General features: G+C 44.5%; 63 protein-coding genes (2 of these 63 running past the window's edge). 32 read left to right on the top strand and 31 right to left on the bottom strand.

Going from position 1 to position 56,714, the window contains the following annotated elements:
• Both Q8O20_RS05130 and Q8O20_RS05125 read left to right on the top strand, forming a co-directional pair.
• Window positions 1-239, top strand: partial view of a hypothetical protein gene (locus Q8O20_RS05130; protein ID WP_305530271.1) — the 3' portion only. 88 nt of this gene lie to the left of the window's left edge; 239 of the gene's 327 nt are visible here — the last part of the coding sequence; its start codon lies off the left edge, out of view; its stop codon occupies window positions 237-239.
• A gap of 387 nt (window positions 240-626) precedes the next feature.
• On the top strand, window positions 627-860 hold the full coding sequence (locus Q8O20_RS05125; protein ID WP_305530270.1) for a hypothetical protein: 234 nt from the start codon (window positions 627-629) through the stop codon (window positions 858-860).
• Between the two features lie 29 nt (window positions 861-889).
• Here the strand turns inward: Q8O20_RS05125 and Q8O20_RS05120 are convergent, their stop codons facing one another.
• Window positions 890-1,279 carry a 4Fe-4S dicluster domain-containing protein gene (locus tag Q8O20_RS05120; RefSeq protein WP_305530269.1) on the bottom strand — a complete coding sequence of 130 codons (390 nt, stop codon included), beginning with the start codon at window positions 1,277-1,279 and terminating at the stop codon, window positions 890-892.
• A gap of 155 nt (window positions 1,280-1,434) precedes the next feature.
• Here Q8O20_RS05120 and Q8O20_RS05115 point away from each other — a divergent pair, with 155 nt between their 5' ends.
• From Q8O20_RS05115 to Q8O20_RS05090, 6 genes are all read left to right on the top strand, one after another.
• A complete protein-coding gene (locus Q8O20_RS05115) occupies window positions 1,435-1,788 on the top strand; it encodes a 4-fold beta flower protein (RefSeq protein ID WP_305530268.1) in 354 nt (117 codons plus the stop codon).
• 41 nt (window positions 1,789-1,829) lie between these two features.
• On the top strand, window positions 1,830-2,294 hold the full coding sequence (locus tag Q8O20_RS05110) for a GNAT family N-acetyltransferase (protein ID WP_305530267.1): 465 nt from the start codon (window positions 1,830-1,832) through the stop codon (window positions 2,292-2,294).
• Window positions 2,295-2,396: 102 nt separating this feature from the next.
• A complete protein-coding gene (locus tag Q8O20_RS05105) occupies window positions 2,397-2,552 on the top strand; it encodes a hypothetical protein (protein WP_305530266.1) in 156 nt (51 codons plus the stop codon).
• Window positions 2,553-2,768: 216 nt separating this feature from the next.
• Window positions 2,769-3,122 carry a hypothetical protein gene (locus Q8O20_RS05100; RefSeq protein ID WP_305530265.1) on the top strand — a complete coding sequence of 118 codons (354 nt, stop codon included), beginning with the start codon at window positions 2,769-2,771 and terminating at the stop codon, window positions 3,120-3,122.
• Window positions 3,123-3,234: 112 nt separating this feature from the next.
• The gene (locus Q8O20_RS05095; protein WP_305530264.1) at window positions 3,235-4,665 is read left to right on the top strand and encodes an SDR family oxidoreductase; all 1,431 of its coding nucleotides are present in this window, start codon (window positions 3,235-3,237) and stop codon (window positions 4,663-4,665) included.
• Window positions 4,662-5,390, top strand: coding sequence for an isoprenylcysteine carboxylmethyltransferase family protein (locus Q8O20_RS05090; protein WP_305530263.1), 729 nt, complete (start codon window positions 4,662-4,664; stop codon window positions 5,388-5,390). Before Q8O20_RS05095 ends, Q8O20_RS05090 begins: the two co-directional genes overlap by 4 nt.
• Before the next feature lie 19 nt (window positions 5,391-5,409).
• On the opposite strand, the gene Q8O20_RS05085 is transcribed toward Q8O20_RS05090, so the two are convergent.
• Window positions 5,410-5,829, bottom strand: coding sequence for a hypothetical protein (locus tag Q8O20_RS05085; protein ID WP_305530262.1), 420 nt, complete (start codon window positions 5,827-5,829; stop codon window positions 5,410-5,412).
• 278 nt (window positions 5,830-6,107) lie between these two features.
• Here Q8O20_RS05085 and Q8O20_RS05080 point away from each other — a divergent pair, with 278 nt between their 5' ends.
• The 9 genes from Q8O20_RS05080 to Q8O20_RS05040 all read left to right on the top strand — a co-directional run bounded on the left by Q8O20_RS05080 (window position 6,108) and on the right by Q8O20_RS05040 (window position 12,482).
• The gene (locus Q8O20_RS05080; protein ID WP_304742832.1) at window positions 6,108-6,314 is read left to right on the top strand and encodes a hypothetical protein; all 207 of its coding nucleotides are present in this window, start codon (window positions 6,108-6,110) and stop codon (window positions 6,312-6,314) included.
• Between the two features lie 138 nt (window positions 6,315-6,452).
• Window positions 6,453-6,617, top strand: a complete 165-nt coding sequence (locus Q8O20_RS05075; protein WP_304742834.1) for a hypothetical protein — start codon at window positions 6,453-6,455, stop codon at window positions 6,615-6,617.
• Window positions 6,618-6,689: 72 nt separating this feature from the next.
• A complete protein-coding gene (locus Q8O20_RS05070; RefSeq protein WP_305530261.1) occupies window positions 6,690-7,604 on the top strand; it encodes a DUF234 domain-containing protein in 915 nt (304 codons plus the stop codon).
• A gap of 41 nt (window positions 7,605-7,645) precedes the next feature.
• Complete coding sequence (locus tag Q8O20_RS05065; protein ID WP_305530260.1) at window positions 7,646-7,924, top strand: peptidylprolyl isomerase; 279 nt, start codon at window positions 7,646-7,648, stop codon at window positions 7,922-7,924.
• Between the two features lie 164 nt (window positions 7,925-8,088).
• On the top strand, window positions 8,089-8,568 hold the full coding sequence (locus Q8O20_RS05060; protein ID WP_305530259.1) for a rhodanese-like domain-containing protein: 480 nt from the start codon (window positions 8,089-8,091) through the stop codon (window positions 8,566-8,568).
• A 46-nt stretch (window positions 8,569-8,614) separates the two neighbouring features.
• Complete coding sequence (locus tag Q8O20_RS05055) at window positions 8,615-9,874, top strand: NAD(P)/FAD-dependent oxidoreductase (protein ID WP_305530258.1); 1,260 nt, start codon at window positions 8,615-8,617, stop codon at window positions 9,872-9,874.
• Complete coding sequence (locus Q8O20_RS05050) at window positions 9,871-10,647, top strand: polysaccharide deacetylase family protein (RefSeq protein WP_304742844.1); 777 nt, start codon at window positions 9,871-9,873, stop codon at window positions 10,645-10,647. The genes Q8O20_RS05055 and Q8O20_RS05050 overlap by 4 nt, the downstream gene beginning before the upstream one ends.
• Window positions 10,648-10,770: 123 nt before the next feature.
• Window positions 10,771-11,985 carry a hypothetical protein gene (locus Q8O20_RS05045; protein ID WP_305530257.1) on the top strand — a complete coding sequence of 405 codons (1,215 nt, stop codon included), beginning with the start codon at window positions 10,771-10,773 and terminating at the stop codon, window positions 11,983-11,985.
• An 83-nt stretch (window positions 11,986-12,068) separates the two neighbouring features.
• Window positions 12,069-12,482 (top strand): Rrf2 family transcriptional regulator, encoded by a 414-nt coding sequence (locus Q8O20_RS05040; protein ID WP_304742848.1) that lies wholly within the window; start codon window positions 12,069-12,071, stop codon window positions 12,480-12,482.
• On the opposite strand, the gene cobA is transcribed toward Q8O20_RS05040, so the two are convergent.
• From cobA to cysK, 8 genes are all read right to left on the bottom strand, one after another.
• Window positions 12,475-13,284 (bottom strand): uroporphyrinogen-III C-methyltransferase, encoded by an 810-nt coding sequence (cobA, locus tag Q8O20_RS05035; RefSeq protein ID WP_305530256.1) that lies wholly within the window; start codon window positions 13,282-13,284, stop codon window positions 12,475-12,477. The two genes, Q8O20_RS05040 and cobA, sit on opposite strands and share 8 nt — an antisense overlap.
• Window positions 13,281-14,588, bottom strand: a complete 1,308-nt coding sequence (locus tag Q8O20_RS05030; RefSeq protein ID WP_304742853.1) for an aminotransferase class V-fold PLP-dependent enzyme — start codon at window positions 14,586-14,588, stop codon at window positions 13,281-13,283. The genes cobA and Q8O20_RS05030 overlap by 4 nt, the downstream gene beginning before the upstream one ends.
• Entirely contained in the window at window positions 14,560-16,140 is a 1,581-nt protein-coding gene (locus Q8O20_RS05025; RefSeq protein ID WP_305530255.1) for a nitrite/sulfite reductase, read from the bottom strand. Before Q8O20_RS05025 ends, Q8O20_RS05030 begins: the two co-directional genes overlap by 29 nt.
• A gap of 10 nt (window positions 16,141-16,150) precedes the next feature.
• On the bottom strand, window positions 16,151-17,557 hold the full coding sequence (cysN, locus tag Q8O20_RS05020) for a sulfate adenylyltransferase subunit CysN (RefSeq protein WP_305530254.1): 1,407 nt from the start codon (window positions 17,555-17,557) through the stop codon (window positions 16,151-16,153).
• Window positions 17,557-18,468 carry a sulfate adenylyltransferase subunit CysD gene (cysD, locus tag Q8O20_RS05015; RefSeq protein WP_370688088.1) on the bottom strand — a complete coding sequence of 304 codons (912 nt, stop codon included), beginning with the start codon at window positions 18,466-18,468 and terminating at the stop codon, window positions 17,557-17,559. The genes cysN and cysD overlap by 1 nt, the downstream gene beginning before the upstream one ends.
• A 121-nt stretch (window positions 18,469-18,589) precedes the next feature.
• Window positions 18,590-19,297 (bottom strand): phosphoadenylyl-sulfate reductase, encoded by a 708-nt coding sequence (locus Q8O20_RS05010; protein WP_305530253.1) that lies wholly within the window; start codon window positions 19,295-19,297, stop codon window positions 18,590-18,592.
• Between the two features lie 8 nt (window positions 19,298-19,305).
• Complete coding sequence (locus tag Q8O20_RS05005) at window positions 19,306-19,536, bottom strand: DUF2061 domain-containing protein (protein WP_304742861.1); 231 nt, start codon at window positions 19,534-19,536, stop codon at window positions 19,306-19,308.
• 22 nt (window positions 19,537-19,558) lie between these two features.
• A complete protein-coding gene (gene cysK / locus Q8O20_RS05000) occupies window positions 19,559-20,494 on the bottom strand; it encodes a cysteine synthase A (RefSeq protein ID WP_305530252.1) in 936 nt (311 codons plus the stop codon).
• A gap of 290 nt (window positions 20,495-20,784) precedes the next feature.
• On the opposite strand from cysK, the gene Q8O20_RS04995 reads away from it, so the two are divergent.
• Window positions 20,785-21,354: a hypothetical protein gene (locus Q8O20_RS04995; RefSeq protein WP_304742865.1), complete on the top strand. Its 570-nt coding sequence runs from the start codon at window positions 20,785-20,787 to the stop codon at window positions 21,352-21,354.
• On the opposite strand, the gene Q8O20_RS04990 is transcribed toward Q8O20_RS04995, so the two are convergent.
• A complete protein-coding gene (locus Q8O20_RS04990; protein WP_305530251.1) occupies window positions 21,351-22,970 on the bottom strand; it encodes a YcaO-like family protein in 1,620 nt (539 codons plus the stop codon). The two genes, Q8O20_RS04995 and Q8O20_RS04990, sit on opposite strands and share 4 nt — an antisense overlap.
• Before the next feature lie 159 nt (window positions 22,971-23,129).
• On the opposite strand from Q8O20_RS04990, the gene Q8O20_RS04985 reads away from it, so the two are divergent.
• Both Q8O20_RS04985 and Q8O20_RS04980 read left to right on the top strand, forming a co-directional pair.
• Window positions 23,130-23,411 (top strand): SHOCT domain-containing protein, encoded by a 282-nt coding sequence (locus Q8O20_RS04985; RefSeq protein ID WP_305530250.1) that lies wholly within the window; start codon window positions 23,130-23,132, stop codon window positions 23,409-23,411.
• A gap of 15 nt (window positions 23,412-23,426) precedes the next feature.
• A complete protein-coding gene (locus Q8O20_RS04980; protein ID WP_305530249.1) occupies window positions 23,427-23,681 on the top strand; it encodes a high-potential iron-sulfur protein in 255 nt (84 codons plus the stop codon).
• 13 nt (window positions 23,682-23,694) lie between these two features.
• Here Q8O20_RS04980 and rd read toward each other — a convergent pair whose 3' ends face one another.
• The 5 genes from rd to ppsA all read right to left on the bottom strand — a co-directional run bounded on the left by rd (window position 23,695) and on the right by ppsA (window position 29,584).
• Window positions 23,695-23,859, bottom strand: coding sequence for a rubredoxin (gene rd, locus Q8O20_RS04975; RefSeq protein WP_295013259.1), 165 nt, complete (start codon window positions 23,857-23,859; stop codon window positions 23,695-23,697).
• A 14-nt stretch (window positions 23,860-23,873) separates the two neighbouring features.
• Window positions 23,874-24,734, bottom strand: coding sequence for a thiamine pyrophosphate-dependent enzyme (locus Q8O20_RS04970; protein WP_305530248.1), 861 nt, complete (start codon window positions 24,732-24,734; stop codon window positions 23,874-23,876).
• Window positions 24,731-26,410, bottom strand: a complete 1,680-nt coding sequence (locus Q8O20_RS04965; RefSeq protein ID WP_305530247.1) for a 2-oxoacid:acceptor oxidoreductase subunit alpha — start codon at window positions 26,408-26,410, stop codon at window positions 24,731-24,733. Before Q8O20_RS04965 ends, Q8O20_RS04970 begins: the two co-directional genes overlap by 4 nt.
• The gene (locus Q8O20_RS04960; protein WP_305530246.1) at window positions 26,407-27,105 is read right to left on the bottom strand and encodes a DUF2231 domain-containing protein; all 699 of its coding nucleotides are present in this window, start codon (window positions 27,103-27,105) and stop codon (window positions 26,407-26,409) included. Before Q8O20_RS04960 ends, Q8O20_RS04965 begins: the two co-directional genes overlap by 4 nt.
• Window positions 27,106-27,190: 85 nt before the next feature.
• Window positions 27,191-29,584 carry a pyruvate, water dikinase gene (ppsA, locus tag Q8O20_RS04955; RefSeq protein WP_305530245.1) on the bottom strand — a complete coding sequence of 798 codons (2,394 nt, stop codon included), beginning with the start codon at window positions 29,582-29,584 and terminating at the stop codon, window positions 27,191-27,193.
• Between the two features lie 69 nt (window positions 29,585-29,653).
• Between ppsA and Q8O20_RS04950 the strand changes: the two genes are divergently transcribed.
• A complete protein-coding gene (locus Q8O20_RS04950; protein WP_305530244.1) occupies window positions 29,654-31,153 on the top strand; it encodes a B12-binding domain-containing radical SAM protein in 1,500 nt (499 codons plus the stop codon).
• A 123-nt stretch (window positions 31,154-31,276) separates the two neighbouring features.
• Here the strand turns inward: Q8O20_RS04950 and Q8O20_RS04945 are convergent, their stop codons facing one another.
• The 4 genes from Q8O20_RS04945 to Q8O20_RS04930 form a co-directional block, all read right to left on the bottom strand.
• Window positions 31,277-32,644 (bottom strand): hypothetical protein, encoded by a 1,368-nt coding sequence (locus tag Q8O20_RS04945; protein ID WP_305530243.1) that lies wholly within the window; start codon window positions 32,642-32,644, stop codon window positions 31,277-31,279.
• Between the two features lie 278 nt (window positions 32,645-32,922).
• Window positions 32,923-33,333, bottom strand: coding sequence for a hypothetical protein (locus tag Q8O20_RS04940; protein WP_305530242.1), 411 nt, complete (start codon window positions 33,331-33,333; stop codon window positions 32,923-32,925).
• Window positions 33,334-33,344: 11 nt separating this feature from the next.
• Window positions 33,345-34,073: a Rieske 2Fe-2S domain-containing protein gene (locus tag Q8O20_RS04935; protein WP_305530241.1), complete on the bottom strand. Its 729-nt coding sequence runs from the start codon at window positions 34,071-34,073 to the stop codon at window positions 33,345-33,347.
• An 84-nt stretch (window positions 34,074-34,157) separates the two neighbouring features.
• Window positions 34,158-35,561: an FAD-dependent oxidoreductase gene (locus Q8O20_RS04930; RefSeq protein WP_305530240.1), complete on the bottom strand. Its 1,404-nt coding sequence runs from the start codon at window positions 35,559-35,561 to the stop codon at window positions 34,158-34,160.
• A gap of 222 nt (window positions 35,562-35,783) precedes the next feature.
• Between Q8O20_RS04930 and Q8O20_RS04925 the strand changes: the two genes are divergently transcribed.
• Complete coding sequence (locus Q8O20_RS04925) at window positions 35,784-36,083, top strand: chorismate mutase (RefSeq protein ID WP_305530239.1); 300 nt, start codon at window positions 35,784-35,786, stop codon at window positions 36,081-36,083.
• On the opposite strand, the gene Q8O20_RS04920 is transcribed toward Q8O20_RS04925, so the two are convergent.
• Entirely contained in the window at window positions 36,080-37,297 is a 1,218-nt protein-coding gene (locus Q8O20_RS04920) for an amidohydrolase family protein (protein ID WP_305530238.1), read from the bottom strand. The two genes, Q8O20_RS04925 and Q8O20_RS04920, sit on opposite strands and share 4 nt — an antisense overlap.
• A gap of 138 nt (window positions 37,298-37,435) precedes the next feature.
• Between Q8O20_RS04920 and Q8O20_RS04915 the strand changes: the two genes are divergently transcribed.
• From Q8O20_RS04915 to Q8O20_RS04905, 3 genes are read left to right on the top strand one after another with little or no spacing between them, the layout of a single operon-like run.
• A complete protein-coding gene (locus Q8O20_RS04915) occupies window positions 37,436-37,729 on the top strand; it encodes a c-type cytochrome (protein WP_305530237.1) in 294 nt (97 codons plus the stop codon).
• Window positions 37,726-38,775, top strand: coding sequence for a lipid-A-disaccharide synthase (lpxB, locus tag Q8O20_RS04910; RefSeq protein ID WP_305530236.1), 1,050 nt, complete (start codon window positions 37,726-37,728; stop codon window positions 38,773-38,775). The genes Q8O20_RS04915 and lpxB overlap by 4 nt, the downstream gene beginning before the upstream one ends.
• Window positions 38,768-39,298: a hypothetical protein gene (locus Q8O20_RS04905; RefSeq protein WP_305530235.1), complete on the top strand. Its 531-nt coding sequence runs from the start codon at window positions 38,768-38,770 to the stop codon at window positions 39,296-39,298. The genes lpxB and Q8O20_RS04905 overlap by 8 nt, the downstream gene beginning before the upstream one ends.
• 4 nt (window positions 39,299-39,302) lie before the next feature.
• Here Q8O20_RS04905 and Q8O20_RS04900 read toward each other — a convergent pair whose 3' ends face one another.
• From Q8O20_RS04900 to dsbD, 3 genes are read right to left on the bottom strand one after another with little or no spacing between them, the layout of a single operon-like run.
• Complete coding sequence (locus Q8O20_RS04900; protein ID WP_305530234.1) at window positions 39,303-39,686, bottom strand: bacteriohemerythrin; 384 nt, start codon at window positions 39,684-39,686, stop codon at window positions 39,303-39,305.
• A 53-nt stretch (window positions 39,687-39,739) separates the two neighbouring features.
• Entirely contained in the window at window positions 39,740-40,123 is a 384-nt protein-coding gene (locus tag Q8O20_RS04895; protein ID WP_305530233.1) for a thioredoxin family protein, read from the bottom strand.
• A complete protein-coding gene (gene dsbD / locus Q8O20_RS04890; RefSeq protein WP_305530232.1) occupies window positions 40,120-41,931 on the bottom strand; it encodes a protein-disulfide reductase DsbD in 1,812 nt (603 codons plus the stop codon). Before dsbD ends, Q8O20_RS04895 begins: the two co-directional genes overlap by 4 nt.
• Window positions 41,932-42,069: 138 nt before the next feature.
• Between dsbD and Q8O20_RS04885 the strand changes: the two genes are divergently transcribed.
• Window positions 42,070-43,986: a thioredoxin domain-containing protein gene (locus Q8O20_RS04885; RefSeq protein WP_305530231.1), complete on the top strand. Its 1,917-nt coding sequence runs from the start codon at window positions 42,070-42,072 to the stop codon at window positions 43,984-43,986.
• Between the two features lie 22 nt (window positions 43,987-44,008).
• Window positions 44,009-44,950 carry a polyphosphate kinase 2 gene (gene ppk2 / locus Q8O20_RS04880; RefSeq protein WP_305530230.1) on the top strand — a complete coding sequence of 314 codons (942 nt, stop codon included), beginning with the start codon at window positions 44,009-44,011 and terminating at the stop codon, window positions 44,948-44,950.
• Here the strand turns inward: ppk2 and thrC are convergent.
• Entirely contained in the window at window positions 44,947-46,419 is a 1,473-nt protein-coding gene (gene thrC / locus Q8O20_RS04875) for a threonine synthase (protein ID WP_305530229.1), read from the bottom strand. The two genes, ppk2 and thrC, sit on opposite strands and share 4 nt — an antisense overlap.
• A gap of 115 nt (window positions 46,420-46,534) precedes the next feature.
• Between thrC and aas the strand changes: the two genes are divergently transcribed.
• On the top strand, window positions 46,535-48,664 hold the full coding sequence (gene aas, locus Q8O20_RS04870) for a bifunctional acyl-ACP--phospholipid O-acyltransferase/long-chain-fatty-acid--ACP ligase (protein WP_305530228.1): 2,130 nt from the start codon (window positions 46,535-46,537) through the stop codon (window positions 48,662-48,664).
• On the top strand, window positions 48,661-49,926 hold the full coding sequence (locus Q8O20_RS04865) for an MFS transporter (protein ID WP_305530227.1): 1,266 nt from the start codon (window positions 48,661-48,663) through the stop codon (window positions 49,924-49,926). The genes aas and Q8O20_RS04865 overlap by 4 nt, the downstream gene beginning before the upstream one ends.
• 3 nt (window positions 49,927-49,929) lie before the next feature.
• On the opposite strand, the gene argB is transcribed toward Q8O20_RS04865, so the two are convergent.
• Genes argB through Q8O20_RS04840 form a run of 5 tightly spaced genes read right to left on the bottom strand, consistent with a single transcriptional unit; the run spans window position 49,930 to window position 54,485 of the window.
• Complete coding sequence (argB, locus tag Q8O20_RS04860) at window positions 49,930-50,781, bottom strand: acetylglutamate kinase (protein WP_295014632.1); 852 nt, start codon at window positions 50,779-50,781, stop codon at window positions 49,930-49,932.
• On the bottom strand, window positions 50,765-51,682 hold the full coding sequence (locus tag Q8O20_RS04855) for a tetraacyldisaccharide 4'-kinase (RefSeq protein ID WP_305530226.1): 918 nt from the start codon (window positions 51,680-51,682) through the stop codon (window positions 50,765-50,767). Before Q8O20_RS04855 ends, argB begins: the two co-directional genes overlap by 17 nt.
• Window positions 51,679-52,797 carry a DegT/DnrJ/EryC1/StrS aminotransferase family protein gene (locus Q8O20_RS04850; RefSeq protein ID WP_305530225.1) on the bottom strand — a complete coding sequence of 373 codons (1,119 nt, stop codon included), beginning with the start codon at window positions 52,795-52,797 and terminating at the stop codon, window positions 51,679-51,681. The genes Q8O20_RS04855 and Q8O20_RS04850 overlap by 4 nt, the downstream gene beginning before the upstream one ends.
• 14 nt (window positions 52,798-52,811) lie before the next feature.
• Complete coding sequence (locus tag Q8O20_RS04845) at window positions 52,812-53,612, bottom strand: NAD+ synthase (RefSeq protein WP_305530224.1); 801 nt, start codon at window positions 53,610-53,612, stop codon at window positions 52,812-52,814.
• Between the two features lie 60 nt (window positions 53,613-53,672).
• Window positions 53,673-54,485, bottom strand: a complete 813-nt coding sequence (locus tag Q8O20_RS04840; protein ID WP_305530223.1) for a ferritin-like domain-containing protein — start codon at window positions 54,483-54,485, stop codon at window positions 53,673-53,675.
• A gap of 29 nt (window positions 54,486-54,514) precedes the next feature.
• On the opposite strand from Q8O20_RS04840, the gene Q8O20_RS04835 reads away from it, so the two are divergent.
• Together Q8O20_RS04835 and Q8O20_RS04830 are read left to right on the top strand one after the other, a co-directional pair.
• Window positions 54,515-54,778 (top strand): GIY-YIG nuclease family protein, encoded by a 264-nt coding sequence (locus Q8O20_RS04835; protein ID WP_305530222.1) that lies wholly within the window; start codon window positions 54,515-54,517, stop codon window positions 54,776-54,778.
• Window positions 54,763-55,527: a transglutaminase domain-containing protein gene (locus Q8O20_RS04830; RefSeq protein WP_305530221.1), complete on the top strand. Its 765-nt coding sequence runs from the start codon at window positions 54,763-54,765 to the stop codon at window positions 55,525-55,527. The genes Q8O20_RS04835 and Q8O20_RS04830 overlap by 16 nt, the downstream gene beginning before the upstream one ends.
• A gap of 29 nt (window positions 55,528-55,556) precedes the next feature.
• On the opposite strand, the gene Q8O20_RS04825 is transcribed toward Q8O20_RS04830, so the two are convergent.
• Window positions 55,557-56,513 (bottom strand): DUF2971 domain-containing protein, encoded by a 957-nt coding sequence (locus Q8O20_RS04825; RefSeq protein ID WP_305530220.1) that lies wholly within the window; start codon window positions 56,511-56,513, stop codon window positions 55,557-55,559.
• 114 nt (window positions 56,514-56,627) lie between these two features.
• Between Q8O20_RS04825 and Q8O20_RS04820 the strand changes: the two genes are divergently transcribed.
• Window positions 56,628-56,714 carry the beginning of an MBL fold metallo-hydrolase gene (locus Q8O20_RS04820; RefSeq protein ID WP_305530219.1) on the top strand. 507 nt of this gene lie beyond the right edge of the window, so 87 of the gene's 594 nt are visible here — the first part of the coding sequence; the start codon lies at window positions 56,628-56,630; the stop codon falls past the right edge of the window.

Genomic DNA, 56,714 nt, shown 5'->3' with positions numbered 1-56,714 from the left:
TCACCGCTGTAGGGAGTGGAATCTATCTCATCAGCCAAGTTTTCGGTGAGATAACACCTGAGGGGCTAAGCTCTTTTCAAACCCTTCTGCTAATCAAGGCTCTTTTCGGTTTGTGGTTAGGAGTGCGCGGATTCAATCAAAAAGTGTTTGGAATCAATCCGTGGGTATTTAAAACCCATACTCTCCCTTTTGTACTCGTCGTGTTGATCATTATTCTCTCACAATATATGCATCTTTAAAAACTATTTCTTAAAAGACTAGGGGTCAGGTATTTAATCTTCACTTTCTATTCCCCTACCCTCACCCCACATTTCAAAACAACTCTCTACTTTTCTGTTTAGCCGAAAAGTAGCAAAAGAGCATACCGCGATCCAAGAACGCTCGTTCCTCTCGGCACTACTGCCTTCGGAACGGCTCTAGGTGTTGGATCACGGGGATATTTTAAATAGTTTCATGCCTTGCGACACTACCCAGAGCAAGGTCGTTCGCCATAGGGCGAAACGTACCGCCAGCGATTTGTCGCAAGGCGATTTTCTTTTCGTTCTTTTCTTATGAAAAAGAAAAGGACATATTCGTACTTATGCTACAATATCTCATCATTGGACGAAGTATGAAAAAGGAAAAAAATGAAACATTTTGATATAGGGTCTTTACTTGTTATTTTAATCACTTTTGTTCTTTTTACAATAGCCCTGTTTTTTACAGGATTCACCCACGATCTTTTATTGGAAGCGGGTGTATTTTTGGTTTCGGTTAAATTGATCATAATGGCATACAAATCAAGTGTTTCTTCTCTTCGTATCCATCAAGAACTTGAAGAGATCAAATCCATGTTGCGTGAAATCAAACAACGAGATTAACCATCAGCTGATAACTATAACCTGAGACACTAATTATATAGCTTCAACGTCTCCCCGACACTCACACGCGCTTCTCTTTGCTCCATGCTGATACTCTCCCGCCACGGCATCGGACTCACTTCGGGAGACATCAACCCTTTGGACTTATGGACACGGATCACATACTCGCCGCTTTGGACAAAATGGTCGTTGTATTCAGGCGTATAGGGCATATCCCACACGATGCACCCCTCGGTAGGACACACATCGGCACATTTCGGTACTGCCGAATCGACGCATTCGATACATTTTTCGGGCTTGACATAGGTGTACTCACCATCACTTAACGGTGATTCAGAGCCACTGACGATCGCCGTCGCGGGACACTCCTCGATACAGGCATCGCAGTTTATACAAGAATCGGTGATTAGAACAGCCATCCATCGCTCCTCGGATTTTTTATTAACTATGCAATATGCGTTCAAAGGCAAAGCTACAAATAATCAATGTTTAAAAATACTAAATACTATTTCACTTTTTAAAAATATTTGCTACAATTAATCCCCCTGAAAATCCGGTGTAAGGAGCAACAGCGATGGAACCTATATTTAACCGACATGGACGAACCATAGGATGGCTTTATAATGGTGTCATTTATGACCGTAAAAATTGCTACAGAGCATTCATCCGTGATAATAATATCTTCACCTTTGACGCTCAACATCTTGGAATTATTTATAAAGGGATCGTTCGTGATAAAAGAGGACTATGCATAGCATTCATGGATGCAGCTTCCAGCGATCCGATGCTTCCGATCCCCGGAATCACACCTGCTCCGCCGATACTCGCAATCCCTCCGACTATTCCTATTCCGAATATACCGTCTCAAGTTTCCCTCGCATCGTCTTATTGGAATCCGTTGAAATGGGAAGCCTTTTTAGACGGATAAAAAACTATTGGAGCAAAGGAGCAGATATGAGGGGAAATCCCATGAAAATCACCCCCATTACCGAAACCAATTCCCCTATCTATCACAACCTCGTGCAATGCTACGAGGCTGAGTTTTCGCCTATCACGGGTAAGAAACCGAATGGTTCGGGGCTGTTCGAACTCGATACCCAACTAGATGGCGATACACTAGGTTTCCTGCTTCTAATTGATGATACTCCCGCAGGAATCGCCGCGATCAAATGTAAAGAAGCTCATAGCTATGAGGTGTGCGAGTTTTACGTTGTTCCCTATTTTCGAAAAAACAGTATCGGAATGGAGTTTGCCCACGCCATCTGGCAAAACTATCTCGGAGATTGGGAGATTAAACAGATTCAAGGTGCTGAATACGCCACCGCGTTTTGGCGTAAAACAATAAACTCTTTTAACGAGACAAAATATACCGAAGAGAGCTACGATGATCCCTATTGGGGAAGAGTCACGAGACAGAAATTTACCCTCCATTAAACTAGCAAATTCTTTCTTATCACTTTTAATTACATTAATTAACATTATACGTTATTTTAAATGATACAATGATTTAAATTCATTCGAATAAAAAGGATCACCATGAAACGCTCACTACTTATCGCTACCCTATTACTACTCTGCACAGGATGCTCTGCTACTTGGAAAGGGATGAAAGAAGATACCTCCAATGCAACCACTTGGACTAAAGGTGAAGTAAACGAAGGGGCAACATCCGTCAAAACGAAAACGGAATAATATAAAGGGGGAGAAACTACTTTATTTCTTCCCTATCAATTATTAAGCTTTAGTATCTGCCCCTCCACAATACACCCTACCTCTCTTTTGTAATTAAAATCATTCACAAACAAATATTAACTATAAATATTAAAACAAAAATAAGTTAAAGTGCGTCATTATATTTAATATTTATTGTTATATATGGCTGTTTAATATTTAGACAAAGGCAATGCTATGGAAAACAAAATATCAACCATAATCGGTACGATGTGTATGCCCCTCGGTGCAGGTGTCATGCTTTTTTCACTCCTCTCACAATTCAGCCTCTTTTTCTTCTTGAGCGGAGGGTTACTCATTGTTCTCCCCCTCATGTTCTTGAAAAATAGATTCAAACGACCCGTGGATTTTGAGAAAAAAACGTACGAATGGTATAAAGATACCTATCCCTCGAATGTTCAAGGCGACGTTATTACCTGTTCCACATGCGAAGTCAATTCTCTCGATGTCCGACCACTGAAAAACGAAATGTTTCAGAGAGAAATTTATTGTACGGAGTGCGGAAAGACCCTTTATTATTTTAGTTTATAGTCTTTCTCTCTGATTATCTTTCCCGCACCGACAAACACTTCATCATCCAATAACTATTTCTTACGTAAAACGCTGTAGAATCCAGTATAAGCTTTAGGCTAAAGGGGAATAGATGCGTGTTTTACTCACAGGGGCAAACGGATATATCGGACGACGCTTGAAACATGCCCTCATCCAAAAAGAGGGCATTTCCATCCGTTTGATGGTACGTAATCCGCAAAGCCTCTCAACAGCGGCCAAAGAAGAGTGCGAAATAGTCAAAGCCGACGTAATGTCCCCGGAAACTCTCGATACAGCGCTGGAAGGAGTAGACGTAGCCTATTATCTCATCCACGGACTTACCCATTCCAATTTTCGTGATTTAGACCGTCAAAGCGCCCAAAATTTTCTCGATGCGTGTATCCGTCAAAAGGTCAAAAAGATCATTTATCTGGGCGGTCTAGGAGATAAAGAAACGGGAAGCGAACATCTGCTGAGCCGAATCGAGACGGGGGAGATACTGAGTTCCGCACCCGAAAGGCTCCAATGTATCTGGTTTCGTGCCGGAGTAATTATCGGCTCGGGAAGTGCGAGTTTTGAAATCATCCGCAATCTCGTCCAAAAATTACCGGTGATGATCACCCCCAAATGGGTATCGACCCTCATCACCCCTATCGGGGTGGAGGATGTCATCCGTTATCTGGTGGCGGCACTCGAGCTAGAGTCGGGTGAAAATCGGATGATCGATTTGGGTGAAGAGGCGATGAGTTATGGCGATTTGATGCTTCGCGTGGCGGCGGGAATGGGGCTGAAACGGTACCTGATTCCGGTTAATCTCCTGACACCAAAGCTCTCCTCCTACTGGCTGACGCTGTTTACCCCGGTACCCTACGGGGTCGCCAGTTCTTTAATAGAGGGGCTCAAAAGTGAAGTGGTAACGACCAATACACTGCGCCATGAGCTCTTTACGATCACGCCCCACACGCTCGAAGAGGCAGTGCATCATGCGGTTGAAGAGATCGAATCCAATCAGGTCATCAGCCGATGGAGCGACAGCGGTGCAGGTGCTGCACAATCCGATTCTTCGGATAACATCGCCAATGCTATTTTTATCGATCGCAGAGTCGTCGATTTCGGTGATATTCCCCCTCAAAACGTCTACCGCAGTTTTTGCATGATCGGAGGAGAATCGGGCTGGTTCGGGTACGACTGGCTCTGGAAAATACGGGGAGTGATCGATAAGCTATTCGGAGGGGCTGGGATCAATCGTGGACGAAGAGATTCACACCATCTTCGTATCGGAGACAGTGTCGATTTTTGGAAAGTGGTCGATCTGGTGGAGAATGAACGGCTTCTCCTTTTCGCTCAAATGAAATTGCCCGGCAAAGCGTGGCTGGAGTTTAAAATACAAGAGCACACCTTGATCCAAAGTGCCTATTTTTATCCCGATGGGGTCTCAGGACGATTGTACTGGTATTCACTGGTCCCTATCCATCATCTCATATTCGGCAACATGGCATCATCGATCCTAGATCGTGCCAAAAAGTTGAAAGATGAGAGATGAGTAAATCCATCATTTTTATCTATGGAATACTTGCCTATACCGGTGCCCTGATCGCGCAGGTCTGGTTCATTTTATACATCGGTGAGTGGGAATTTATGGAGACGAGTGTTAACACTCAGTATCCGGTCCCCTTGATTAGTGCTTTTAGTATCAACCTCATTTTAGTCTCGATATTCGCGCTGCAACATTCGGTGATGGCGCGCTCGTTCTTCAAGCACTATCTAACCAAGATTATTCCTCAAGCCGCAGAGAGGAGTACCTATGTCCTTTTTTCAGGATTGGCACTGGGGTTGATTTGTTTGTACTGGCAGCCGTTAGAGGGATTTTTATGGCAAGTCGATAATGAGATAGGAAAAGCCTTATTAACTGCAGGCTATCTTTTCGGCTGGGCGTTTTCGCTCTTTTCTACTTTTATCATCAACCATTTCGAACTCTTCGGACTACAACAGATCTATCGGAACCTCCTCAACAAGCCTGAACCCTCCGTCGCGTTCAAAGAGAGATTGTTTTACAAATGGGTACGTCATCCGATCCAGCTGGGAATACTGATCGGAGTGTGGTTAACACCTACTATGTCCTATTCGCACCTGATGCTCTCTGTCACATTGAGTATCTATATTTTTATCGGTCTTAAATATGAAGAGAGAGATTTGATTTACACATTGGGGAATACCTATAAAGAGTATCAAAAACGGGTTCGGATGATGCTCCCGTTTCCGAAATAACATCTTTCCGAAAAATACTCTAAAGAGCGGAAGCGTACTCGAATTCGTTAAATATTTTACTGCTTGGGTCTTGATGGATAATATGATTCGCTTTTAACAATCGAGCACACACCTCTTCCACCGTTTCCCCTTTTTTCAAAATGATCAAGCTCCCTTTGAGATGAAACTCCTCATACAGATTGACCAACTTTTCCAAAGCACGTCCCGCACCGATGTGATCCACAAAGGTAAATAAAACTGCAAGGTAGTGCTCATTCACTTTTTTAATGATATCGCTTTGTCGAACACTCTCAATCAAGTGCGCTTTATCAATATCATAATCATCACAGGCGACTAAGGCGAGATTAGCTTCAATGTTGTATCGATCAAGGGTATACAAAGCCATCCGTATATCCTGCTCGAACGCAAGTTTTAAATCAATAGCGCTCAACTCTTTCATCTCAATCCTTATCTGTTATCAATTTTACTCAGTTATAAAAGATCGTTATTTTACCAAAAAACTTCTACTAGATACTAATATCCCTATTTTTAGTAAAAATCACTACAATACGATACTAAAACGGATACGAAGGATACCCCATCAAACCACCTGCCACTAACCGAAAACCCGCACCAAGACGCGATAGTAGAAATGCTCCTCAAAACTTTGCCCGCAAACCTGCACCAAAAAAAGAGAATATTGAAACCACTCAGAAGAATGAGATTAAAGCGATGTTTTTGAACTGGTTCAAAAGCAGCCATGCCCAAGCAGGTCATATTATGAGCAAACAAGACGTCATCAGTGCTATCTTGAAAAAACTCGATTCCAAACAAGACCGCCCTTTCCAAATTGCAATGGACGAGCTGAAACACGACGGATTGATCGAAATCCAAGAAGATGGGGTGACGCTAATCTTAACCCAAAAAGGGAGCGAGCGTCTCTAAAGAGCGTTTATCCTTTTGTATGTTACACATTGGATTCAAAAGAATTTAATTCTGTTTTTAAATATTTCATTTAGCCGAATGATACTATCATAGTCCCATCACGTTTTTGATACTGCCAGTTTCATAAAGGAGCACGGAATGGAACTCTTTCTGAACCCGTGGGTATTTGAGTCGAAAGATTCGTGGGGTACGATATGGCGAGGAATAGTGTACGGTTTTTGTATCGGAACCATAGAAGGTACAATCATCTACAGTATAGTAAAAATGTTCGGCGTATTTGATACTGTTCCGATATACGGATAAACACCTTTTTCTCAATAAAAGAGTAAAATCCTTTAGGCTATAATGCGGTAATTAATACAAGGTTGCCCTCTTATGTCTAAACACCCCACTCTCCTTCAGCAATTTCGCTCATTTTGTTTTCAAAACAACGCCACCGATATCGAAAAAGCGATAGAGTACTTCGCCGTATTCGGCGGAATGGGATGGAGTGTCGATATGACAAAACCTCTCGAGGAGCTGATCGAAGAGAAAATTTTGGCAAATTACCGCTACATTCACGGCGATTTGACCAAAATCACCCAGAGCAACAAATCACACCATGCACTCCTTTCAGCGGTGGCATTGGGTGATCGACGTGAATATTCCGCCTATCGACGTGCCGATCTAACCCGTAAAGAGGGGGAAGAATCAGCCGCCTTTTTGATCAAGTTTGGCTTACTCTCGCGACAAGCATCTCAAGCCGATCCCATCGATGAGACAGAAGAAGTTTCTGAGCGTCTCCAATTTAGCGCACCGTTTTTGCGCTTTTGGTTCTCCTCCGTATCACCCTATTACAAGGGGATCAAAGAGGGGGATTTCGCCGAAACGAAAGAGAAATGGGAAAACACCAAAGCGAGCTTTTTCGATCAAATCTATGAAGCACTGACGATCGCCCTCGTCAAACAAAGTTTCAAAGAGGACTGGGTGGCAAAAATCGGCTCATACTGGGACAAAAATACCGAAATTGAAATATTGGGTAAAACCAAGGGGGATAAGGTGATTGTGGGGTCGTGCAAAACCTCTAAATCCAAAGCGAACAAATCAGAGCTCTCCAAATTGCAGGAAAAATGTGCAAAAGTGGCACTGATCCCCGATATCTTCGTTATCTTCTCCAAAAACGGATTCTCTAGCGAGTTCAAAAAAGAGAAAAGCGATACCTTGAAACTTTTAAGCCTCAAACATCTCAAAATATTGATGGAAGATCTGAGCGAAAAAGACCTTCTCGTCAATACAAACAAAAAATATTGATAATTTGAGTAAAATTTCAAAAAAAAATACAAAGGATCATCATGGCATGGGCAACCGCACGTCATATCTTAGTCACTACCGAAGCAGAGTGTAACGAACTCAAAAAACAAATTGAAGAGGGAACCTCTTTCGCTGAAGTAGCGGCAGATCACTCACAATGTCCATCCGGCCGCAAAGGGGGAGATTTGGGACGATTTAGCCCCGGTCAAATGGTTCCTGAATTTGACAAAGCGGTATTTAACGGTGATGTCGGCGTTTTATACGGCCCGATCAAAACCCAATTCGGCTACCACCTTTTAGAAGTGACGGCTAGAGGCTAATCCACCTCAGAGGAGAAAGTTCTCTCCTCTCTCCTAAAGACTCCGTTAACCTTCCAATTAAACATCCTAAATAAATTCTTATTATGTATATCTATTTAAAAATATTATAGTTTACTAATATTCTCTATCCTATGATTAAACTAAATTGATTCAAGGAGTTTATTATGTTGCGCTTGGTATTTTTTGCTCTTTTAACCGCTTTACTAACGACATCCCTTAGCAGTGTCGAATACGACGGTGAAAAAAGTATTATTTTCGAAACCAAATACGATATATGTATTATTCCCCCTCAAGTGAAAGAAGCAACCGAAAAAGGGATCAAAGTCGTCGATGTCAAAACAGCAAAAAAGCTCTATGATCAAAAAGCCAATTTTTTCGATGCGCGTGAAAAACGCCATTTTCAAAAAGAGCATATCAAAGGTGCCTATCCTGTCTATTTTGATGTTTCCAAAGCAGAATACATCGTCATACAGCTCCCCAAAGATAAAGACGAAAAAGTTCTCTTCTATTGTTACGGTGAAACATGCGCCAACTCGTATGAAGCGGCTTTAGCGGTTCGAAAACTCGGGTATACCAATGTTTATTGGCTCCTTAACGGATTTGGCGAATGGAAAGAAAACAAATTTCCGACAAGTAGTAAATAAAAGAGTCTGTTTTGTTTTTTACGGAGTGCACCGCTATAATGGCGCAATGCAAAATTCTTCTGAACCTAATTATGATGTGATTGTTGTGGGTGCCGGTGCGGCAGGCCTTATCGCCGCCATCACAGCAGCACGGCGAGGGAACACCGTTCTCCTCCTCGAAAAACTCTCAAAAATAGGCTCAAAACTCAAAGCAACGGGTGGCGGGCGATGCAATCTCACCAATACCCTCTCCAATGAAGAATTTATGGCTCGCTTCGGACGTGATGGGCGATTTATGACCCCTGCGTTGAGTGCCTTCGATCATAAAGCACTCATTACTTTTTTCGCCGAACTCGGCGTAGAGAGCCATGCCCCTGATGGTTATCGTGTCTTTCCTATCTCCCACAGCTCTGTGAGTATCATCACAGCACTTGAAGAGGAGATGGGACGGCTGAATATCACCCTCATCACCGATTCTAGGGTTGAGAGGCTGGAACATAACGGCGAAAAAGTCTGTGGAGTCAGAACAGCGGATCAGAGCTTTCACTCCTCCAACGTTATCATCGCTACCGGAGGGCTAGGGTATCCTCAGCTAGGGGCTGAGGGGGACGGATTCGCCATCGCCTCGGATGTCGGACACAAAGTGAGCGAACTCTTCCCTGCCATGATGCCGCTACGTACGCGTGAGACATGGGTATCTGAGTGCCGCGCCGACACAATCGCGAAAGTAGAAATTCGTGTCGATCTCCCTAAGGCCAAAAATATCCGTGCATCAGGCGATCTGATTTTCACCCAAAACGGGATTCGTGGTCCCGTCGTCCTCGATATTTCCCGCGACATCACCCCACTGATCGAAAAATTCGGCTCTGTCCCTCTCCTCATCAATATGACCAAAGGGCTAAACGAAGAGCAACTATTGACCCATATCAAAAAAGAGATCGATCGCAATCCTGAGCAATCGGTTTTAACCCATATAATGACCCTACTCCCCGAATCGCTCTCACGCGCCCTCTGCACCCTCGCGGATGCCGATCCTGAAAAAGGGTTTAACCGCCTTGAGGGGAGTGTACGTGACCGTCTCCTAAAACTCCTCGCATGGACACCCCTCACTATCATCGGCCATGACGGCTTCAAAATGGCGATGATCACACGAGGCGGAGTATCGCTCAAAGAGATACGGCCTGAGAGTATGGAGAGTAAAATCCTCTCAGGGCTCTATTTTTGCGGTGAAGTGATGAATCTCGACGGCCCATGCGGCGGATATAATCTCCAATGGTCGTTTGCCAGCGGCTATGTGGCGGGGCATTTAGGAGTACCTATTTTATGAAAAAACTGCTGATTCTTCTCCTCACACTTGTGCACATTGCCCTTTTTAGCGGATGCACTCCTCTTTATGAAATTCGGGGGGATTCTCCCCTGCTCGATGCCAATCTCACTACGTTTCTTCACAAATGGCGTACCGACACTATCACCCCCGTCCGCAATGGAACCTATAGCAATGTGTTGGTTAACGGCAATCCTAAGAATAAAACCGTTGCCCTTACGTTCGATGATTCTCCCGATGAGAACAACACCTATAAACTCCTCGATATTTTAAATACCCATAACGTCAAAGCCGCTTTTTTTATGATCGGCGGGACGATGAGAGACGGCAATATCTCCGTAGTACAGCGAACCGACCGAGAAGGTCACCTCGTATTAAACCACTCCTTCAGCCACCCCCGCCTGAGTGATCTTAATGAGAGTGCCATCATCTCTCAGCTCGATCGCGCAGCAGCACGGATTGAAACAGTTACCGGACGCTATCCCCTCCTCTGCCGCCCCCCGTATGGTTCTATCAATCCTCTGGTGATCGATTGCGTGAACCAACAAGGAATGACGACGCTCCTCTGGTCACTCGATTCCCTCGACTGGACCCTCAAAGATCCCGATGCCGTCGTCCATAATGTCCTCAGCAATGTCCGAAACGGCGATATTATCCTGATGCACCGAAATCGTACCAGTGTCGCATCGCTCTCGAACATCATCGAACAGCTCAAAAAACAAGGATTTACCTTTCAACGTCTAGATGAAATGCTCGGAATAAAAGCTTACAGGTAAAAGAGGTAGCTTTACGCTATAATACTGCTACCATTCGCGCTCTCGATCACGCGTAAGAGACTTCTTCATAATGATCGCTTATCCCCCCTCTTTAATGAGGCCTATGTACCCAAGGACTATTTAATGTCATCGACACCTATAAAACGCCAAAACCATCGTATCCACCCATGTAATCGTCCACGTAAAAATGAACTGATCCATTTTTTAATCGAACGCAATGCCGGAAAAAGTATTCTCATTATTACCTCTACTGAATCCGGAGAGCTTCCCACTATTTTTGCCGGAAAAAATATCACCGTTTTAAGTGATGTAGAATTGGCAAAGGCCCCTGATCTACGATGTGAGGTTCTTATCAGCTATGATCTTCCGGATAAAGCGATTCTCTATATGTCACGCTTTGCCAGAGCCAGCGAATATGCCCTCATTACCCTCGATGAAGAGGATCAAAAACGGCTCTACCCTATCGAATTGCTCAACGGACGAACCATTACCCAAGAGGTAGTAAAAGGGTTCGAACCTGACTTCGGTATCGCCGTAGACAATCAGCAAAAAGCCGAAGCGAAAGCTCGCCGTGACGAACGTGAAGCTCGTGATGCTCAAGATCCTAGAAACCGTGATAAAAAGCCGGTTCGTGATACCAGACCTGAGCGCCTTCGTGAGGATTCACGCGGCGATAAACGCCCTCCGCGCAATGAAGGGGATGGTTTTATGGCTAAAAAACAACACAACGCCAAACCTCGCTTTGTCGGAAAAGATGAGAGCGGAAAACCGATCTTCGAAGGTAAAACCCGCGAGCGAAACCACTACATCGACGGAACACCCCGTTCCGATGCCGAAAAAGCAACCAAAACCCCTTACAGCAGCAAACCGAAGTTTTTCGGTGACAAAGAAAAAAGCTCTGATGAGAAAAAGCCTTACGGAGATAAGAAACCGTTCGGGGATAAAAAACCTTATGGGGATAAGAAGCCTTACGGTGACAAACCTGCTTTCGGTGATAAAAAATCTTATGGGGATAAGAAGCCTTACGGTGACAAACCTGCTTTCGGTGAGAAAAAACCTTACGGAGATAAGAAACCGTTCGGAGACAAAAAACCTTATGGGGATAAGAAGCCGTTCGGTGACAAAAAACCTTACGGTGACAAGCCTGCCTTCGGCGAGAAAAAACCTTACGGTGATAAGAAACCGTTTGGAGACAAGAAACCCTATGGAGATAAAAAGCCGTTTGGGGACAAAAAACCTTACCAAGATCGAAAACCCTCCGAAGCACCTGCCGCACCGAAACGCGCACCTCGCCGAATAGACGTAAAATCGTTCAAATCACCGAAAGAGAGCGAATAATCTCTTCTAAATCGATGTCCTTAATGGACTATTAACACTACCTCGAATACAATACCTCCACTACAATCCAATAGGAGAGAACAGTGGCAGGTATTTCTACTAAAGGGAGCTATGGCCTTGCCGCCATGTATGAGTTAGCGCTCCACTATGGACAAGGACATCTTCAAATCCGTGACATTGCGGAAAAAGCTAATATCCCACAAAACTATCTTGAACAAATTCTCGCTACCTTGCGCAAAGAGGGATTGATTCAAAGTATTCGTGGTGCAGGAGGGGGCTATTTGCTCGCGAAAGCCCCGAATACGATTGCGGTATTTGAAATTTTAGTGGCACTGGAAGGGGAACTTTGCAACCCCACCGATGAGCGGTTACAACCGATTTTACATCTCTACTGGAATCGCATTCGAGACGATATGAAAAACGTTTTTAGTGAATCACTCCAAGAGCTCGTCGATCAGGGCAATGCCCTGGATCAACAGTCGATGTACTTTATTTAAACTCAACCTGTTGCAGTTGATACTGCGGCAGCTTTCCATGAAGATTGACAACATCGCCAAAGACGATAACTGCCGGTCCGTTAACGGTTTTTGCAGCTTTTGTTAAATCGGCCAACGTTGTCACAACACTCTGTTGTTCAGGACGGGAAGCATTAGCGATGATCGCAACCGGAAGATTTTTGGACACCCCTGCTGCTAGCGCGGCTTTACGAATTGTATTTGCCAAACTGAGCCCCATCAACACCACGGTAGTATGATTCTTCAGTTTAAGTAACCCCAACCAATCCGTGTTGAATTTTCCCTCTTTTAGATGTGCCGAAACCACGGAGAAACTTGCCGCATACCCTCTCGCGGTCGGAGGGATTCCCGCACAAGCAGGTCCGCTGACACACGAAGATATCCCCGCAATCACATCAACGCTAAACCCTCTCTCCAGTAAAAATTGCGCCTCTTCGCTCCCACGTCCGAAAATATAGGGATCACCGCTTTTAAGTCGTGCAACGCTGAATCCCTGACCTGCATAATCGGCTATTAAGAGGTTAATTCTCTCTTGGCTGATACTATGGTTGTTTTTAGGTTTGCCCACATAAATTTTACGTGTTTCTGCGGGAATCACATCCAGAATCTCTTTAGGTATGAGATTATCGTATAAGACGATCTGGGCTTCTCGGATAATCCGATACGCTTTGAGCGTCAACTGTTCTACATCTCCAAGGCCGCAGCCTACAAGATAGACATTCCCTTTTTTCACCGAAAACGTCTCATGGGTTTCGGCCGAAGTCGGTTGTATGATTTTTGTCATTCGAGCCTCTTTATCGATTTTTTAATAGCCTCCAACAATGCATCGATATCGTCTATCTCTTGCGAATAATGGATACTAATACGCAGCCATCCCGGCCGCTCTTGGAAGGGTGTATCATCTTCCAATCCTAATAAATCATGTCCGTAAGGGCCGGCACACGAACACCCTGCTCGTGTTTGAAACCCTTTTGATTCGGAGAGAAGCGCACACAAAGCGTACGGGTCTACTCCCTTAACATTAAAAGAAACAATCCCGATATTCTCTGCCTTGCGACAGCCGTAACAGGTTGATCCCTCAATCTCTTTCAATCCCTCGATAAAACGCTCATATAAGCTTTTTTTTCGAGAAGCGATCCACTCAAATCCAATCTCATTGCGAAGCTGGTATGCCAATGCCGCGCGAATAAGCTGTAAAATTCCCGGTGTTCCCGCATCTTCACGATCTTCGACACCGTCTACAAAAAAATGACTGGTACGGCTGACATAACGTACCGTTCCTCCACCTGCAAAGGTGGGTTTGGCATCCGCCTCAAACAGACTTTTTCGCACAGCCAGTAAACCGCACGAGCCGGGGCCCCCTAAAAGCTTATGGGGCGAATAAAACATCGCGTCGTACAGTTCACACGGTATATTGATATACGGTGACGAAGCCGCCGCATCAAAACAGACAATGGCGTCGTAACGGCGTAATATCTCTGATATCTCGACATAGGGGGTAATCGTCCCCGTCACATTCGACGCGATACAAAACGACCCGATCAACTCGCGATTGGGGTTCGCTTTCAAAATATCTTCGAGCTGTTCCAAATCGACCAATCCCTTAGTATTCAACCCGACCCGTACCGTCTCACAGAGTGCTTCACGATAGCTAATCTCGTTAGAATGATGCTCATACGGCCCCACAATTACGAGAGGAAGCTCATAGCTGGGAGGCAAGGAGTGGTAACGTGCGCGAGTCGCCGGGGGGATATAGAGTCCCAATATCTCCTGCAACCGCTTAACCGCTCCCGTCGCACCGCATCCGCACGGCATTAATGCAAAAGAGCCGTCCAGACCTAATAATGTTTTTAGATGCTCTCTTGCCTGACGGTAATAACGATCCGTCCGAGCCGCCATCGATGCCTCTTTGGAGTGGGTATTCGCATAGGTTTCGAGCACTTCTCGTATACGCGCTTCGATCGGCTCATACGCCAAGCCCGATGCGGTAAAGTCGAAATAGGTTTTTTTATGGATACCGATCGTATTACGTCCTATTTGGGCGTATGTATCACCCTTCTCAAGGAGTGGACGGAATAGCTGACTCATGTGCGTATTTCTCCAATAAAAAATTTCCGAAATCGGTACTGTTGCTTGCCTCAAAATTATGGATCAAAGACTCGATCAACGGTGCAACTTCATCTGCGGCAACTTTGACGCCCGTTTTGAGCGCAAAACGGCTTTTCTCACCCTCCAGATGTCCTCCGACGATCAGATCAAACCCTTTGAGCCGTTCATCACCCCGTTTCACGATAGCTCCGACAAATCCGAGATCGACAATGTGCGGGTGGGCACACGAGTTCGGACAGCCGTTAATGCTGATGCTCACAGGCTCATAAAAATTGGGAAATCGATGATTCAGATATTCCACTACCTCGATCGCCAGATCTTTCGTCTCACTCACCGCAAATTTACAAAAATTGAGTCCCGTACAGGCCAACGTTCGTGCTTCAAAAACTGACGGATAAGGATGAAATCCCACGGCTTTTAATGTATCGATCATCGGTTCCGTCGCATCGGTATGGACATTCAAAATTACAAAATTTTGCGTCGTTGTCAGGGTAATTCCCTCTGCGCCGTAGAAGTCCAAAATACGTCCGAGTTTCAACAGGTTTTCACCCTTGATCCGACCGCTGGTCAATGCACATCCTATCGTGTTATACCCTTTTTTGACACTCGCTCCGACGCCAAAATGGCTCCGTCGCGGATACGGAGTAAAAGGTGCCCCATCGTATCGCTCTAACTCCACACGTGATTCTTTTTCCAGTTCAGCGACAAAGCGCTCAACACCCCAATCTTCAACCAAATGTCCCAAACGGGCTTTGCTACGGTTATCACGTCGGCCAGAGTCACGATAAATACGGGCTACCGCTTCGGCAATTTTCACAATATCACGACGTTTCACATACCCGATATGATCGGCAATACGTCGATTACTCGCCTGCCCCCCTCCGACGCTTACGCTGAATCGGAGTTCATCGCCATTTTTGAGTGCGGTAAACGCTAAATCCTGTACTTCGTGCTGGATACAATGTTTATTACATCCGCTGACCCCGATTTTAAACTTTCTAGGCAAATTCGAAAAATCGGGATTTCCCCGATAGAGATTGTTCAGAGCAACCACCACATCACGGACATCGTCAATCTGATCGTGATCAATCCCGTTGACCGGACAACTGACGATATTACGCGGACAATCACCCGAAGCTCCGACTACACTTAAGCCTACTGCAGATAACCGCTCTAGTATTTCAGGTAAATCTTCGATTTTGAGCCAGTGAAACTGAATATCCTGACGTGTCGTGATATCACCGCTTTCACGAGCAAATTGAACCGATATGTCACCCAATACTTCCGCTTGTTTGGCACTTATATACCCCCCATCAAGCTTAACACGAAGCATCAAATACTGCGTCTCATCCTCAGCCTCCTGAAGATTGCGATTTTGGGTATATATTCCGTACCATTTAAAGCGGTCGATATCTTCAGGATCGATCGCTTCGCCGGTTGAGGCATATCGGTAGATGTCGGAAATAACCTCCAACCCATCTTTTTCACGCTTGATACGTTCAATTCGTTCAGCTTTTGTTTCACTCGCCATAACCTATTCCTTAAATGATTGTCGCGGTATTCCAATGCGGGAAATGCCGCCGTATAAGAGCATTAAGCTCTACCTCAAATGCAGACGCATCGCTTTGCACTGTTTTCTCACGCTCTGTACTTTGGGTAATCATCCCCGCAGCTACCGTGTTGTTGGTAATCTTGTCGATAAGGATAAATCCCCCCATCTGCCGATTCTCATCGTAGCGATCATACGCGATCGGCTCAGCCAGGTTCAAACGAATCGATCCGATATCGTTAAGCCCTAACTGTGATGCTTGATGTTTTTCTTGCGTATTGACATCCACACGGTAATCAATTCGCTCGACATACGCCGTAGTAACACTGGAACCGCGTTTAAACAAATAGCTCTTGGCGGGAAGAAATTTTTCCTCATCCATCCATACTATATTAGCGATAATCGCATCACTTTGATCAATGCTCTCTCCCGTTTTGATCAATACGTTCCCTCGGCTAATATCGATCTCTTCATTCAACGTCAGTGTGATCGCATCACCCGTAGAAGCCGATTCCAAATTCCCATCATAGGTAACGATCTCTTTTACGGTAGCTACCTTCTGTGAAGGATAAGTCGTAATAGAATCACCTACACGTATCGTTCCTGAGGCAACCGTTCCCGCGAATCCTCTAAAATCAAGATTCGGGCGATTGACGTATTGCACCACCATTCTAAACGGACCGTCTACAGCAGCAGAGGCGAGAGGAACTCCTTCAAGGATCTCCATCAATGTTTCGCCTCCATACCATGGACTGCGTTCACTCTTAGTGACGACATTATCGCCCTCCAGTGCCGATAAAGGAACCGAATAGATTCCGCTAATTCCTAGCTCGTTAGCAAACGCTCTGTATTCCGCATTGATCTTGTCATAGACCGCCTGATCGAAACCAACCAAGTCCATTTTATTGATAGCGACAACGACATTTTTAATCCCCAAAAGACGGACGATATACGAATGTCTACGCGTCTGCGTCACAATCCCGTAGCGCGCATCGATAAGTATAATCGCCAAATCCGCCGTAGAGGCACCTGTCGCCATGTTACGGGTATACTGCTCATGTCCGGGAGTATCGGCGATAATAAACTTGCGCTTATCGGTCGAAAAATAGCGATAGGCTACATCGATCGTAATCCCCTGTTCTCGTTCACTTTGCAATCCATCGACAAGGAGGGCTAAATCGATTTTATCCCCCGTCGTCCCCGATTTTTTGCTGTCGTTTTTAATGCTCTCTAACTGATCTTCGAATATCATTTTTGAGTCGTGCAACAATCGACCGATTAAGGTGCTTTTGCCATCATCAACGCTCCCGCAGGTAATAAAGCGGAGCAACTCTTTGTGTTCTTGTTCTTTAAGATAGCCCTCGATATCGGTGGCTATCAAATCGCCTTGATGTGCCATTAAAAATATCCTTCAATTTTTTTCTTTTCCATAGATCCTGAGCTGTCTGCATCGATCAGACGCCCTTGACGCTCCGATGTTTTGGTCAAAAGCATCTCTTGGATGATGTCAGGAAGCGTAACCGCATCACTCTCAACCGCTCCGGTCAAAGGATAACACCCCAATGTTCGGAAACGGACGTTTTCGATAGTCGGAACTTCCCCCTCATGAAATGGAAACCGTTCATCATCTACCATTATTTTTACCCCATCACGTACTACGACCGGACGCGGTGCCGAATAATAAAGCGGCACGATCGGGATATTCTCAAGATGGATGTATTGCCAAATATCGAGTTCCGTCCAATTCGAGAGGGGAAATACCCGAATACTCTCTCCGCTATGAATCCGTCCATTGTAAATATTCCACAGCTCGGGACGCTGATTTTTCGGATTCCACCGATGGTTTTTGTCACGAAATGAATATATCCGCTCTTTTGCCCGACTCTTCTCTTCATCCCGTCGCGCTCCGCCGAATACCGCATCAAATTCATAATAATTCAGTGCTTGCTTTAGCCCCTCGGTCTTCATCACATCGGTATGCACCGCACTTCCGTGAGTAAACGGATTAATTCCCTGAGCAATCCCATCAGGATTCACATGAGTAAGCAAGGTTAGACCCAGCTCCTTCACCCGTCGATCACGAAACTCGATCATCTCTTTAAACTTCCATGTCGTATCGACATGCAGCAATGGAAACGGCAGTTTTGCCGGATAAAATGCTTTAATCGCCAAATGAAGCATGACCGATGAATCTTTACCGATCGAATAAAGCATTGCCGGATTCTCAAATTCAGCGACCACTTCACGCATGATGTGAATCGCTTCGGCTTCTAACGCCTTTAGATGTGTTTTTTTCTCTTCAGTAATCATGGTCTCTCCTTTATTACCTTTTTCAATCAAATAAAAATAGCCCAATCGGCCAACTCTGTGCGATGTGAATACTCATCATCATCGAGTATTCCATCCAAAATATCCAACAAAAATTTCATACTCAGGTTCCTCTTAAATGGAGTCCACACTCCTTGTGTTCAGGATTCTCCCACCACCATCTTCCGGCTCTGAGATCTTCTCCCTCACGAATTGCTCTCGTACACGGAGCACATCCGATACTTGGATACCCTTGTGTGTGCAACGCGTTATAAGGGACTTTATTTGTTTTAATATAATCCCAAACCTTCTCTTCATCCCATTCGATGAGAGGATTTACTTTAATAAGATTGTTCGATTCATCCCATTCGATGAGCCGCATCGTCTCACGTGTCGGAGACTGTGCGCGGCGTAATCCCGTAATCCAAACGTCCAATCCTTCTAATGCTCTTCGAAGCGGTTCCATTTTTCTCACCTGACAACACGCTTTTCGATTTTCGATACTCTCTCGAAAGCCGTTGATTCCTTGATTTTGATAGAGTGCTTCAACGGCAGCTCTATCAGGACAATAGACATCTACTTTTATGCCGTATTTCTGATTCGTCTGATCCATCACGGTATAGGTCTCTTCGCAAAGGCGTCCCGTGTCCAGGGTAAATATTTTTGCCGTCGGATCGATACCCAAGATCATGTCGGTTAAAACTTGATCTTCCGCACCGTAGCTCGATGCCAAAGCTATCCGACCTTTATACGCTTCTAAAAAACAAGCCAACAAGGATTCAATGGATTCATTTTCAAATCGCAAATTTAATGATTCTACATTTATACTCATTACTTCTCCTAAATTTGGTAATCGTTTTCGGCCACTTTAATCCGCCCGAAATTGGTTCTGTCCCATGCTCTTTCGTGTAAATAATATAAGAACATCTTTGTAATCACTTCAATGGAACCGATGGAAACCGCCATGACTAAATTTCCGGTAATAAAATACGAAACGATTATGGTATCAATCGTTCCGACCGTGCGCCATGAGATCGCCTTGATCACACTTCTATAATGTTTTTCTGCCATTTTTAACCTTCCTCATAACGCCTCACCCGTTTTCAGAGGGAAATTCATAAAGCTCCGTGCTCAAGTACCTCTCACCGGTATCGCACAAAATCGTTACGATTGTTTTCCCTTTATTTTCGGGACGCTCGGCAATCTTTTTTGCAGCAGCGACATTGGCTCCTGCGGATATACCGACCAAAAGTCCTTCGGCTTTGGCAATCACCCTTGACGTCTCAATTGCTTCAGCATTTGTGATTCGAAGTATCTCATCATAAATACCGCGATTAAGAACCTTAGGAACAAATCCCGCACCGATTCCCTGAATTTTATGAGGACCGGCCGGCTCACCTGAGAGAACTGCCGAAGCATCCGGTTCTACCGCGATAATTTGAATGTCAGGGTTATACTGCTTAAGTATCTCTCCCACACCGGTGATCGTTCCGCCTGTTCCTATAGCCGCCACAAAAATATCGACTTTCCCGTCCGTATCTCTCCATATCTCTTCCGCCGTCGTATGACGATGGATATCAGGGTTATCAGCGTTGTTGAACTGTTGTAAGACAACCGCTCCGGGAATCGATGATCCCAATTCCAACGCTTTCACGACTGCTCCACCCATCCCCTTCTCAGGCTCGGTCAAAACAATTTGGGCACCTAAAGCCGCCAAAAGACGTCTCCGTTCCAAACTCATGGAACTCGGCATTGTCAAAATCAGCTTCAATCCTAAGCTTGCGGCAACACTCGCCAAAGCTATACCGGTGTTGCCGCTGGTCGGTTCAATAATAACACTCTCCTCCGTGATCTCGCCTCGTTGAAGGGCTTGGAGGATCATATTGCATCCGATTCGGTCTTTGACCGATCCTGAAGGATTCATAAATTCACATTTACCTATGATGGTTGTCGACTCAGTCGAAAAATGGTTTAACGTAATGAGCGGGGTATTTCCGATCAACTCCGTGACATTGGCTGCAATTTTCATTGTTCACTCCTTTCCTTGACGAGATTCACACTAAATGAATACTCATTCATTTTTTTACTGGAGAAATTATAGGGAGATATTTTATCATTGTCAAGTAATTCTATTGAATTAGTAGTGTTTATTAGAAATTAAATACGAAAACCCCTATTTTATGGAGTTGTTCATACCACTTAATTCATAGTGTTTTACTATTGTATAGGGGATAATCTTTCAAAAGAGTGGGAAATTGCTATAATTTCAGCTACTATATTCCATATACGCTACTATTTCCAAAAAATTAGAGGATATTTATGGCAATCATCTCAATCGCTTCAACCAAGGGGGGGGTAGGTAAAACCTCTCTTGCGTTTTCACTCGCAAAAGATCTCTCCTATCGCTACGCGACCAACGATATGTCGGTTGTTCTGAACAAATATAAAAATGCCCGCTACTACCCGAACAAAATACCCCTCTATCCCGATACGGTCTATGACTTCGGCGGATTTGAAAACCCTCACGCCAACGAAATACTCCGAGAATCGGACATTATTATCCTCCCGACGACAAACGATCTGAACTCCATTATGAAAAGTTTGATTTTTATTAAAAATTTTCGGGAAAAGACCATACTTGTATTTGCCAATATGATCGATACCCCTAGCGATGCCGTGATGATAAAAGAGAAGATTCATGAGCATTTCCCGAACCTCGCGTTTACCTATTTGCGACGGACAAAACTCTTAAAAAATGCGTTGGAAAGCGGAATGAGTGCGAGTGAGCTGTATGAGAGCAGTAAACATACCCAACACCTGTACAAACAGGCATTCGGAGAATATTCTAAAATTCTAAACCTTTTTAACGGCGAAACAAGCGGCTATTAAAAAGCGGCCGCTTTTTTCACTTCCAGCCGATCGTACATCGAGAGCATATTGGTATAATCGCGATGCAGTGACGTACTCACTAAAAACGCTTCCCCGCTTAGAATCCCCACCGCTTTATCAACGCGTGCTGCACTGTAAAGATCATACAACGCTTGGCGGTAATCATCCAACTCTAATCCTAACTCTTCCATCCGGAGCAGTTCAACGATCAGATTTCCCATAGCACTGTTACCGAATTCCAAATACCCCACCGCTTCCTCAACATTTCCCAAAGCCAGATGCATCTGCGCTTTGAGTTCCCCGATGGTAAAATTCTCCTCGAAAATAACCCCGATAAACTTCTCGACATTCAGATGATCCTCAAGCGCTTCGATCTCATCCAATACCGTCTCAGGCTCATACTCGGCGAAGTTCAAAATCACTTCACGATACGCTTTGCCCCGATTACGGTTGTTATAGATCAGATCATCGATCGGATAGACTTCGGAGACTCCGGGAACAATCATTTGGCAGGAGTAAAAGTCTAAATAATTGTAATCTCGGATATAGATCTCTTTCCCCATCGCCGCGAATATCCCCGTGAGATAGGTAAACTCATCCTCGGTATTCTCTCCGCTGTAATTCCACGGAGCGAATGTAAAGCTCTTTTTGGCACTTAGAAACTGTATCCCCATCTTGCCGTTGGAATCGATAAAGTGGGATTCGAGATTGAAACTCTCAGAGACGAGCGACATATCAAACGTCGGCACTTCAAACTCTTGCAAATTTTCCAATCCGCGCCCCTGCATAAGCTCCGTCATTGTCCGCTCCAACGACACCTCCAAAATCGGATGGGCACCGAAGGAGACAAAAAGGGTCGCATTGGCAGGGTTGATAAACGAAATCGCCGTCACGGGGTATTTGCCCCCCAACGAGGCATCCAAGACGTTCACAACATACCCTAACTCTCGAAGCTTTTTCAAATCGCTGTAAAGCCGCTCGAATTGGCTCAAAAATTCATCGCTGTAATGGGGAAGCGAATATCCCTCTTTAATGATCTCGATCTTCGCATACCGCTCCAAAATCTCGCTCATGGCCTGAACCTGAGCCTCTTTGGCAGTATTCCCCGTCGCAAGCCCATTACTCACGTAGAGATTACTAAGGATATTGAGGGGAAAATAGACGACCTCATCAGAATCAAGCGTATGAAACGGCAAGGCAACGATTTTATCCTCAGTATCACTGTTAAAATCGATCAGTTCATCCTGGCTTAGTTCACTCTTTGGATCATAAAGCTTCATCAACGCAGGGGTTAAATATCCCCCATCGTAATCAAACGCCACCTCATCGGGATAATACTTCCGCGCAGGGAGATGAAAATCGATAAAAAAATTATTGGTTTGGAGCCGTTCGATATATTCGCCCAATGCACTCGCCGTAGAGGCCTCTGAGTAAATCCCTTTACCGTTGGAATAGATATGTTTCGGGGCTTCTACGGAAGCCAAGTTAACTGAGTAACAGTGGTTTAGGGGGTGTTTTTCGCTTGAGTAGGTGACGTCACACCCCATCTCGCTTAGTATCGTTTGCATACGCTTTATGGAGACTTCTACGGGGGCATTTTTGGAGGCTAATTTCATATCGGTTCACTTCAGTTAAATTGTAGCTGAAGTATAACCAAAAGAGTTTACGCCTTGTTGTCATATCTACGTTACGATAGCGTATCTAAAAACATTGAGGTTACCATGATGGAAATACTATTAGGATTAAATCTATTTTTGCTCTTTATACTTGTCGGAATGTTCGCAATATGGATATGGGCAATGATCGATATCATCACCTCCAAATTCAAAGAAGATCTGATGCAGGTGGTATGGCTTCTTGTCGTCTTCTTCTTGCCGTTTATCGGTGTTTTACTCTATCTGTTACTCGGACGAAACATGAAACTAATCCCACAGGATGAGCAAAATCCGAGTCATAAATACGATCATCTCACGAAACTCAAATCACTGTTGGATGAGGGTATCCTCACACCCGAAGAGTACGAAGCGGAAAAAGCGAAGCTTTTAAACCGACTATAATACTAAGGATATAAGATGTCAACCGCATTATCACGCAGAAGCTTTTTCAAACATATGTTGGCAATGGGTGCAGTCACTTTTTTGACTTCTCCATTACAGGCTAAAGTGACTAAATTGACCATAAAATATAAGGAAAAATCGACCAACGGCAAAAAATGTAAAGAGTGCCTCCATTTTCTAGCAGCTACAAACGAATGTAAACTGGTAGAAGGAAAAATAAATCCCGAAGGTTGGTGTTCCTATTACGTAAAAGCTCCGAAAAAAGCCTAATTGTAATTAGATATCACTCTACAAGCTCGCTAAAATCTTCTTTCCCGACCTTGCACTCAGGACATACCCAATCATCCGGTATATCTTCAAAAGCTGTGCCAGGTTCAATACCGCTATCAGGGTCTCCTACTACCGGATCATAAATGTATCCGCATACGTTGCATTCATATTTTTTCATCTTCTACTCCTCTTTTAAATGTATTTATCCATTTCTGCATTAAGTCGATTAAAATCAACTTCGTGCAGATACAACGGATTACTTCCTATGTTGCTTTCATCCCGAAGTGCATCTTCTAAAATAGCTTTTTGAGGACTTTTGTAGATAACCCCAATCGGGAAGGGATGAGACTCCAGCGATTTTTCAAATGCCTTGACCTTATCCTCAGGGTTATAGTCACTCGGTAATACATACACATTCTCTTTGAACCATTTAAACGTATTGGTTTTATTGAACGTAACGCACGGCTGAAAAATATCGATCAATACATACCCTTTATGCTCAATCGCGATTTTAAGCATTGCTTTACAGTGTTCTTTGTTTCCCGAAAAAGTACGGATCACAAGCGATGCATCGAGCGATATCGCCGTCGCGATCGGATTAAACGGCTCTACGTGAACCCCCTGTGTCTGTACGGGTGTTTTAAACCCTCTTTGCGATGTCGGAGAGGCTTGACCTTTGGTGAGGCCGTAGACCATATTGTTATGGACGATGTTGATGATGTCGGCATTTCGTCGGATGGCAGACATAAAGTGGTTTCCCCCCTCCCCGTACATATCACCATCCCCCCCCTCGGCAATTACCGTAAGAGAGGGATTAGTGACTTTCAATCCCTGTGCCACAGGTAATGCCCTGCCATGGAGTCCGTTGAACATATGCACGTGCATGTATTGAGGTGTTTTTGCCGCCTGTCCTATTCCTGAAACCACAACGCATTGAAGCGGATCAAGCCCCATTTCCTCCAATGCCTCTTTCAAATGCACAAGAATCGAAAAGTTCCCGCATCCGGGGCACCATGCGTTATCCTCTACAATTCTATCAAACCGTGTACTCATCGGATCTCCTTTAACAGCAGTGCGATTTTTTCGGAGAGTTCATCGACAAAAAAGCTCAATCCGTCGGATTTCAGGATCTGCGCATCGACACTGATCCCGTGCAGTCGTAAAAGTTTTGCGAACTGCCCCGTAGCGTTATTTTCGACGACGATAAGGCGTTTGGCTTTTTGAAGCGGTGCCAGCTGAGCTTCGCTAAGAGGGTAAACCCACGAGAAATGGACAGTTGAAAGTCTCTTATCCGCTATCCTCTCAACCGCCTCTTTAATGATATATTTTGTACTTCCCCATCCGACAACGGCAATATCCCCATCTGCCTCGACATCGGGGAGAATAGCTTCTTTCTCTACTAACGGACGTTTTTGAAGCCGTTTAGTGTGTTGCTCGTTCCGCACAGACATACTCTCGGTGATCAACCCTTCCTCGGAATGTTCATCCGAATCGACCAGTACCAGCCCCTCTCCGTATCCGGGAATCCCGCGAGGACTGATCCCCTCTGGGGTGAGAAGGTAGCGTTTATAGTCCGCGTCGGTCTTAACGATGTGATGAGGAGGCGATATAGGATCGATTTCAAATCGCTCGACAGTGAAATAGCTGTCCGCCAAATACTGATCACTCATAAGTATCACGGGAACCTGATACGCATCGGCGAGTTCAAACGCTTTTCGTGCAAGTTCAAAACACTCTTTAGGATCACCGGGAGCCAATACAATCCTCGGAAATTCTCCATGCCCGCTGTAAATAGCGAGTTCCAAATCCCCCTGCTCCGTCCGTGTCGGAAGACCCGTCGCAGGGCCGGGACGTTGCGCCAGATAGACAACCATCGGCGTTTCGGTTATTCCGCTGAGACTGAGTCCCTCACCCATCAGGGCAAATCCGCCGCCGCTCGTCGTCGTTATCGCTCTTCCGCCGCCGTACCAAACCCCTAATCCCATCTGAAAGGCGGCGATTTCATCTTCGGCCTGCTCGACACAAATGCCGAAATTTCGACTCTGTTTCGCCAAAAAGGTCAACACTCCCGTAGAGGGGCTCATCGGATAGCTGGAGATAAAATTACACCCCCCCGCAATCGCTCCGAATCCAACCCCATCCGTACCGCTTAAAAACAAATCATTCTTTGGGCTCATGGAAGAGTTTGGAGCAATGCAGTAGCGGCAGTTCCCGTTCTCACGTGCTAGCTCTGAACCTATCTCTAATGCTTTGAGATTCACCTCAAGCAGCTCATCGGTATAGAACTCCGCAACAATCTCCCTCAGCACCGCACCATCACACCCCAGCAATCCGAAAATAAACGCCGCCGCAATCGTATTGGAGACGATGGGATTGCCTATCTCTTTCGCCAGATTCTCCAAATCATAATCATAGAGGACACAGTCGCACTCATAATCCCCTTTTTTGGCGACCACAAACGTCTCATTGGTAATCCGTTCTTGAGCATGAAAAAAAGCATTTGTATCAAGGGGTACAAAAATATCGACCTTAAAATCGGGCGCATTGACGGGTTTATCGGAGATCCGTATCAACGTCGTGTTACTCCCCCCGCGAACTCTGGACATAAACTCTTTGGTCGAAAAGGTATAAAATCCCCCTCTCTTGAACCCTTTGGTTAAAAGAGTCTCGATGCTCGCGATCCCCTGCCCGGCACTCCCCCCGATCAATACCGAAACTGAACTTCTCATTTTTTCGCCCCCCAGGTAATTTTTCCGCCGTAATAGCCGACGATCGTGATCGAAATCACCGTGATAAAAATAACGGCGTGATAGGTTATCCCATCCGCTCCCGTGCTAAACGCCACATCAGGATTCCGCAGTTTCTGCACAAGCGGAATAAACCCGATGATAAGGGTGAAGAGTGCACCGATGAGTTTGATGATAAACGGTTTGGAGGTCGAAAAATCATAATTGATCCACCAGCTGAAAACACCGGTGAGTAAAGCCAATAATCCCATCACGGTAGCAATCAAAAAGGATAAAAATACCGCTGTGTCGTATTCTCTGGAAGGGTTAGCTAAAAACAAAATATCGGCAAAGGCACTGAAATAGTGCAACGCTATCGGAAAATGGACGGCTGCGGGATGAGGATGATATTTGGCATACCATAGACGGTAGCGCTCTTTTTTATCTATCGTAGTTATTGCAGGAGAGGAGATGAATACGCCGACACACGGATAATTTGCAAATACCTCATCGCTGTGAGGTGCATTTGCCATTTCAGCGCTCAGGTCACACCCCGCAAAATGCTTTTTAAAGTGGCTCCCCTCTTTCCAAAACTTCGACGAAATGACATCGTATACTTGCCCCTTATAGGCGATATAGGCAGGCATACCATCCCGACCGTTGTATTCTCGAAGCTCTTCCTCGCTAAATTGTTGCATACATTCCTGCTTCTATTACGTTACAGATACTTTAGTCCAAGTTGGTAAATACAACAATATAAAATTAAATTAATTTAAAAATTTATTATTTAGCCTCAAACTCACTCACGACCTGCCGCATTTTTAGGAGCGAATCGGGATTGAGGGAGATCGAATCGATCCCCTCCTCCACTAAAAATCGGGTGATTTCAGGATAATCCGAAGGTGCCTGACCGCATATACCGATGTATTTTCCCCGCTCTTTACACGCGCGTATCGCCATAGAGAGCATACGCGTCACCGCCTCGTTACGCTCATCGAACACCGCCGCGACAAGGGTACTGTCTCGATCGACTCCGAGGGTGAGCTGGGTGAGGTCATTAGAGCCGATACTGTAGCCGTCGAATATTTCCAAAAACTGATCGGCGAGTATGACGTTGGAAGGGATTTCGCACATTGCGTATATCTCCAAGCCGTTTTCCCCTTGCACCAAGTTTGCTTCATTCATCACGGCAATGGCTTTGCGCCCCTCTTCGGGAGTGCGGACAAAGGGGAGCATTACTTTGACATTACTAAGCCCCATATCATCCCGTACCCGTTTCAACGCTTCGCACTCCCACTCGAATGCCTCTTTGTATTGCCGTGAGTAATAGCGGCTTGCCCCGCGAAATCCGATCATCGGGTTCTCTTCATCCGACTCATACGCCGCGCCGCCGACCATGTGTTTATACTCATTGGATTTAAAATCACTGGTACGGACAATGACAGGACGGGGATAAAATGCTGCCGCAATCATCCCTACCCCCTCGGAAATCTTGTGAACAAAAAACTTCTTGGGATCATCATACCCCAACATCGCGGCTCTAATCGCTTTGTGCTCACGAATCTTTTTCCCACGGGAAAGTTCCACCAGTGCCATAGGGTGCGCTTTGACGGTGTTGGAGATGATAAACTCCATCCGCGCCAGCCCAACTCCGTCATTAGGGAGTTTTGCCACTTTAAAGGCGATATCGGGATTACCGACGTTCATATAGAGTTTTGTCTTCGTCGGAGTAAGATTGCCCAAATCGATTTGGGTAATCTCATACGGAACCGACCCCTCATAAACCACTCCGTTTTCCCCCTCCGCACAACTCACCGTTACCGCATCACCATCGTGCAATGCGTCGGTCGCATTGATCGTCCCGACGATAGCAGGAACACCGATCTCACGTGCGACAATGGCCGCGTGACACGTCCGACCTCCACGATTGGTGATAACGGCGGAGGCTTTTTTCATAATCGGTTCCCAATCGGGATCGGTGATATCAGCGACAAGAACATCCCCTGTGAGGAAAGACTCCCCTTCAGCAGGTGAGTGGATGATTTTGACATTTCCTGATCCGATCTTATCGCCGATCGCTTTGCCGCTAAGGAGTATTTTCGCACTCACTTCCCCTTTAAAGCGGTACTGTTCCAGCGTCGTGTCACTCATTTTACGGCTTTGCACCGTTTCAGGGCGAGCTTGAACGATAAAAAGCTCACCCGTGAGACCATCTTTCGCCCATTCGATATCCATAGGACGGTATTCCCCGGCCATTGCGCTGTAATGCTCTTCGATAATCAAAGCATAACGAGCCAGCGTCGCAACCTCATCGTCGTTAATCGAAAATTGTTCCTGTAGCTCTTTCGGTGTGGAGAGGTTCATCGTGTGGTGACGCTCATCATAGGTCATTGTGAGGGCTTTAGAGCCGAGCTGGCGTTTGAGGATAGAGACTTTTCCCTCTTTGAGGGTTGGTTTAAAAAGAAAAAATTCATCAGGATTGACCCGTCCGCCGACGATGTTCTCCCCTAGTCCCCAAATCGAGTTGATGAGGATCAGATTTTCCGAGCCGTTTTCGGTATCGATGGTGAACATCACCCCGCTGGAAGCCAAATCGCTGCGCACCATTTTCTGCACCCCCACCGAGAGGGCAACGGCAAAATGGTCATACCCGCGACTGTTGCGGTAACTGATCGCACGGTCGGTAAAGAGTGAGGCAAAACAACGCTTAACGTGTTCGATGAGCATCGTCTCACCGCGAACGTTCAGGTAACTCTCCTGTTGCCCTGCGAAGCTCGCATCGGGCAAATCTTCGGCCGTTGCGGAGGAGCGTACCGCCACATCTACCGACGCCGTGCCATACTCCTCCTCCATAGCACGATAACTCTCGGCAATTTCGGTTTTTAACACTTGTGGCACTTCACCGCTGAGCATGAGAGAACGTATCGCATCCCCGCATCGGTTCAACGCTTCAATATCACTCAGATCGACACCGTTAAAAAACTGACGTATTTTCGGTTCAAAGCCATTATGAGCTATAAAGAGACGATACCCTTCCGCCGTTACGGCAAATCCTTCGGGAACTTTTACCCCCAGAACTTTGAGAGAACCGATCATCTCTCCCAAAGAGGCATTTTTCCCTCCGACCAATGCAATATCATTGATTCCTAATGAATCCAAGCGGCGAATATAATGCATAATATCTCCCTTTAGGGCGTAGTATCTGTAGAATACCATATAATACGTTTATCTTTTATCGGAACACTAATGCACACAATTTTACTGACCACTCTCAATGCCCGCTACGCCCACACTGCACTAGGTTTGCGCTATCTCTATGCCAACCTGCACGAGCTGCAATCCGAGGCAAAAATCATCGAGTTTACGATGAACGAACAGATACAGAGTATTGTCGAAGATTTATTAAAACACTCTCCGAAAATTATCGGAATCGGTGTCTATATCTGGAATGCCGCGCAGAGTGCGGAACTGATACAAACTCTTAAAAAAGTCTCTCCTGAGACGATCATCGTCCTCGGCGGCCCCGAAGCGGGATATTTGCCGCATCGTGTCGATTTTAGCAAAGCCGATTTCATCATCAGCGGTGAAGGTGAGGTGGCGTTTTATGAGTTGTGCAAAAAAATCTTTGCCAATGATTTGCCAGAAGAGAAGTTTATTAAAGCTTCTCTTCCCGACCTTAAAGCGATTAGTCTCCCCTACTCTGCTTTTAATGATGAAGATGTAGAACACCGATACATCTACGTCGAAGCCTCACGAGGATGTCCGTTCGAATGTGAGTTTTGCCTCTCCTCTATCGATGAGAAAGTACGTAACTTTCCCCTCGATCAGCTCCTCGAAGAGTTTGAAACCCTTTGGCAAAGAGGTGCTCGAAGTTTTAAATTCATTGACCGTACCTTTAATCTCAATATGACCTTCGCCAACCGTATCCTCGATTTCTTCCTCTCCAAAGAGCCACCCTACTTTGCCCATTTTGAAGTGATTCCCGACCATTTCCCCGATGTGCTCAAAGCAAAAATTGCTCAATTTCCCGCAGGATCGTTGCAGCTCGAAATCGGTATCCAAACCCTTGATCCCATCATCGCAAAAGGGATCAATCGACCGCTAAAAGTTGATAAAATATTCGACAATCTCCGATTTTTGGAAAATGAGACCTCTGCCCATATGCACCTTGACCTTATCGTCGGATTACCGGGAGAGAGCATTGAGGGGTTTGGCCGAAATCTTGATACACTCGTTTCTCTCACTCACAGCGAGATTCAGATAGGAATCCTAAAAAACCTCTCCGGTACCACTCTATCACGCCACGATAAAGCGCACGGAATGATCTACTCCGATACACCGCCTTATGACATTCTCCAAAACAATTTATTGAGTTTTGAACAGATACAAAAGATGAAGCGATTTGCACGCTTTTGGGATATTTTTTACAACAGCGGTAGTTTTACGAAAACAGTTCCGCTCCTTTGGAATGAGGGGAGCGTATTTGAGGGGTTCTATGCCTTTAGCGAATGGATTTACACTCAAACTCTCTCCACATGGAAAATCTCGCTGGATCGGCAAATCGGATTGATTCATGCGTATTTATGTGAGCATCATGATAAAGAAGTCGTCGAAGCGGCATTAAGCCATGATTTAGCACAACGGCCTGAAAAAACCATTCCCTTTTTTCTACGACAATCGACTCAAGAGAAAAAAACAAAAGATACAAATACAGTTACACCGAAACGGCAAGCAAAAAGAATTTAGTTTAAAAAGAAGTGTTGAGGGTGCCTGAGAGTGACGAATTCTCAGGCGGAAAGCTTAACATAAGGAGAATGTTTAGGGCCCGAAGACCCTGAATTGAAAATAGTTCTAAGACCCGAGAGGGAATTAGAATTTCAAAGAAGCGATGATACGGATAGTATCAGTCGTTTTATCAGTTGTATCTGTAGCTTTTACATCTTTATCAAACTGAGTATAGATAGCTGTCAAATCAACCGGTCCAACTTTCGTTGCAGCAATAACATCCCATGCTGTGAAATCAGTATTAATAGTATAAGCTCCACCAACAGCAGCAAGTGCATTAGCATTAGCTCCAACTTCTGCTTCTGCATAACTTGCAGAAAGAGTTACACCAGGAATCATTTTTGTTGATGCACCGATTTTCCATGTATCAGTATCTGGTGCAGCAGCGATTTCACCGTCCATATAAACACTTCCGAGTGCAGTATATAGGCTTGATTTATCACCCGTTGCAGTATTTGCAAATCCAAGAGTACCATCACTTACTTCTGAGTACGCTGCATAAAGGTTTACACCTGCAACATCTACCGCTGCTTTAACTGCAAATGCATCTGAAGATTTTTTGACTACTGCCAAATCTTCATTACCAGCCACATATCCTGCCGCAATTACTGTAGCACGTGAAAGTTTTGGATCCATACCGGCATATTGTACACCGATCGTTACCATATCCATAAGTTTAGCATCCGCTTGCAACCAATATGCATCAGCAATCGCACTTACATTGTAATACCATGCTTGAAGTGTTGTATTCGGTACAGATTTATTGATAGCACCGGCAGCATACGCACCTTCAGTTCCGAAATTGCTAAATGTACCGCCTTGTGCAACAGTAGAACCTCTTCCACCGTGTGTAGCAGCAGTTGCACTTGCTTGAAGCAATCCGACACCATTGTGCTTACCAACATAGGCAGCAACCAATGTTGTATCAGGAAGGTCGTTATTTAAAAGAACGGCTGCTTCAAATGTATTGTCAACAACATTCCAGTTTTCAGTAAACGCTAATGGAGTACTTAATGCTTGGCGACCGATTTTAGCCGTTGTTTTGCCCATAGTGTACGCTAAATACAATTCTTCAGTCCATGATTGGTCATCAAGTTGCGCTGCACCTGCAGTAGTACCGTCATTGTTGTATTTTGCAGCCGGAACAGCTCCAACCATATTGTTTTCAAGACCAAGTGTGCTAAGTGCAGTAACTTTAATACCTGCGCTTAAGTTTTGAAGCAAATCAGCTGTAGCACCAACACTTAATTTAACTTCAGCTACTGAGTTAGTACTATTATCAAAGAAATCTTGCTCTGATTGAGATCCAACACCTGTTCCAGCACCTGCTCCACTGTACTCAGATGTTTGATACCATACTTTTGCTTCACCGTTTACTTTTACGTTATCGATAGCGAACGCGCTTGTTCCAAGAGCCATTACAGCGACTAGACTAAGTTTTCCTAATTTCATTCATTCTCCTTCAAGAAACCGTCCGTAATAAGATTTACTTATTCCGAATCATGCAACAATCATAACAATTAATTCTTAAACATATCTTTAGATTTATAGCGTTTTTTAATAAATAGACAAATTTGTAGGAGTGTGAGACAAAATTGTGATAAAAAGCACCATTTATGTAACACCCGTGAAGTTAGACGCAGTATAGATTAGAAAAAGAAATGATTAGTTAATAAATAATTATAGATTTTCCCAAGCCTTTGCTTGGGGAAAAGATAGATGAAGAAGAGTTACCAGTTACGAATACGGATATGACATGATGTACATTGCTTAAGGAGTTGACTGTAATCTTCCAACGCCTCATCCATACGTCCTGCTTCAATCGCAACGATCATATCATCCGAATAGAGACGAAGCATATGTGCTGTTTTTTGAGCAAATTTGTACGCATATACCTGATCTTTAGGGAGAATAAATTTAATCTCTTCGCTCTCAAGTGTTTTAAGCGTTCCTTGAAGCTTTTTAATCCCCGCTTTCATATCCTCAGTTGAGCTGTATAAGCCTCCGCGCTGGATATCCTCCATAGCGTCCAACATCGTACGCATATCTTTCATAAGCATAGTTCTATGATCCGTACCCGCAGCATTGAGCGACCCTGCGAGCAAAAATGAAAGAGCCAATAATGTAAAACTTTTTTTCATAGCAACCCCTTTTAGTATTGGATAATTTCTTTGGAAAATTCAGTAATCTTAACCGTTTTAGCCGAGATTGAAACCAGTTTTTTAGCTTCCGCAGGTCCACCGTAAAACTCTTTTAGCTCAGGACGGAAACTTTTGAAATAATCTTGAAATTTATCAGACCCTAAAATACCGACTGCCCAGAGAGTATCATCAGCAGCGTGTTCAAGAACAACTGAATTCAGCGGTTGTGTTGCCGCACCGCCTAATACTTTGGCACCCGCACCCGCGTCAAAAGCAGAAAGGTGTGAAGAGCAGACGATAATTCCGCTTTTATCATACGCCATCGTTTTTTTAGCAGTAGGGACATAGGTAATGAAACTGTCATTCGGAGTCGGATGCGTCATCTGATGGGTACAGATTGCTACATACGCAACAACAGTGCCCTCTTTTCCGACACCGCTTTTCCAGACGTATTTTTCTCCGTTCTCCGATGTTAACTCTACCTCTTTAGAAGTTGCCTTAGGCAAGTTAATCAACATACAAGGGGTTGAAGCATGAGGGTAGTTGAAAATATAAGTGACCTCTTTTGCCAAAGCCGAAGCTTTGATCGGTTTTCCTGCAGCATCTACAAGCTGAACTTTGTCATACGCTTTGTATAACGTTCCATCTGCTGCATACAGATTTCCCCGAATCATCGAAGGGCTTACAGCCATTACTGTTGCACTTGCAGCAACCACTTTTAAAAAATTTCTTCTATCCATAATGTTTTCCGTGTGAATGATTTTACGTAGTAAGTGTAGCAGATTTTTCTTTTACTCTCCGAGTGGAGAGTAAGATAACCGGTATTAGTTAAACAAATCGCGCATTGCGCCTTTATACCAATCGTGTGTTGCTTTTGCAAGACCGCTTGAGCGGAATTTATTATTCGCTTCATCACCTTTTGGAACACTTCCTTTAGAACCGATAACCGGACCTGCAACCATAAACTCATGATTAACCATAATCGCTTCTTCAGGGTTTCCGTTAACCATAGAGTAACACACGTTTGCACTTTTGTACGGAAGTGCCGATGCAACACTGTACGATTTACCGTGAAGAACGTGAGCGACCTCTTTTGCACACTCTTTACCTGACCAGATAGCCGATTGACCGCTTGGAGGGATAGCGTGTCCGACAACGTCACCGACGGCATAAACACTTGCATCGGTTGCTGTTTGGAATGAAACCGGTTTTTCAGGGCTAGTCGCCATTTTAACTTTTTTGAATCCGTCCGGAGTCGTCGCAACACCTGACATCTCAATGACCGGGTTTGACATATTGTGAGGAATAAAGTTGAAAATACCATATGGTAATGTTTTAGTCGTTTTAACGCCTTCAGTATCTTCTTTATTAGCGAATACTGTTTGAACGTAGGTAATCTCTTTTTTGTCAAAATCGACATCAACAATTTTACAATTGTCTTGATGAACAACGACATCCGGATACAACTCTTTCCATGTCTCTTTAAACGCAGCCCCTTTAGCAACTTCAGCTGTTTCATTCAAAATAATGACTTTTCCTTTAAGCCCTTCATTTTTCATGAAGTTTGCAATCATACTTGCACGCTCAAAAGGAGCCGGAGGACAACGGTATTTACCTGCCGGAACCGTGATAACAACATCACCGTCTTCCATGTTTTTAACCATACGATCAAGCGCTACGTGTTCGCCGCCCGGAACCAACGCCGCAGGAGCCGCACGACGTGCTTTTGCAATTTTTGCATCTGACCATGTAGGGAACTGCCCTTTATAGTTATAATCGATTCCCGGTGCAAGAACCAAGATATCGTAACCCACGCTACCTTTAGACGTATATACTACTTTATTGGCACGGTCAATTCCTGTAACTACTGCAGTTAACATACCATAACCATTTTTCTCTACCGCTTGTGAATAGTCATGAGTCAATGTACTAAGACTAACCCCTTTGATACCACCAAGATTACAGTTTGAAAACGGGCACGACATAAAGCTATCATTTTTTTCGATAATCGCAACATCGAATTTAGGATCAATTTTTTTCAATTCTTTGGCAACGGTCAAACCGCCGAAACCACCGCCGATAATAACAACTTGATGCTTACCAAGCATTTTACCAACTGCACCTTGTGCACCAGGAGTTGCGCCTGTAGCGGCCGTACAACCGGTAACGGCAGCTGCTGCTGCGCTTAGTCCGGCAAATTTGAGTAAGTCACGTCTTGAAATGTTCATAATGAGTCTCCTTCATCGTATGCAATATCGATTGCGAAATCTAAATTATCGCTGTGGACATAATAATCCGCTTACTCTTAAATATTTATAAGAAATAGTGAAATATGTAAAAAAAATCGAAATAAGATAATATTATACGTTTTTGTGTGATACAAATGTGATACATTGAGAGAAATACTATTATATGGTATCATATCGCTATGTATGAAAGGGAGATTTTGAATGAAAATTGAAGAGTGCCATTCCCTTGCGGAAGTTCGTAACCATATCGACCGTTTAGACGACCAAATCGTCGAACTTATCGCTGCTCGCAACAGCTATGTCAAACAAGCAGCAAATTTTAAACACTCCATTGAAGAGATAAAAGCCAATGAGCGTCTCGAAGCGGTAATGGACCGTGTCCGTACCCGCGCGATGGAGTTTGGCGTCTCTCCAAACCTCCTCACCACCCTTTACAAAATTATGATTGATGCGATGGTCGAAGCAGAGATTTCGGAATTTCGCAACGCGAAATCACTTTAGAACCGCGTCACTTCGCCGCGGCAAAGTGCCATTATCACTTTTCCATCTAATATTTCATTCTTATAGAGACTATGATGATGCGTTACCGGTGTCATCGCTGAAGGATTGAAAAGAATACAATCGACAATAGTTCCTACCGCAATAGTCCCGGATTTTCTCCCGATATACTCTGCGGGAGCACGTGAAGCCAAATCAATAAATTTAGCCATATCGATAATTTCGTTTTTAATCAGATACGTATAGACCAAAGAGAGATATTCTGCGATAGAAGTTGTCCCTACATTGGCATCGTAAAATGTGATATCTTTGTGTACATCGGAGTTCGGTTGATGAAGTGATGTTAGAGAATGGATATCTCCTCGCTTCAGCGCTTCAAGAAGGGCAAGCCGCTTTGACTCATTGATCAAAGGCGGATTGATTTTCGCATCGGTATCAAACCCGAGACAAGCCGTATCGTTTTTAAATAAATGATGAATCGCTACTTCACACTCTACCGCGATCCCCTCTTTACGTGCTTGAGCGATCAATTCTATCGATCGAGGTTCACTAACGCTTTTAAAGACGATCTTAATCCCGAAATGACGGGCGATTTCAATCATCGAAGCAATATGAACCACTTCAGACATCGGTGATATTCCCGGTAATCCCAACTGAGAGGCAACAGCACCGTCAGACATCACACCGCTCTCAAAGAGACTTTTATCTTCAGCTTTATAGAACAATGCTTTATCCGCCATTTTTAAATACTGTGCGATACGGTTTATCAGATTGTAATCTTGGATAGTCGATGTATGAACCGCGACACACCCTTTTTTTAGCATAATGGCAATATTGCTCAGGGCACCTGAATCGCTCAACGCACTAACAGCTGTCTCTATAGTCGCACCGCTTTTTAAACTGCGATGTTGCTGAACAAACTCTAATGTAATTTCATTATCGATGCGAGGAATCGAATCACTTGCTAAAACCACAGTCGTAACTCCGCCGCTTAGAGCGCGGTATGAAAGTTTTTCTAGATTCGTTCTGCTCAGTTGAGAGTCTTTGAGACGCACATCGGTGTCAATCAATCCGGGGAGCAAATAACACCCATCCGCCTTGATGATCTCATCACCGTCAAGATTTTCTCCGATCTGGGTAATTACCCCCTCTTCAATCTGAACATCACTGCGACGTTCTCCATTGATATCACAGATAATTGCGCCCCTAATGATCATATAAACGCTCCCATTGCTCTTTTGTAGGTATAATTACGGTATTTTAGTCCAAGAAATGTTAAAGGTACCTCTAACGTGCTCAAGTTCATTCTGTTTTTACTCCCTTTATTCCTCTATGGCACTCAGGATATGTACAAAATGGGCAAAAATCTCTATTTTGCCAAAGGGTGTAACGGCTGTCATGGGATATCGGCGAGCGGAACAAATCTTTACCCTGCGCTTGCCTATCGGCGCAAACCGTTTTTAATCTCTAAACTAAAATCGTACCGTGCCAAACAAGGAACTACCCAGCAATCCCAGCTAATGATCCCTTTCGCCATGGAGCTTAGCGATAAAGAGATTGATGCAATAACCACATTTTTAAGCGATTACAACGAAAACAAAAGCAATTACAAACCTGATTTAAGTACCCGAGGAGACGGAGGATCATGAAACTACTCGTCAGTGCATTAGAGCACTCTGCCAATGTCCACCTCTCCTATCTACTCAAAGAGCTGGGTGAAGAGATCGTTTTAAGCGGAATATTTGACAACTCTCTTGGAGAGAGCATTGTCGATTTACGCTCCACCTCCATCATGGGATTCGTCGATGCGATCAAAAAGCTCCCTTTTTTCTTCCGACTGAAAGATCAAATGGTCGAACTGGCCGCGTCAGCAGACAAAGTGCTTCTGATCGATTCATCGGGATTTAATCTCCCTTTGGCCAAAGCGATCCGTAAACGCTATCCTGAAAAAGAGATCATCTATTACATTCTCCCCCAAGCATGGGCATGGAAGAAAAAACGGATACCTGTTCTGGAAAAAACCATTACAAAACTTTGTTCCATCCTCCCTTTTGAGCCTTCTTATTATTCCAAGGACGCCCCTATCGAATACGTCGGGCATCCTCTTCTCGATGAAATTACTATCCGAAAAAGATCACTCGACCCTACCGGAAAAATAACCTTTATGCCCGGAAGTCGCCCTGGAGAGATAAAAAGGCTAATGCCGATTTTTAGGGAGGTGCGAGCAATGTTAGATTCTCGCGCCTACATCGTTATCCCTTCTCATTTCACGAGTGAGCAAATTTCAGAACTCTACGGCGATATCTCAAGCTTTGAAATAACGCACGAAGCACATAAAACTCTTGCCGAATCCGACTTTGCCTTTATCTGCAGCGGAACAGCAACGTTAGAAGCAGCTCTTATCGGTACACCGTTTATACTCACCTACATAGCCAAATCGCTCGATTACGCCATTGCTAAAAGGTTAGTAAAACTGGATTTTGTAGGGTTAGGGAACATCTTGTTTTCACACAAATACGGCAGATCTTTGCATCCTGAATTCATCCAAAACGAAGTCAATGCTCAAAATCTGTATAATGCTTATCAACAAATGGACAAAACCGCTTTTTTTAATGATGCACTCAAACTACGTGAGCTTTTGCAGCATGGAAGCGCCCATCGAGTCAGTACACTTATCAAGGATAACAATGTTTAGAATTTTTTCATGGATGAAAACTAAAATACGTCACTTTACCGATGATAAAATCATCCCCTATACCTTTGCCCTCAGTGATGATCCCATGCTGTTTCGCGACCTTTTGAAAACCAATAAAATGTATCAAGAGGGGCTGAAACTGGAGGGAAAAATTCCAGGATTTCGTCTCAGCATCGGGAGAAGCTACCTCGTCTTCATCGCCCTTTGGCATCTGATTTTACTTCCCTCATCGGCACTTTTACATACTGTTTTAGCAAAAATCGATTGTCATCTTTTGATTTTAATGGCGATACTCTTTACGGGGATGTTTTTTGCTACCTATGCCATTTTTAAAGAGTATCTGATCGATACGGTCGCATTAAAGATTATCAAAACGGCATGGGAAAATCATTTCCCCCATTTCGACTACACATTACATACCAAAGAGGTAGCGAAGATTTATTCGGAAGCATTGGAAAAAGAGATACCGCATAAAAATATGCAGCTTTATATTTTAGATCGTCTCGTGGAGATGAAAAAATAAATATCTAGCAGCTTAGGGTGATTACCCTAGCCAAATCGCTATCCATATTGAGCAAGTGAGTACGAAACCAATCTCCCAATCGATCCTTCACATACGCTTTGGCAAACATCAGTTTGCCGCTTGAAGCTTTCTCTCTAAAATAATTCATCTCATCAAGTGCTTTTTGGTGCTCTTGTTTATGTTCGGTTTTGTTCGGATAAACAACGCTACCCATATCCGCTTCTTCTTCGGCAAAATGTCCCTGAGTATGGAGGATTACCGCATCAAATGCCTCTAAAAAGTCTTTATCCGTGGCATTTTTGAGTGTATCATACAACACATAGAACTCTTCATGCCGTTGGTCAATCGAGTCTATGCCGACTTTTAGAGCTTCCGGTAAAGGGGACATTGAGAACCTTTTTTATAAAGGTATTCAATTATCGTTCTACTCTACGCAGAACTCTACTTTTTATATTTTCCCAAAACACCCATAAAGGTTGGAACATTCGCTCCGCCGTCATGACGCCCTATTTTTTTCCCTTTTGCATCCAAAAAATGGAATGTCGGTGTTCCGATATACCCTAATCCCTCAGGGATAAAATCTTTATGGATATCGATATGAACGGGAACAAAGTTCTTATGAATTTCATTGGCTACCGCATTTTCTTCAAATACGACATCATTCATATACTCACATGCCGGGCAATTCTCTTTGGAAAGCATCACCATCACCTTTTTCTTCTCTTTTGCCGCTTGAACCAATGCGGCGTCATACGACACTGCCCATTTAAGTTCGGCAAAGGCACAACTTGCCATTACAGCCAATGCTAAAATAATTTTACTCATTTGATCTCTCCTAAATGTTTTAGAAACTCTTGCGGTTCTTTAAATCCGACGATATCGGCACTTTTGATACGTGCGCTATTCTCGTCAAAAAACAAAATTGCGGGAGGGCCGAATATACCGTATTTAGAGCTGATCGCTTTTGCCGCATCATCGTTAGCGGTCAAATCAACTTGAACCAAAACATAACTGTCCATTGCCGTTTTGACACTCTCATCACTAAATGTTTTCTCTTCTAGTTCTTTACACGCAGTGCACCAATCTGCATAAAAGTCTACCAAAACTTTTTGCCCTTTGTTTTCGGCCAATATAGCCTCCAACTCTTCGATAGAGGTGATGCGTTCAAATGTTTTGTGTTGATTTTGCGCCACAGATACCGCTACTTCTTTATTCGGTAAAAACGGATCGAGCGGATGAAGGGGATCTTTTGCGCCGCTCATACCGCCTAGCAATAATGACATACCGTAAAGCAAAATAATAATCCCCAATGCTTTTTTGTTGGCTTGAGGACATCGGATACAATTACCGCTAATCGGTTCAAGTGCTCCAATGTTAATCGCAACAAAGACGGCCAAAGCGCCCCATAGCATCATGGAAATATTTTCATCGATGATACGGCTGATCATCCAAATCGATACGCCGATGAGCATAATCCCAAAGATCGATTTGACACTGTCCATCCAAACTCCGGGACGAGGCATAAATTTACCGGCACTTGTTCCCACTGCTACCAAAGGGATACCCATTCCGATACTAAGCGCAAAAAGGGCAACACCGCCAAGAAGTGCATCCCCCGTTTGACCGATATAAATCAATGCTCCTGCCAACGGTGCCGCAACACACGGCCCGACAATAAGGGCAGAGAGGAACCCCATAATAGCTACACCGACGATCCCGCTACGTTTGCCGCTGAGTTGTGTAATGCGCGATTGAACGGCATTAGGGATTTGTAGCTCAAACAAATCGAACATCGACATCGCCAATACGACAAATACAAGGGAGAACAGGGTAATGATCCAAGGGGTCTGAAATGCCGCTTGAAGGTTTGCACCGAAAAGTCCTGCCAAAATACCGGCTATTGTATACGCAACCGCCATCGAAAGAACATACACCACAGAGAGCCAGAATGCTTTTTTAGTCCCTAATCCTGCCCCTTGTGCCACAATGACCGATGAGATAATCGGAATCATAGGGAATACACACGGTGTTAATGCCAACAATAGACCGAACCCAAAAAAACTCAGAATAATGAACCAGAGGCTTCCCCCCTGAATCACATCCGCAATTCGATCCGTTTCAGAAGTTTTGGGTTCCCCTTTAGAAGCACTCACCTCCATTTTTGCCGTCTCAACTGCCGGAGCTTTTAAAATAGAGCCGCCAGGAGCACTCTCTTCGGTCAATTTAGCCGTATCAATAGTAATCTTTAGTACGGTTTCGATGGGTTCATAACATAATCCTGCGGATGAGCATCCTTGATAGGAGAGTTTTACACCGATAGTTTGTTCACCGCTGACATCTGTACTTTTAGAGAGTTTAACCCGAATTGCCGGAGAGGTCTCAAAAACACGCTCCCCTTCGTGATCGACTGCTTTATTCATTGTTACGGAAGCAAAATCGATCCCGTCTTTAGGATTGGCATCTTCTACTTTAAGTTTATTTTCATACAGGTAAATCATCTCGCCAAGCTCAATTTCAATACCGACTGTATTGTCATCAATGACGCTGATTTTAGGTTTAAATGCCTCATCGGGCTGTAAAAATCCAACCGCCCATACATTCAATGAAAAAAGTAAAAATAATAGTAAACGCATAAATAACCTTCTTAAAAATTCATCTCCATTTTATCACAATTAGCTGTAATGAAACGTAGGGAGAAACATTGTTAATATTTTTCAGCTTAGACATAGCCGTAAATGCTACACTACCCGTAACTTTACACGGAGCCTTTTATGTCCAACCGTCTTGCACGAGAAGATTCCCCTTATTTACAACAGCATAAAGATAATCCCATAGAATGGTATCCATGGTGTGACGAAGCGTTTGAAAAAGCTTCATCAGAACACAAAACTATCTTCATAAGTATCGGATACAGCAGTTGTCACTGGTGCCATGTGATGGAACATGAGGTGTTTGAAAACACCGATATTGCCGAATTCGTCAATCAGCACTTCGTCTGCATCAAAGTAGATCGTGAAGAGCGTCCCGATATCGATAAACACTACCAAGAGCTCCATAACCTCCTCAATCGGCGCGCAGGAGGATGGCCTCTCTCTATCTTTTGTACTCCTGAAAACAAACCGTTTTATGCCGCCACCTACATCCCTCCGTTCAATCGCGAACGGATGATGGGCTTTAGCGAGTTGACTGCTATCATCGCCGAAAAAGTAGCACAAAATGACGAAAAACTGTTTCAAAATGCCGATGAAATCACCGCGTTTATGCGACCGAAAAATGAGAGTGTTCAGGCAACGGTTCTAACTGAAAAAATCATCACCCAATTTACTCAGCAATCACTCCATAATTATGATGAGATCAACGGCGGTTTTTCAAAATCACCGAAATTTCCTCATGTCTCTACCCTCAAAACACTCCTCACTATTAATAGACTGCAAAGTGATGAAAAAATTAAAACGATCCTTACCCATACCCTCGATTCAATGGCTTTGGGAGGGATGTATGATCACGTTGACGGCGGTTTTTGCCGCTACAGTACCGACTCTGAGTGGCTGGTTCCCCATTTCGAGAAAATGACCTATGATAATGCCCTCCTCTGCGGAGTGTATGCCGAAGTAGGAATCCTCTACAACAATGAGTATTATCTTCGTATTGCCCGTGAATGTGCCGATTTTATGATGAATTTCATGATGGAAGACGACCTCTTTTACAGTGCTAGCGATGCTGACAGTGAAGGGGAAGAGGGGAAATACTTCGTCTATAGCTATAACGAAATCATAATGGCACTGGAGAAATGCTCTGTTGCCAACCCCCTTGAGGCGGCACGTCTGATCGGTGCAACGCCGGAGGGAAATTTCGAGGGGCACTGCATCATCCGCTTCTCCTCTCATGAGCGCCCTGAGTGGTTTGAACCTTTCAGAGAAGAACTGCGTATACTGCGTCAGAGCCGCATCTACCCCTTTATCGACAAAAAAGTGATTACGGCATGGAATGCGATGATGATACACGCCCTGTTTGTTTTGGGAAGAAGCGATACAACCTATAAAATACAAGCACTGCGCTCTTTAGAAAAGCTCGAAACCGCCATGTTTATAGAGGAGCAGCTTAAACACTCGACCCTGATCCACAAAGCACCTAAAATAGAGGCGTTTTTAGAAGATTATGCCTATCTCTGCCGTGCCTATATCGAAGGGTATCAATCGACGCTGGATGAGCGATACCTCATTCAAGGACAACGTTTTGCGAACAAAGCGCTAGAACTTTTTTATGACAAAGGAAAATGGTATTTCAGCCGAGGAGCTTTTACCACCGTGGCAGAGTTGGATGATGGTACCTACCCCAGTGCACTTGGAATTATGGTGAATGTACTCTTTAGCCTTGGGATGTTGGTTGATTCGAAATACACCCATTTTGCCTTTAAAAGTCTCGAATATGTCTCCGTTAAACTGATGAAAACACCGATCTACTATCCTACCCTCACCGAAGAAGTGATACGCCATTTAAGAGGAGAACGTCTTATCAAGGGTAAATCTGACACTTTAGCTCAGATTACAACCTCTTTCAGTTACCCGTTTGTTCTTCTAAAAAATGATGAGTTGCTTGATGAATTGACGATCTGCGGTGAAACTTCTTGCTTTTCAGCTACGAAAGAGATCACAAAACTTGATGATTTAATCTCTTCAACGTTATAATTAAAAAAATTAGGAGCTATTAATGGGTGCAACAAGTGCAATGGCAAAAACCGAAATAAGTGAAGCTCAAAAAATTGAAGATGTTATTCATGATGATAGACGAAAATCAAAAGAAGAGAACGAACAAGAGCGTCGAAGCAAAAGCAACATCGAAGAGAGACTTCCCGTCTGGGTAAAAAAATCAGTTTTAGAGTACGAAAAAGAGTTAAAAGAGCTCCAGATTGAGCTTCTCAAACTTCAAAACCATGTCAAGGATAAAGGGCTTAAAATCCTAATGATTTTTGAAGGGCGTGATGCTGCGGGCAAAGGGGGTACGATAAAGAGGATTACCGAACACCTTAACCCCCGAGGTGCACGTGTCGTCGCACTCGATAAGCCATCCGATGTTGAAAAGACACAATGGTACTTTCAGCGCTATACTGAGCATCTACCGAGTGCAGGAGAAATCGTCCTCTTTGACCGAAGCTGGTACAATCGAGGCGGTGTTGAACCGGTTATGGGGTTTTGTACTCCCGAGGAACATCAGGTGTTTTTAAATCAAGTCAGTGAATTTGAACATATGCTGGTCAGTTCCGGAATTATTCTCTTTAAATTTTACTTTTCCGTCTCCAAAGATGAACAAGCCAAACGGTTCAAAGAGCGTAAAACCGATCCACTCAAGCAGTTTAAACTCTCACCCGTCGATGCCAAGTCACAAGATTTATGGGACAAGTATACGGAGATGAAATACTCTATGCTCCGAGCCTCTCATACCGGAACGTCTCCTTGGGTCATTATCCGTTCCGATAACAAGAAAAAAGCCCGGATTAACTGTATTAAGCATATTTTATCGGGAGTTCAGTACGCTTCAGCGAAACAGCCTGATTTGAGCATATCGAAGAAAATTTTGATTTGGGGCGACGAAGAGATTAAATTGATGGAGACGGCACTCCACCAAGGGAAGCTGAAAGCTAAAAATATTTAGTTAAGAAAGTTTAAAATCTCTTTTTCAATGTTCTCTTTATCGATTACGGTGTCTTGTGTGATCGGTTTAGAGAATAGCCCTTTTATCATCGGAGGGATCGGTGTCTTGGCCGTTTTTGAGATGGATTCAAGAGCGTCGATATCATTTGCGTCTTTCTCTCCGCTAAGGGCATTTGCAATCGTCGGAGAAAACTTCGTCCACTCTGCAGTTGAATAGACAATCGTTTTTAGAGGCTTAGTGGCACAACAATCATACGCTTTGAAACAGGTCGCCGTATGGGGATCCATCAAATAGCCCGCATCATACGCCTCTTTGATATACCCCTTCCCTTCTGCTCCGTTACAATAATCTGCTGCAAAAAGGTTCTGAATTTTCATCGTCTCATCATCACTCAATGCATAAAAACGCTCCGCTTCGAGACCCGCCATCAACTCTTTCGTACGCTCATTTCCGAAGAAATCAAATAAAATACGCTCCACATTGCTGGAGATAAGAATATCCATAGCCGGAGAAGTCGTTGCTACGACATGCTCGCCGCGCAAGTCATAACGCCCTGTATTAATGAGACGAGTTAGGACATTATTTTCGTTCGAAGCGATAATAATTTTCTCAACAGGAAGTCCCATTTTATACGCGTAATATCCCCCGAGGGCATTCCCGAAATTCCCGCTTGGGACATCAAGATAAATTTTTTCACCCAGTGTAATAATGTTTTTTCGAACCAATTCAAGATAACTGTGGATATGGTAGATGATTTGAAAAATAATCCGTCCGAAATTCACCGAGTTGGCGGCGGAAAGGGAGATATTTTTTGCTTTCAGCGCATCTTTAAACGTTTGAGAGGCGAGAAGGCGTTTAAGGGCACTTTGGGCATCGTCAAAATCCCCTTTGATCCCGATGACTTTGAGATTAGCCGCATCTTCGGTCACCATTTGAAGACGCTGAACGTCTGAGGTTCCCCCATCGGGATAGAGACACGCGACACGAACGTTCGCTCTGTTTTTAAACGTCTCTAACGCTGCAGGACCTGTATCACCGCTCGTTGCCGCCAAGATGAGATACTCTTCACCCCGTTTTTGAGCAATTGAACTTAGAACGACGCCGAAAGGCTGTAACGCCATATCTTTGAACGCACGGGTCGGCCCGTGATAAAGTTCACTCACATACAAATCATCACGCACTTTGACAACCGGCACGGGATTGGTCGGATCATCAAATTTGTCATAGAGGGATAGCGCTTCATCGATAACGGATGGCTCAATATCAATCGCAAGAGTTGTCAACAAATCTTTTGCTAACTCTTTATATGAAGAACCCAAATGCTTCGTAAGAAACGCTTCTCCCAAATTTGGAAGTTCAGTAGGAACGTATAAACCGCCAAACGAGGCAATCGGGCTTAATATCGCCTCTGAAAAGGTAACCTGCTCTGGATGAATTCCGTCATTTCCGCGTGTTTCTATAAATTTCATGGGTTCACTTTATAAAATTTTCGTGATTATAGCAAAGAGGCTATCACGTAACCCTTAGAAGCTTCAGAACATTTTGAGTAAAATGCAGCAATTGTCCATTATCAAGGAAAAACGAATGATTAAAGCGATTTTATATGTAATCATCCGAGTGCTGTTTCGGGTAAAAGTGGTCGGTGAGTTTCAGCGCGAAGAGAACCACACCGTGATCATCGCCAACCATCAATCGTTTTTGGACGGGTTGATTTTGGGGTTATTTCTCCCGATATCTCCCGTATTCGTCGTCAATACCGCAATCGCCAAACGTCCATTGGTACGGCTATTTCTCTCTCTGGGTGAGTACCTTGCCGTCGATCCCTCCAATCCGATGGCGATCAAACAGATTATCCGTCTCGTCGAGAGTGGACGACCTGTGGTGATCTTCCCTGAGGGGCGGATCACTACGACGGGGAGTTTAATGAAGATCTATGAGGGTTCGGCATTTGTCACCCTCAAAACCGAAGCAACCATCCACCCCGTGATTATCGAGGGGGCGACGTTCAGTACCCTATCGCGTATGGGAAGCGACCATCCGACCCGGTGGTTTCCCCGTATTACCCTCACCTACTGTACCCCGACACGGCTAGTCATCAGCGAGGGGGGGAGTGCTCACGAGAGACGTACCAAGTCGGGTGAAGCGATGCGAACACTCTTGCAAAAATGTCTTTTTGAATCACGCCGTCCGAACGATCTCTACGGGGCATTTCTCGATGCGATATCCATCTATGGAAGTTCTCGCGAAATTATCGAAGATACGAAACAGATCGAATACACTTATGGTCAGCTCCTTACGATGACGCTTGGGATGGGACGGTTGATCTCACGTCACAGCATGGCAGGTGAGGCGATCGGAGTGTTGATGCCGACCGCTGTTCCGACTTTGGCTCTGATTTTAGGACTTAGTGCGTTTGGGCGAACTCCTGCGATGCTCAACTTTACTGCCGGAGTAGATGGATTACAAAGCGCGTGTGAGGGAGCCGTGATCAATACGATCATCACCTCCAAAGCGTTTGTGGAACAAGCCAAACTCGAAGCGAAACTGGGTGCATTGAAAAACGTCCGTCTCCTCTACCTCGAAGATCTAAAAGAGGAGATGGGGTTAATGGATAAGCTCTGGTTGATGGGGTATGCCCGCTATTTCCCCAACCGTGTACGGGTCAAATCCGATCCTAAGACACCGTGCATCATCCTCTTTACCTCAGGCTCTGAGGGGAAACCCAAAGGGGTAGTCCTCTCGCACGAGGCGATTTTGGCGAATATCGCCCAAATACGCGCCATCGTTGATTTCTCAACCGAGGATAAGGTGCTTAACGCGTTGCCGATTTTTCACTCATTCGGACTGACCGCAGGGACACTGTTGCCGATTTTGGGCGGGATACGCCTCTTTTTGTATCCGTCACCTCTACATTACCGCGTTATCCCTGAGATAGCATACGATCGATCGTGCACTATTTTGTTCGGAACCAGTACCTTTTTGAACCATTATGGCTTACACGCCCATCCGTACGACTTTTACCGTCTTCGCTACGTCGTTTCAGGAGCTGAAAAACTCTCTGCGAGCGTCAAAGAGCTATGGTTTGAAAAATTCGGAATACGGATTTTCGAAGGATACGGGGCTACCGAAACGGCTCCCGTCATCGCCGTCAATACCCCTATGGCATATCGAAGCGGCACCGTAGGGCAGATTTTACCGGGGATCGAAGCGAAACTCATAAGTGTTCCGGGGATCGATGCGGGGGGAATTCTGCACGTCAAAGGTGCCAATGTCATGAGCGGTTATTTACGTGCTGAGCATCCCGGATTTTTGGAAAAACCAACCTCTGAGGCGGGAGAGGGATGGTACGATACGGGGGATATCGTCACGATCGATCATGAGGGATTTATCCGCATCGCGGGACGGGTAAAACGGTTCGCTAAAATCGCGGGGGAGATGATCTCGCTCGAATCGGTCGAGAAACTCGCCCTCACTGCTTCACCTGCATACGTTCATGCTGCATCATCACAAAGTGATGAAGCCAGAGGGGAAGCACTCGTCATCTTTACAACCGATAAAGAGCTTAAACGCGATCTCCTCCAACACGCTGCACGCACAGGGGGCTACCCTGAAATCGCCGTTCCTAAAAAAATCCTCTATATCGATACCATCCCAGTATTGGGAACAGGTAAAACCGATTATGTCACCCTCAAATCAATGGCGGAAGACGCATGAGCAGTCCGATCTACCTCCTCAAAACCCGCCGTTTTGCCCCCCTCTTTGGGACTCAGTTTTTAGGGGCGTTTAACGACAACCTTTTTAAAAATACCCTTGCGGTCATCCTCACCTTCCAAGCCGCTGAGTGGACGAGCCTCTCCTCTGCACTCCTTGCCCCACTGATCGGCGCGATATTTATCCTCCCGTTTTTCCTCTTTTCGGGGTTGGCGGGGGAGTTGGCCGATAAATACGATAAAGCACGACTATCTCGTATCGTCAAAGTGTGGGAGATTTTTTTGATGGTAATCGCTACGGTGGGGTTTGCGACCCATTCGTTTACGACACTCCTCATCGTCGTATTCGGTATGGGGATGCACTCGACACTGTTTGGCCCCATCAAATACTCGATCATCCCTCAACACATGGGGGAAAACGAGCTAATCAGCGCCAACGCTCTCGTCGAATCGGGGACATTTGCCGCGATCTTGCTGGGGACATTGATGGGGGGGATAGTATCGGGAATCCCCAACGGCGGAGTAATCGCCGGAATAGCCGCAATCGGGGTCGCACTTATCGGGTACATTTTTAGCCGCTATATCCCCTCTGCCCCGTCCCTCTCGCCGCAGATGCCGTTTTCATTGAATCTTTTTGCTCAAACATTCAATACCCTTCGCTTAGCCTACCAAAATAGGATCGTATTTCTCGCTATCCTTGCCATCTCGTGGTTTTGGCTTTATGGGGCGCTGCTGCTCTCCCAGTTCCCTTCGTTCGTTCAAACGGTATTGATGGGGGATGAAACGACGGTGACGATCCTGTTGAGTCTTTTTACCGTCGGGATCGGTGCGGGTTCCATCCTTTGTGAACGGCTTAGTCATCACTCCATACGTCCCTCGCTTGTCGTTATCGGAGCAATCGGGATGGGACTATCGGGGATCGATTTTGCCCTCACCGCACAATATTTCACTGCGGTAGGAGAGATTAACGCCAACCCGCAATTTTTCCATATCCTCTTTGATTTAACGCTCATCGGGGTGTTCGGCGGACTTTACAGCGTTCCCCTTTATGCCCTGATGCAAAGACGAAGCGAAGCGCACTCACGCTCCCGTATTATCGCCGCCAACAATATCCTCAATGCCCTCTTTATGGTCTCAGGAGCGGTTGTGACGATGATACTTTTGGAGGGTGGATGGGATATCCCCGATATTTTACTTATGATAGCGATAGCCACTTTATTCGTTGCCGGAGTAATAATTGTGAAGTTAAAACAAAAAAAGGGTTAAAGACTACAGAGTAATCTGTGTCCCAACGCCTTCAGAGGTGAAGAGTTCGAGCAAGATCGCGTGTTCGATCCGTCCGTCGATGATGTGGGCTTTTTGAACTCCTGCATCGACTGCTTCGAGACATGAATCGACTTTAGGAACCATACCGCCGCTAATCGTACCGTCGGCTTTGAGCGCTTCGACCTGAGCTTCGGTGAGGGTTGAGAAAAGCTCTTTATCTTTGTTGAGCACTCCCGAAGTATCCGTCATAAAGATCACTTTGCATGCACCGATAGCCGCCGCGATAGCCGATGCGGCAAGGTCGGCGTTGATATTGTATCCCGGATGACCCACGATAGGATCACACCCGATAGGGGCGATGACGGGGATGAAACCCTCTTGCAAAAGATTATGGATGACCGAGCCGTTCACACTCTCAACCCGCCCCGTAAGACCGAACTTCGCTTCGTCTTTGGGCTTGGCTCGCAAGAAATGGGCATCTTTGCCGCTGATACCGATAGCTTTGGCTCCGTAGGAGTTGAGCAATGACGTGATCTCTTTGTTGATCTCGCCGCTGAGTACCATCTCGACGATCCGCATCACTTCTGGGGTACTGACCCGCTCACCGTCAATAAACTCGGTCGGAATTTTCAGATCACTAAGGAGCTGAGAGATACGGCTGCCGCCGCCATGTACGATCACCACTTTCACCCCGACAAGGTGAAGCAATACGATATCCTGAGCAAATTTAGCTTTGAGTTCATCAGAGGTTTGAGCCGACCCGCCGTATTTAATGACAACGATCTCATCACGAAACTCTTTGATGAACGGCATCGCGTCCATCAAGGTTTTGACGGTATCAATTTTTCGCTGCATTTACATAATCCTTCACAGTAGTTATTAACGTCTCATCCAACGTTATGGAGAGCTCCAAAACGGAAAGGTTGAGTTTTTTATAAGACGACATTTTAACCAAGTCTTTGGAAGTTACCAAGAGACTTGTCGCTCCCGTACGCTCTACGATCATTTCAAGCTCCCCTTGGGTAAAGAAATGGTGATCTTCAAAATAAATTTTCTCTATTACCTCAGGCAAATAGGGATCAAGCCGCTCAGGGCGTGCAATCGCCGTTACCAATACCATTTTTTCGGTTGGTTTTTTTATGCTGACAGAACGTTGAAAAGCTACTTTTTCCATCAAAACAATCGTATCTTTCCCACTCCACAGCTGTTCTCGATACGCACCGGAAGGGAGGCAAAAAGGGTTTGGAGTAGGCACCGCGATTAGTAGATCGAGCTTTTCGATAGAGTGTTTCCCGTACCCGTCATCGAGCAATACCACTTCACATCCCATAGCTTTCGCCTCTGCGATACCCCGCTCTCTGATCTCACTGACAATTACCGTAGCACTGGGAAGAGTCTCTGCATAGAGCATCGCTTCATCGCCGCTTCGAATCACATCGCACAATATCGTTGATTTGTCTTTGACGACAACCATTCCGCTACTTTGTCGTCCGTATCCGCGCAATACAATCGCCGGTTTTTCAAAATGTTTAGCCAATTCGATAACGACGGGAGTTTTACCGCTCCCTCCCACGGTGAGATTACCGATACTGACAATCGGTATTCCAAGCGATTTCGGAACACTTCGTCGATAGCGAATATATGCCAGTAAACAGTAGATCCAACTGAGCGGTAAAAGCAGTAAAGAGAGGATTTTTTGGATCAGCGAGGGGTTGTACAGATACCGTTCACCCCATAAGACCCAAAAACGTTTCAAACGCGTGTAGAAGCTACATCCAAAATTGCGTCACAGATCTCTTCGACCTGATCATCACTGAGTGCCGCGTAATTCGGGATCGAAAGTACCTGTTGATAGTTGCGCAGCGCTACCGGGAAATCATTGACACGCAATGAATATTTCGATTTATAATAACTGAGTAGATGAAGCGGTATGTAATGCAACCCGCACTCGATCCCACGAGCTGAGAGCTCTCGTGCAAAGGAGTCACGGTTTTTGTCTACCTTGATGATATACAACGAATAAGGGTGTTCATCATTTGCAAGTGGAAGTCTGATATGGGGAGCATCCGCCAAACGCTCATTAAAGAGTTCAGCAATTGAGCGCTGACGTTCGATATTCTCATCTTGTTTCTCAAGCTGAATCAATATGGTAGCCGCATCAAGAGGACTCATCATATATTGGCTTCCGATATCGACGACATCATAGATGTAGCCCAATCCTTCATCTTCGATTACCATCGCGTGATTGCGAAGTGAGCGCGCGCGCTCCATAATATCTTCATCATCACACACCAACATCCCGCCGTTACAAACGTTGCGACGTAAATGGGGGCTGAAATCAAAACAGGTGATATCGGCACCGGTAGAGCCGATTTTTTGCCCTTTGTAGGTTGCACCTAAAGCATCCGAAGCATCTTCAACGATTTTAACATCGTATTGTTTTGCCATCGCATACAAGCGATCCAACTCGACACTTTGACCTGCGATATGAGAGACAATAACCGCTTTGAGTTTTTTGGATTTGTTTTCAGCCAAGTAAGCTTCGAGTTTATCCAAATCGATCGTAAACGTATCAGGATTGATATCGATAAAAATCGGTTCCGCATCAAAATGGCGAACAACTTCAGGGACGGAAGGGTAGGCATTGATGGAACAAAGAACTTTATCGCCCCGTTTCAAATCAATCGCCAACATTGCCAAATGAAGTGCTGCCGTACCGTGCGACGTTGCTAGAGCATACGTTGCTCCGACATACGATTCAAATGCCGCTTCTAAATCTTCGACAATATTCGGTGCTTCCCCGTCGAACACTTCGTCAATCTTCTCACGTTCATCTCCGCCGACTTCGACACGGTAAAATGGAATACTCATATTCTCTTCCTTTTTTATAGGGTAATATCTCTGGGATAATTAAAATCATGGTTGAGCGTCCGTGACGTCAATTTTGCGATTACCGGCATACGCCGTTTAAACTGATTCTTGTAAATTCTTTTCACTATCATATCGACTAATTGAGGGTTTTCTCCATCCGAAATCATCTCTTCAACGCTATGACGCTCTTCAACATAGTGCTTTAAGACACGATCAAGCTGTGCATACGGATAGCCGATTTCTTCCTCATCACTCTGCCCTGCCCACAAATCTGCCGAAGGGGGTTTGTCGATAATCGTCTCAGGAACCCCTAAATAGCGAGCCAACTCGAACACTTCTGTTTTATACAGATCGCCGATCGGATTCAGAGCACTTGCCAAATCTCCATACAGCGTTCCGTATCCGAGCATCAGTTCACTCTTGTTGCTGGTACCCAATACCAAAGCCCTTTCGCGTGCAGAAATATCAAATAATGTTACCATTCGTAACCGAGCAGAGAGGTTGCCGATCCGCAGCGGTGACATATCGGTGGATTCATACGCACGAAGCATCGGTTCTATACTGTGTGTTTCGGATCGTAGTCCAAACACGTTGCATAGTTCTTCCGCATCATCGAGTGAGTTTTGGGATGAATAGTGTGAGGGCATTTTGATACAGAGGAGATCATCACCGAACGCACGATGCGCTAACACCGCTACGACCGCAGAATCGATCCCTCCGCTCAGACCCACAACCACTTTACGTAGACCTGTTTTACGGACTTCCTGACTCAGAAATTCACTCAAATATCGGCTGATCAGCTCGTATTTACCCACCACTTAACCTTATTTTGGTATTAACTATTTGTATTATAACTAATTCTATAATCAAAGAAGTCAACATTCGGTTAACGAAATGCGTGCCAATTCATCCTTGTCAAATCCGGCCTTTATTCTCGCGGCACAGTTGATATCTATTTTACGGGGAAAGCTGTTGGGATAGTGCTTTTCAATAATCTCGAAATAGCTGGAAGTGCCTTTCCCCTCGCACTGACAAGCATATTCAAACCACACATCCCCTTTACGGACATGATCGATCTCTTCGTCTAAAATTACATGCAGCGCCGCAATAATCTTTTGTATCATCGAATCAGACGCATGAGGCTGTAATTTACGTAAAATAAGGGGAGTCGCATCCAATCCGTTGGCTTCGAGATAGCGTGGTACTACCGCCATCCGCTCATGTAAATCCAATGTACGCATGGATGCTTCAAACAGTGCATCATGCACAGGATACTCACCGTAATAACTTCCCAGTTCTTTGAGTAATGATTCAATCATCTCGAAATGGCGCACCTCATCGTCCGCCACAACGAGCCAATCCATCTCAAATTTTTCGCCACAATCACGGAAACGGTACACTGCATCGAGAGCCAAATCAATGGCACTGTATTCGATATGGGCAATCGCGTGGAGAAGGAGAATTTGTCCATGAGGGGTATTAAGTTTCGTCCGTCGGGGAACCTCTTTGGGATCGATGATCGTACAATGTTCGAGGTAAGAGGGGTAGCTAAAAACAGTGGGTTCAGCTGCGCTATCGCGTGTAACATCGCCGCAACGATAGGCATCGTAAAACTCTCGAAAGAGGTCTATTTTTTCACGTGGAGCAGAGGTGGTTAAAAGGGTTTCTAAAGTGCTATAGAGTTCCATAAAAGCCATTATATCGTATACTCTCAATTATGAAATCATCCGAAAAAGCCTACACCCTCTATATCCTCAAATGCAGTGACGATACCTACTATACGGGGATTGCCGTCGATTTAGAAAAACGGCTGAATGATCACAACACATCGGAGAAGGGAGCCAAATATACCCGCTACCGCCGTCCTGTTACCCTGATGTACAGCGAAATGTGCCCCGATAAAAGCAGTGCACTCAAACGGGAACTCGCTATCAAACGGATGAAACGCTCACAGAAAGAGGCATTATGGATCTGTGGATAAAAATTGTACTCCTTCTCCTCATAGCGGCATTGGTTTACCGCGAAATCCTCAAATCAGCAGCACAGCATCATGAACGCCCTGTCCAAAAAGTAAAAGCAAGTTTTATGAGCCTTGTAATGGTAGGTACTTTGGTAGGAGCTTTCACGTACCTAGGGATGTCAATGACGTGGATCGAAACACGTGATTTACGTCCCATTATCCCTAAAAACTCCCCTCAGATGGTGAGTTTGTTTGACCGTGGTGTCATTGAGCTGGAGGGGATGGTGATCAAAACCAATCTTGCCGAAAAAGGGGAACTCTCCACCCTCGCCAATGAACTGAGCAAAGGTTGCAACAACGATCAAGGATGTGAAGTTCAAAAAATGTTTGACTATGTCACTAATATCCCTTATAAAACTGACTATACCAGCCGTAATGCCAAAAAAGTGGTAGAGAGTAACTGGGGTGATTGTGATGATAAATCCAACCTCTTCGCCTCATTATTGAACGAAAAAGGGTACGAGTATCGCTTTGTCTATGTGCCTCATCATGTTTTTGTCGTTGTCCACCTAAGTGATACCGACGACCTCCCCTTTCTAAGTGCCAAACTTAACATAGAGGGAAAAAACTTCTACTATGCCGAAACTACTTCTGAGGGGGCTAAAATCGGTGAATTCAACGGCCAGTTTCCCCATTCGTTTGAAGGGATATACGATATGAAAAGAAATAAACCCGAAGAACTGAAAAATGCCAAATTTTCGATTGTATAATTAACATTTAAATTCAATTTCTTCATACTTTATCCAAAAATACTCTCAATTTCTTCTTTACTAATAAAATAATTTAGTGTGGGGGTACTATCTAATTTATTGTCATAACTTAAAAAAAATACAGGGTTTTCTTTTGTGCCTTTCGATGTACTCAATCCAACATAAGTGACGTTTTCACACATTGGCTCCTGTTCTAAAATAATAATTGCCTTCTTTAGTAAATCTTCATAAGGTTTTGTCTCTTCAAACAATTCGGGAATGAACTTATTTGTTTTATTAAAATAAATAGAATCGTCTTTATACAAATCTTCTATTTCATTACGTTCTAATTCATATAAATCATTTTTGTGATTCATTTTGTAATATTTAATTCCTCTTCCTTTTAGTATTTTCATGATTAGTTTAATAGTATTGTCGGGTGTTCTATATCCAAAATAAATTGATTTAACAGATCGATTATAAAAATGGTATAAGCCACTTACGCCTGTTACGATTCTAAACTCTTCTTCATGTTTCCATGAAATGCTTTTGGTAGCTAAAAGTTTTTTTGTCACAAAATGATCGTGTTGAATATCTTCCAAACTGATGATTGGAAGATATTCTTTGTATTCTACGTCACTAAAAAACTCATCATTCAGTTGAAACTGCTTTAAAATATCTAAATCATATTCGATGCAAAAACCTTGATGTGAATTTGAATAATATGCCCATAAAAGTTCATTATCATAATTTTTACTCAAAGAATAAATACCAAACTTCTTGGCTTCGATTATAAAAGTATTCAAGATGCTTTGAAACGACTCATCTTGTACAAGAGGAGACATCTTTTTTACCAATGAATCAAATAAATTAATTTGTGCTTCATTGATTTGAATTTTAGCTTCTTGTATGTCATTTAATGATTCTAGACTCGCTGAATAAAACTGGTTATTCATTAATGCTTCAATATCCCTAACTGAACCACTTCGATACTTATAAACGTTCAAAATTATTTTCCTCCACAATCACTAACTCATCTTCATTTTTAAAATAAAGCTATTATAGCAAAGGACAATCCCTTCCTCCATTTATGCTACAATCCCACTAAAAAAGAACACATTATGGAAATCTTAAAGCGCCCGATGGGCGACTATCAAACCAACTGTTATATTGTTAAAATCGACGACAAAGAGATCATCATCGATCCG

It is taken from the genome of Sulfuricurvum sp., from assembly GCF_030691015.1.
Taxonomy (GTDB): Bacteria; Campylobacterota; Campylobacteria; order Campylobacterales; family Sulfurimonadaceae; genus Sulfuricurvum.
The sequence above is the reverse complement of the archived record's forward strand: the minus strand, read 5'-3'. Positions and strand labels throughout refer to the sequence as shown.

Bases quoted from the DNA above. Each gene is read 5' to 3' on its own strand.
- Q8O20_RS05125 (WP_305530270.1), top strand. From the start codon at position 627: ATGAAACATTTTGATATAGGGTCTTTACTTGTTATTTTAATCACTTTT.
- Q8O20_RS05120 (WP_305530269.1), bottom strand. From the start codon at position 1,279: ATGGCTGTTCTAATCACCGATTCTTGTATAAACTGCGATGCCTGTATC.
- Q8O20_RS05115 (WP_305530268.1), top strand. From the start codon at position 1,435: ATGGAACCTATATTTAACCGACATGGACGAACCATAGGATGGCTTTAT.
- Q8O20_RS05110 (WP_305530267.1), top strand. From the start codon at position 1,830: ATGAAAATCACCCCCATTACCGAAACCAATTCCCCTATCTATCACAAC.
- Q8O20_RS05105 (WP_305530266.1), top strand. From the start codon at position 2,397: ATGAAACGCTCACTACTTATCGCTACCCTATTACTACTCTGCACAGGA.
- Q8O20_RS05100 (WP_305530265.1), top strand. From the start codon at position 2,769: ATGGAAAACAAAATATCAACCATAATCGGTACGATGTGTATGCCCCTC.
- Q8O20_RS05095 (WP_305530264.1), top strand. From the start codon at position 3,235: ATGCGTGTTTTACTCACAGGGGCAAACGGATATATCGGACGACGCTTG.
- Q8O20_RS05090 (WP_305530263.1), top strand. From the start codon at position 4,662: ATGAGTAAATCCATCATTTTTATCTATGGAATACTTGCCTATACCGGT.
- Q8O20_RS05085 (WP_305530262.1), bottom strand. From the start codon at position 5,829: ATGAAAGAGTTGAGCGCTATTGATTTAAAACTTGCGTTCGAGCAGGAT.
- Q8O20_RS05075 (WP_304742834.1), top strand. From the start codon at position 6,453: ATGGAACTCTTTCTGAACCCGTGGGTATTTGAGTCGAAAGATTCGTGG.
- Q8O20_RS05070 (WP_305530261.1), top strand. From the start codon at position 6,690: ATGTCTAAACACCCCACTCTCCTTCAGCAATTTCGCTCATTTTGTTTT.
- Q8O20_RS05065 (WP_305530260.1), top strand. From the start codon at position 7,646: ATGGCATGGGCAACCGCACGTCATATCTTAGTCACTACCGAAGCAGAG.
- Q8O20_RS05060 (WP_305530259.1), top strand. From the start codon at position 8,089: ATGTTGCGCTTGGTATTTTTTGCTCTTTTAACCGCTTTACTAACGACA.
- Q8O20_RS05055 (WP_305530258.1), top strand. From the start codon at position 8,615: ATGCAAAATTCTTCTGAACCTAATTATGATGTGATTGTTGTGGGTGCC.
- Q8O20_RS05050 (WP_304742844.1), top strand. From the start codon at position 9,871: ATGAAAAAACTGCTGATTCTTCTCCTCACACTTGTGCACATTGCCCTT.
- Q8O20_RS05045 (WP_305530257.1), top strand. From the start codon at position 10,771: ATGTCATCGACACCTATAAAACGCCAAAACCATCGTATCCACCCATGT.
- cobA (WP_305530256.1), bottom strand. From the start codon at position 13,284: ATGACAAAAATCATACAACCGACTTCGGCCGAAACCCATGAGACGTTT.
- Q8O20_RS05030 (WP_304742853.1), bottom strand. From the start codon at position 14,588: ATGAGTCAGCTATTCCGTCCACTCCTTGAGAAGGGTGATACATACGCC.
- Q8O20_RS05025 (WP_305530255.1), bottom strand. From the start codon at position 16,140: ATGGCGAGTGAAACAAAAGCTGAACGAATTGAACGTATCAAGCGTGAA.
- cysN (WP_305530254.1), bottom strand. From the start codon at position 17,557: ATGGCACATCAAGGCGATTTGATAGCCACCGATATCGAGGGCTATCTT.
- cysD (WP_370688088.1), bottom strand. From the start codon at position 18,468: ATGATTACTGAAGAGAAAAAAACACATCTAAAGGCGTTAGAAGCCGAA.
- Q8O20_RS05010 (WP_305530253.1), bottom strand. From the start codon at position 19,297: ATGAGTATAAATGTAGAATCATTAAATTTGCGATTTGAAAATGAATCC.
- Q8O20_RS05005 (WP_304742861.1), bottom strand. From the start codon at position 19,536: ATGGCAGAAAAACATTATAGAAGTGTGATCAAGGCGATCTCATGGCGC.
- cysK (WP_305530252.1), bottom strand. From the start codon at position 20,494: ATGAAAATTGCAGCCAATGTCACGGAGTTGATCGGAAATACCCCGCTC.
- Q8O20_RS04995 (WP_304742865.1), top strand. From the start codon at position 20,785: ATGGCAATCATCTCAATCGCTTCAACCAAGGGGGGGGTAGGTAAAACC.
- Q8O20_RS04990 (WP_305530251.1), bottom strand. From the start codon at position 22,970: ATGAAATTAGCCTCCAAAAATGCCCCCGTAGAAGTCTCCATAAAGCGT.
- Q8O20_RS04985 (WP_305530250.1), top strand. From the start codon at position 23,130: ATGTTCGCAATATGGATATGGGCAATGATCGATATCATCACCTCCAAA.
- Q8O20_RS04980 (WP_305530249.1), top strand. From the start codon at position 23,427: ATGTCAACCGCATTATCACGCAGAAGCTTTTTCAAACATATGTTGGCA.
- rd (WP_295013259.1), bottom strand. From the start codon at position 23,859: ATGAAAAAATATGAATGCAACGTATGCGGATACATTTATGATCCGGTA.
- Q8O20_RS04970 (WP_305530248.1), bottom strand. From the start codon at position 24,734: ATGAGTACACGGTTTGATAGAATTGTAGAGGATAACGCATGGTGCCCC.
- Q8O20_RS04965 (WP_305530247.1), bottom strand. From the start codon at position 26,410: ATGAGAAGTTCAGTTTCGGTATTGATCGGGGGGAGTGCCGGGCAGGGG.
- Q8O20_RS04960 (WP_305530246.1), bottom strand. From the start codon at position 27,105: ATGCAACAATTTAGCGAGGAAGAGCTTCGAGAATACAACGGTCGGGAT.
- ppsA (WP_305530245.1), bottom strand. From the start codon at position 29,584: ATGCATTATATTCGCCGCTTGGATTCATTAGGAATCAATGATATTGCA.
- Q8O20_RS04950 (WP_305530244.1), top strand. From the start codon at position 29,654: ATGCACACAATTTTACTGACCACTCTCAATGCCCGCTACGCCCACACT.
- Q8O20_RS04945 (WP_305530243.1), bottom strand. From the start codon at position 32,644: ATGAAATTAGGAAAACTTAGTCTAGTCGCTGTAATGGCTCTTGGAACA.
- Q8O20_RS04940 (WP_305530242.1), bottom strand. From the start codon at position 33,333: ATGAAAAAAAGTTTTACATTATTGGCTCTTTCATTTTTGCTCGCAGGG.
- Q8O20_RS04935 (WP_305530241.1), bottom strand. From the start codon at position 34,073: ATGGATAGAAGAAATTTTTTAAAAGTGGTTGCTGCAAGTGCAACAGTA.
- Q8O20_RS04930 (WP_305530240.1), bottom strand. From the start codon at position 35,561: ATGAACATTTCAAGACGTGACTTACTCAAATTTGCCGGACTAAGCGCA.
- Q8O20_RS04925 (WP_305530239.1), top strand. From the start codon at position 35,784: ATGAAAATTGAAGAGTGCCATTCCCTTGCGGAAGTTCGTAACCATATC.
- Q8O20_RS04920 (WP_305530238.1), bottom strand. From the start codon at position 37,297: ATGATCATTAGGGGCGCAATTATCTGTGATATCAATGGAGAACGTCGC.
- Q8O20_RS04915 (WP_305530237.1), top strand. From the start codon at position 37,436: ATGGGCAAAAATCTCTATTTTGCCAAAGGGTGTAACGGCTGTCATGGG.
- lpxB (WP_305530236.1), top strand. From the start codon at position 37,726: ATGAAACTACTCGTCAGTGCATTAGAGCACTCTGCCAATGTCCACCTC.
- Q8O20_RS04905 (WP_305530235.1), top strand. From the start codon at position 38,768: ATGTTTAGAATTTTTTCATGGATGAAAACTAAAATACGTCACTTTACC.
- Q8O20_RS04900 (WP_305530234.1), bottom strand. From the start codon at position 39,686: ATGTCCCCTTTACCGGAAGCTCTAAAAGTCGGCATAGACTCGATTGAC.
- Q8O20_RS04895 (WP_305530233.1), bottom strand. From the start codon at position 40,123: ATGAGTAAAATTATTTTAGCATTGGCTGTAATGGCAAGTTGTGCCTTT.
- dsbD (WP_305530232.1), bottom strand. From the start codon at position 41,931: ATGCGTTTACTATTATTTTTACTTTTTTCATTGAATGTATGGGCGGTT.
- Q8O20_RS04885 (WP_305530231.1), top strand. From the start codon at position 42,070: ATGTCCAACCGTCTTGCACGAGAAGATTCCCCTTATTTACAACAGCAT.
- ppk2 (WP_305530230.1), top strand. From the start codon at position 44,009: ATGGGTGCAACAAGTGCAATGGCAAAAACCGAAATAAGTGAAGCTCAA.
- thrC (WP_305530229.1), bottom strand. From the start codon at position 46,419: ATGAAATTTATAGAAACACGCGGAAATGACGGAATTCATCCAGAGCAG.
- aas (WP_305530228.1), top strand. From the start codon at position 46,535: ATGATTAAAGCGATTTTATATGTAATCATCCGAGTGCTGTTTCGGGTA.
- Q8O20_RS04865 (WP_305530227.1), top strand. From the start codon at position 48,661: ATGAGCAGTCCGATCTACCTCCTCAAAACCCGCCGTTTTGCCCCCCTC.
- argB (WP_295014632.1), bottom strand. From the start codon at position 50,781: ATGCAGCGAAAAATTGATACCGTCAAAACCTTGATGGACGCGATGCCG.
- Q8O20_RS04850 (WP_305530225.1), bottom strand. From the start codon at position 52,797: ATGAGTATTCCATTTTACCGTGTCGAAGTCGGCGGAGATGAACGTGAG.
- Q8O20_RS04840 (WP_305530223.1), bottom strand. From the start codon at position 54,485: ATGGAACTCTATAGCACTTTAGAAACCCTTTTAACCACCTCTGCTCCA.
- Q8O20_RS04835 (WP_305530222.1), top strand. From the start codon at position 54,515: ATGAAATCATCCGAAAAAGCCTACACCCTCTATATCCTCAAATGCAGT.
- Q8O20_RS04830 (WP_305530221.1), top strand. From the start codon at position 54,763: ATGGATCTGTGGATAAAAATTGTACTCCTTCTCCTCATAGCGGCATTG.